The 57,671-nt window shown below is 34.7% G+C and carries 40 protein-coding genes (2 of these 40 running past the window's edge); 16 read left to right on the forward strand and 24 right to left on the reverse strand.

Annotation, left to right across the window (positions count from 1 at the left end; genetic code table 11):
* The 9 genes from nusG to L0669_RS10255 all read left to right on the forward strand — a co-directional run.
* Positions 1-385, forward strand: partial view of a transcription termination/antitermination protein NusG gene (gene nusG / locus L0669_RS10215; protein ID WP_029273444.1) — the 3' portion only. Its footprint begins 167 nt before the window's first position; only the last 385 of its 552 coding nucleotides appear in the window; the start codon falls outside the window, past its left edge; its stop codon occupies positions 383-385.
* A 67-nt stretch (positions 386-452) separates the two neighbouring features.
* Positions 453-890: a 50S ribosomal protein L11 gene (gene rplK / locus L0669_RS10220; protein WP_007807442.1), complete on the forward strand. Its 438-nt coding sequence runs from the start codon at positions 453-455 to the stop codon at positions 888-890.
* A 13-nt stretch (positions 891-903) separates the two neighbouring features.
* On the forward strand, positions 904-1,593 hold the full coding sequence (gene rplA, locus L0669_RS10225; protein ID WP_055094620.1) for a 50S ribosomal protein L1: 690 nt from the start codon (positions 904-906) through the stop codon (positions 1,591-1,593).
* Between the two features lie 22 nt (positions 1,594-1,615).
* Positions 1,616-2,119, forward strand: coding sequence for a 50S ribosomal protein L10 (gene rplJ, locus L0669_RS10230; protein ID WP_041517376.1), 504 nt, complete (start codon positions 1,616-1,618; stop codon positions 2,117-2,119).
* Positions 2,120-2,210: 91 nt separating this feature from the next.
* Positions 2,211-2,582: a 50S ribosomal protein L7/L12 gene (rplL, locus tag L0669_RS10235; protein ID WP_007807437.1), complete on the forward strand. Its 372-nt coding sequence runs from the start codon at positions 2,211-2,213 to the stop codon at positions 2,580-2,582.
* 264 nt (positions 2,583-2,846) lie between these two features.
* Entirely contained in the window at positions 2,847-6,659 is a 3,813-nt protein-coding gene (rpoB, locus tag L0669_RS10240) for a DNA-directed RNA polymerase subunit beta (protein WP_173969916.1), read from the forward strand.
* A 259-nt stretch (positions 6,660-6,918) separates the two neighbouring features.
* Positions 6,919-11,229, forward strand: a complete 4,311-nt coding sequence (gene rpoC, locus L0669_RS10245) for a DNA-directed RNA polymerase subunit beta' (protein ID WP_173969915.1) — start codon at positions 6,919-6,921, stop codon at positions 11,227-11,229.
* Between the two features lie 11 nt (positions 11,230-11,240).
* Positions 11,241-11,549 carry a DUF3467 domain-containing protein gene (locus L0669_RS10250; RefSeq protein ID WP_173969914.1) on the forward strand — a complete coding sequence of 103 codons (309 nt, stop codon included), beginning with the start codon at positions 11,241-11,243 and terminating at the stop codon, positions 11,547-11,549.
* Between the two features lie 372 nt (positions 11,550-11,921).
* A complete protein-coding gene (locus tag L0669_RS10255; protein ID WP_263763217.1) occupies positions 11,922-12,653 on the forward strand; it encodes a hypothetical protein in 732 nt (243 codons plus the stop codon).
* Positions 12,654-12,736: 83 nt separating this feature from the next.
* Here L0669_RS10255 and L0669_RS10260 read toward each other — a convergent pair whose 3' ends face one another.
* The gene (locus tag L0669_RS10260) at positions 12,737-14,326 is read right to left on the reverse strand and encodes a peptide chain release factor 3 (protein ID WP_263763218.1); all 1,590 of its coding nucleotides are present in this window, start codon (positions 14,324-14,326) and stop codon (positions 12,737-12,739) included.
* Positions 14,327-14,475: 149 nt separating this feature from the next.
* The gene (locus tag L0669_RS10265) at positions 14,476-15,918 is read right to left on the reverse strand and encodes an alpha-amylase (RefSeq protein ID WP_263763219.1); all 1,443 of its coding nucleotides are present in this window, start codon (positions 15,916-15,918) and stop codon (positions 14,476-14,478) included.
* Positions 15,919-16,458: 540 nt separating this feature from the next.
* On the opposite strand from L0669_RS10265, the gene L0669_RS10270 reads away from it, so the two are divergent.
* Positions 16,459-17,886: a peptidylprolyl isomerase gene (locus L0669_RS10270; protein ID WP_263763220.1), complete on the forward strand. Its 1,428-nt coding sequence runs from the start codon at positions 16,459-16,461 to the stop codon at positions 17,884-17,886.
* Positions 17,887-17,964: 78 nt separating this feature from the next.
* Positions 17,965-18,918 carry an AAA family ATPase gene (locus tag L0669_RS10275; RefSeq protein ID WP_263763221.1) on the forward strand — a complete coding sequence of 318 codons (954 nt, stop codon included), beginning with the start codon at positions 17,965-17,967 and terminating at the stop codon, positions 18,916-18,918.
* Positions 18,919-18,968: 50 nt separating this feature from the next.
* Here the strand turns inward: L0669_RS10275 and xrtN are convergent, their stop codons facing one another.
* Entirely contained in the window at positions 18,969-20,213 is a 1,245-nt protein-coding gene (gene xrtN, locus L0669_RS10280) for an exosortase N (RefSeq protein ID WP_263763223.1), read from the reverse strand.
* Positions 20,213-22,705 carry an XrtN system VIT domain-containing protein gene (locus L0669_RS10285; protein WP_263763225.1) on the reverse strand — a complete coding sequence of 831 codons (2,493 nt, stop codon included), beginning with the start codon at positions 22,703-22,705 and terminating at the stop codon, positions 20,213-20,215. Before L0669_RS10285 ends, xrtN begins: the two co-directional genes overlap by 1 nt.
* A 445-nt stretch (positions 22,706-23,150) precedes the next feature.
* On the opposite strand from L0669_RS10285, the gene L0669_RS10290 reads away from it, so the two are divergent.
* Both L0669_RS10290 and L0669_RS10295 read left to right on the forward strand, forming a co-directional pair.
* A complete protein-coding gene (locus L0669_RS10290; RefSeq protein WP_263763227.1) occupies positions 23,151-25,922 on the forward strand; it encodes a bifunctional aconitate hydratase 2/2-methylisocitrate dehydratase in 2,772 nt (923 codons plus the stop codon).
* Positions 25,923-26,051: 129 nt separating this feature from the next.
* Positions 26,052-28,316, forward strand: coding sequence for an aconitate hydratase (locus tag L0669_RS10295; RefSeq protein WP_173969905.1), 2,265 nt, complete (start codon positions 26,052-26,054; stop codon positions 28,314-28,316).
* Between the two features lie 185 nt (positions 28,317-28,501).
* On the opposite strand, the gene L0669_RS10300 is transcribed toward L0669_RS10295, so the two are convergent.
* On the reverse strand, positions 28,502-29,884 hold the full coding sequence (locus L0669_RS10300; protein WP_263763229.1) for a Kelch repeat-containing protein: 1,383 nt from the start codon (positions 29,882-29,884) through the stop codon (positions 28,502-28,504).
* Between the two features lie 422 nt (positions 29,885-30,306).
* Between L0669_RS10300 and L0669_RS10305 the strand changes: the two genes are divergently transcribed.
* Positions 30,307-31,755, forward strand: coding sequence for a peptidoglycan endopeptidase (locus tag L0669_RS10305; protein WP_263763231.1), 1,449 nt, complete (start codon positions 30,307-30,309; stop codon positions 31,753-31,755).
* Positions 31,756-31,763: 8 nt separating this feature from the next.
* Here L0669_RS10305 and L0669_RS10310 read toward each other — a convergent pair whose 3' ends face one another.
* The 3 genes from L0669_RS10310 to L0669_RS10320 all read right to left on the reverse strand — a co-directional run bounded on the left by L0669_RS10310 (position 31,764) and on the right by L0669_RS10320 (position 34,790).
* Complete coding sequence (locus L0669_RS10310; protein ID WP_263763233.1) at positions 31,764-32,147, reverse strand: response regulator; 384 nt, start codon at positions 32,145-32,147, stop codon at positions 31,764-31,766.
* A gap of 1 nt (position 32,148) precedes the next feature.
* Positions 32,149-33,561, reverse strand: a complete 1,413-nt coding sequence (locus L0669_RS10315) for a sensor histidine kinase (protein WP_263763235.1) — start codon at positions 33,559-33,561, stop codon at positions 32,149-32,151.
* Positions 33,562-34,052: 491 nt separating this feature from the next.
* Positions 34,053-34,790: a PH domain-containing protein gene (locus L0669_RS10320; RefSeq protein WP_263763237.1), complete on the reverse strand. Its 738-nt coding sequence runs from the start codon at positions 34,788-34,790 to the stop codon at positions 34,053-34,055.
* A gap of 397 nt (positions 34,791-35,187) precedes the next feature.
* Between L0669_RS10320 and L0669_RS10325 the strand changes: the two genes are divergently transcribed.
* The gene (locus L0669_RS10325; protein ID WP_263763239.1) at positions 35,188-36,600 is read left to right on the forward strand and encodes an APC family permease; all 1,413 of its coding nucleotides are present in this window, start codon (positions 35,188-35,190) and stop codon (positions 36,598-36,600) included.
* Positions 36,601-36,905: 305 nt separating this feature from the next.
* On the opposite strand, the gene L0669_RS10330 is transcribed toward L0669_RS10325, so the two are convergent.
* From L0669_RS10330 to dinB, 6 genes are all read right to left on the reverse strand, one after another.
* Positions 36,906-37,367, reverse strand: coding sequence for a DUF1810 domain-containing protein (locus L0669_RS10330; RefSeq protein WP_263763241.1), 462 nt, complete (start codon positions 37,365-37,367; stop codon positions 36,906-36,908).
* A gap of 155 nt (positions 37,368-37,522) precedes the next feature.
* Complete coding sequence (locus L0669_RS10335) at positions 37,523-38,149, reverse strand: alpha-ketoglutarate-dependent dioxygenase AlkB family protein (protein WP_173969277.1); 627 nt, start codon at positions 38,147-38,149, stop codon at positions 37,523-37,525.
* Between the two features lie 7 nt (positions 38,150-38,156).
* The gene (gene xth / locus L0669_RS10340) at positions 38,157-38,933 is read right to left on the reverse strand and encodes an exodeoxyribonuclease III (RefSeq protein ID WP_263763243.1); all 777 of its coding nucleotides are present in this window, start codon (positions 38,931-38,933) and stop codon (positions 38,157-38,159) included.
* Positions 38,934-39,004: 71 nt separating this feature from the next.
* On the reverse strand, positions 39,005-40,384 hold the full coding sequence (locus L0669_RS10345; RefSeq protein WP_263763245.1) for an exonuclease domain-containing protein: 1,380 nt from the start codon (positions 40,382-40,384) through the stop codon (positions 39,005-39,007).
* A gap of 201 nt (positions 40,385-40,585) precedes the next feature.
* On the reverse strand, positions 40,586-43,648 hold the full coding sequence (locus tag L0669_RS10350) for a DNA polymerase III subunit alpha (RefSeq protein WP_263763247.1): 3,063 nt from the start codon (positions 43,646-43,648) through the stop codon (positions 40,586-40,588).
* Positions 43,649-44,830 carry a DNA polymerase IV gene (gene dinB, locus L0669_RS10355; protein ID WP_263763250.1) on the reverse strand — a complete coding sequence of 394 codons (1,182 nt, stop codon included), beginning with the start codon at positions 44,828-44,830 and terminating at the stop codon, positions 43,649-43,651.
* A gap of 85 nt (positions 44,831-44,915) precedes the next feature.
* On the opposite strand from dinB, the gene L0669_RS10360 reads away from it, so the two are divergent.
* Positions 44,916-45,689: an XRE family transcriptional regulator gene (locus L0669_RS10360; protein ID WP_041517349.1), complete on the forward strand. Its 774-nt coding sequence runs from the start codon at positions 44,916-44,918 to the stop codon at positions 45,687-45,689.
* Between the two features lie 215 nt (positions 45,690-45,904).
* Here the strand turns inward: L0669_RS10360 and L0669_RS10365 are convergent, their stop codons facing one another.
* The 10 genes from L0669_RS10365 to L0669_RS10410 form a co-directional block, all read right to left on the reverse strand.
* A complete protein-coding gene (locus L0669_RS10365; RefSeq protein WP_263763252.1) occupies positions 45,905-46,669 on the reverse strand; it encodes a phosphatase PAP2 family protein in 765 nt (254 codons plus the stop codon).
* A gap of 606 nt (positions 46,670-47,275) precedes the next feature.
* Positions 47,276-48,997: a sensor histidine kinase gene (locus tag L0669_RS10370; protein ID WP_263763254.1), complete on the reverse strand. Its 1,722-nt coding sequence runs from the start codon at positions 48,995-48,997 to the stop codon at positions 47,276-47,278.
* A gap of 190 nt (positions 48,998-49,187) precedes the next feature.
* A complete protein-coding gene (locus tag L0669_RS10375; protein WP_263763256.1) occupies positions 49,188-50,315 on the reverse strand; it encodes a sensor protein KdpD in 1,128 nt (375 codons plus the stop codon).
* Between the two features lie 223 nt (positions 50,316-50,538).
* Positions 50,539-51,615: a porin gene (locus tag L0669_RS10380; RefSeq protein ID WP_263763258.1), complete on the reverse strand. Its 1,077-nt coding sequence runs from the start codon at positions 51,613-51,615 to the stop codon at positions 50,539-50,541.
* 392 nt (positions 51,616-52,007) lie between these two features.
* Complete coding sequence (locus L0669_RS10385; protein ID WP_263763259.1) at positions 52,008-52,559, reverse strand: K(+)-transporting ATPase subunit C; 552 nt, start codon at positions 52,557-52,559, stop codon at positions 52,008-52,010.
* 123 nt (positions 52,560-52,682) lie between these two features.
* Positions 52,683-54,716, reverse strand: a complete 2,034-nt coding sequence (kdpB, locus tag L0669_RS10390) for a potassium-transporting ATPase subunit KdpB (protein ID WP_263763261.1) — start codon at positions 54,714-54,716, stop codon at positions 52,683-52,685.
* Positions 54,717-54,912: 196 nt separating this feature from the next.
* Positions 54,913-56,634 carry a potassium-transporting ATPase subunit KdpA gene (gene kdpA / locus L0669_RS10395; RefSeq protein ID WP_263763263.1) on the reverse strand — a complete coding sequence of 574 codons (1,722 nt, stop codon included), beginning with the start codon at positions 56,632-56,634 and terminating at the stop codon, positions 54,913-54,915.
* A gap of 91 nt (positions 56,635-56,725) precedes the next feature.
* Complete coding sequence (kdpF, locus tag L0669_RS10400) at positions 56,726-56,803, reverse strand: K(+)-transporting ATPase subunit F (RefSeq protein WP_263763932.1); 78 nt, start codon at positions 56,801-56,803, stop codon at positions 56,726-56,728.
* Positions 56,804-56,981: 178 nt separating this feature from the next.
* Entirely contained in the window at positions 56,982-57,263 is a 282-nt protein-coding gene (locus tag L0669_RS10405) for a DUF7674 family protein (protein WP_055094560.1), read from the reverse strand.
* Positions 57,264-57,614: 351 nt separating this feature from the next.
* Positions 57,615-57,671 carry the 3' end of a sigma-54-dependent transcriptional regulator gene (locus tag L0669_RS10410; RefSeq protein ID WP_263763265.1) on the reverse strand. Its footprint extends 1,287 nt past the window's final position, so only the last 57 of its 1,344 coding nucleotides appear in the window; the start codon falls outside the window, past its right edge; it ends in the stop codon at positions 57,615-57,617.

A 57,671-nucleotide genomic window follows, 5' to 3' on the forward strand; every position in this document is an offset into this window, starting at 1 on the left:
GAAAATGTCTAAGGATAAAGTTTATTTCCCTGGATATGTTATGATCGAAGCCAATTTAGTTGGTGAGATACCTCATATTATTAAGTCTATTACTAGTGTAATTGGATTTTTAGGTGAGATCAAAGGCGGAGAACCTGTTCCTTTGAGACTTTCTGAAGTAAATAGAATGTTAGGTAAAGTAGATGAGTTAGCTGTAAATACAGATACTCGTGCTATTCCTTTCAACTTAGGAGAAACTGTTAAAGTGATCGATGGTCCTTTCAATGGCTTCAACGGAACGGTTGAAAAAATCAATGAAGAAAAGCGTAAACTTGAAGTTATGGTGAAGATTTTCGGAAGAAAAACTCCATTAGAATTGAGTTTTATGCAAGTTGAAAAAGTATAATTTTTGTTACATCTATAATAACCACCGTAATCGCTTCCAATGATTAGGGTGTTAAATTTTTTAAAAAATGGCTAAAGAAATTAGTAAGGTAGTTAAACTACAAGTTAAGGGAGGTGCTGCGAATCCGTCGCCACCGGTTGGACCTGCTTTAGGAGCTGCTGGGGTTAATATCATGGAGTTCTGTAAGCAGTTCAATGCTAGAACACAAGATAAACCTGGCAAAATATGCCCAGTACAAATTACTGTGTATAAAGACAAATCATTTGATTTTGTTGTAAAAACTCCTCCAGCTGCTGTCCAATTATTGGAAGCTGCAAAGCTAAAGTCTGGATCAGGTGAACCAAATCGTAAAAAAGTAGCTAGCGTTACTTGGGACGTTATCAAAGCAATCGCTGAAGATAAAATGGTAGATTTAAATGCATTCACAATCGAATCTGCAATGAGCATGATCGCTGGAACTGCTAGATCTATGGGTATAACTGTATCAGGAGATGCTCCTTTTTAATTAAGAGAAAGAAATGGCAAAATTAACAAAAAAGCAAAAAGAGGCTGCTTCAAAAATTGAAAAGAACAAACTATACTCTTTAAAAGATGCAGCTGCATTAATTAAAGTTATAGCTTCTGCAAAATTTGATGAGTCTGTTGATATCGCAGTTCGTTTGGGTGTAGATCCAAGAAAAGCGAATCAAATGGTTAGAGGTGTAGTTACATTACCTCACGGAACAGGTAAAGACGTTAAAGTATTAGCATTAGTTACTCCGGATAAAGAAGCAGAAGCTAAAGAAGCTGGAGCTGATTATGTAGGTCTTGACGATTATTTACAAAAAATTAAAGATGGTTGGACAGATGTTGATGTTATCATCACTATGCCAGCTGTTATGGGTAAATTAGGTCCATTAGGTCGTATTTTAGGACCTAGAGGTTTAATGCCAAACCCTAAAACAGGTACTGTAACTATGGATGTTGCAAAAGCTGTTCAAGAGGTTAAAGCTGGTAAAATTGACTTTAAAGTTGATAAAACTGGTATCGTACATGCAGGAATTGGTAAAGTTTCTTTTGGAGCTGAGCAAATTTATGACAATGCACACGAAATTATTCAAACATTAATCAAACTTAAACCAACTGCTGCTAAAGGTACCTACATTAAAGGTATTCACCTTACAAGCACTATGAGTCCTGCAATTGCATTGGACCCTAAAGCAGTATAATTGGTAGTTAATAATTTTTAGTATGACTAGAGAAGAAAAATCAATCGCGATTGAAGATTTAACTGCACAGTTAGCTGGTACAAATATTATTTATGTATCTGATATTTCTGGATTAAACGCAGAAACAACTTCAAACTTGAGAAGAGCTTGCTTTAAAGCAGGTATTAAATTAGAGGTTGTAAAAAACACTTTGCTTGCAAAAGCAATGGAAGCTTCTGCTAATGACTATGGTGATTTACCTTCAGTATTGACAGGTAACAGTGCTATATTTATTTCAGATGTTGCAAATGCACCTGGAAAAATTATTAAAGATTTCAGAAAAAAATCAGCTAAACCTGTATTAAAAGGAGCTTATATTAATTCTGAAGTTTACATTGGAGATGATCAATTAGATGCATTAGCAACTATTAAATCTAAAGAAGAACTTCTTGGAGAACTTATTGGATTATTGCAATCACCAGCACAAAGAATTATTTCAGCTTTACAAAACAAATTCGCTGGTAGCGAAGAAGAAGCTGAAGCATAATAATTCGTACGAGGAATTGATTTTCCTGGTAGCTTAATTAGCGCACAATAAATAAATTATATTTTACAAATCATTTTAAACGATAGAAAAAATGGCAGATTTGAAACAATTCGCAGAACAATTAGTTAACTTAACAGTTAAAGAAGTTAACGAATTAGCAACAATATTAAAAGACGAGTATGGTATCGAGCCTGCTGCTGCAGCTGTAGTAGTTGCTGCTGGTGGTGGAGAAGGTGCTGCTGAAGAAGCACAAACTGAATTTACAGTTGTATTAAAAGAAGCTGGTGCTTCTAAATTAGCAGTTGTGAAATTAGTAAAAGAACTTACAGGTTTAGGTTTGAAAGAAGCTAAAGATGTAGTTGACGGTGCTCCAAGCAACGTTAAAGAAGGTGTTTCTAAAGAAGAGGCTGAAGGTCTTAAAAAATCATTAGAAGAAGCTGGAGCTGTAGTTGAGCTTAAATAATTCAACTCAGTTTTAAGAACTAGGTTTAGGTCTTGAGTGAACGCTCAATGGCCTAAACCATTTTTCGTATAATAAAATATATCAAGTTTTATTATCAAATAGTTTAAAATACGAAAAAGTTTTTGATCAATACGAAGAAAAAAAATTGAACTGTTTTACTGGTTTATTTTTAAAGATGTATTGATTATAATAAGAAAGTATAGATTAAACAGTGTGTTTCACACAAAAAAAATTACTTTTTTTTAATCAAAATTTTGTCCATTGATGATAACAAATCAGACTGAAAGATTGAATTTTGCCTCTACTAAAAATATCCCTGACTATCCAGATTTTCTAGATGTTCAGGTTAAATCTTTTAAAGATTTCTTTCAATTAGAAACGAAATCTGACGAAAGAGGCAACGAAGGGTTATACAACACCTTCATGGAAAATTTCCCAATTACAGATACAAGAAATAACTTTGTATTGGAATTCCTAGATTATTTTGTTGATCCGCCACGTTATACAATTCAAGAATGTATAGAGAGAGGTCTTACTTATAGTGTGCCTTTAAAAGCCAGGTTAAAACTATACTGTACAGATCCAGAACACGAAGATTTTGAAACTATTGTACAAGACGTTTACCTTGGAACAATACCTTATATGACTCCAAGTGGTACTTTTGTTATCAATGGTGCTGAGCGTGTAGTAGTATCTCAACTACACCGTTCTCCAGGAGTTTTCTTTGGTCAATCATTCCACGCAAATGGAACAAAACTTTATTCTGCCAGAGTAATTCCTTTCAAAGGTTCTTGGATAGAATTTTCTACAGATATCAACAGCGTAATGTATGCTTATATCGATAGAAAGAAAAAATTACCGGTTACAACTTTATTCCGTGCTATTGGATTCGAAAGAGATAAGGATATCCTTGAAATTTTCGACCTTGCTGAAGAAATTAAAGTTTCTAAAACAGGTATTAAAAAATATATTGGAAGAAGACTTGCTGCACGTGTATTGAACACTTGGCACGAGGATTTCGTTGATGAAGATACCGGTGAGGTAGTTTCTATCGAACGTAACGAAATCATCCTTGATCGTGATACAATTATCGACAAAGATAATGTTGAAGAAATCATTGATTCTAACGTTAAATCTATTTTGTTACACAAAGAGGATAATAACCAGGCAGATTATGCTATTATCCACAATACATTACAAAAAGATCCAACAAACTCTGAAAAAGAAGCTGTAGAGCACATTTACCGTCAGTTGCGTAACGCTGAACCGCCTGATGAGGAAACTGCTCGTGGTATTATAGATAAATTGTTCTTCTCTGATCAACGTTATAACTTAGGTGAAGTTGGTCGTTACAGAATGAACAAAAAACTTGGTTTAGATATCCCAATGGAAAAGCAAGTGCTTACCAAAGAAGATATCATTACCATTGTAAAATATTTGATCGAGTTGATCAACTCTAAAGCAGAGATTGATGATATTGATCACTTATCAAACCGTCGTGTTAGAACAGTTGGAGAACAATTGTCTCAACAATTCGGTGTTGGTTTAGCACGTATGGCTAGAACTATTCGTGAGAGAATGAACGTTAGAGATAACGAGGTGTTTACACCAATCGATTTGATTAATGCTAAAACATTGTCATCGGTTATCAACTCTTTCTTTGGTACTAACCAGTTATCTCAATTTATGGATCAAACGAATCCATTAGCTGAGATTACGCACAAAAGAAGACTTTCTGCCCTTGGACCTGGTGGACTTTCGAGAGAGAGAGCTGGATTTGAGGTTCGTGACGTTCACTATACACACTATGGTCGTTTATGTCCGATTGAAACTCCAGAGGGACCAAACATTGGTTTGATTTCATCTCTTGGTGTTTATGCAAAAGTTAACGGAATGGGATTCATCGAAACTCCATACCGTAAAGTAACTAATGGTGTAGTTGATTTAGAAAGTACTCCAATTTACTTAAGTGCAGAAGAAGAAGAAGGAAAAATGATTGCTCAGGCAAACATTGAAATGGATGAGACTGGAAAAATCACAGCAACAAATGTTATTGCTCGTGAGGAAGGTGACTTCCCGGTTGTTGAACCATCTGTTGTACATTATACAGACGTTGCTCCTAACCAGATTGCTTCGATTTCGGCTTCATTGATTCCTTTCTTGGAACATGATGATGCGAATAGAGCCTTGATGGGATCGAACATGATGCGTCAGGCGGTTCCTTTGATCCGTCCGGAAGCACCAATTGTTGGTACAGGTTTAGAGCGTCAGGTAGCTTCAGATTCTAGAGTATTGATTAATGCTGAAGGAGATGGAACTGTAGAATATGTTGATGCTAACATCATTACTATCAAATACGACCGTACCGAAGAAGAAAGAATGGTAAGTTTTGATGCTGATGAAAAAACATACAACTTAATTAAATTTAGAAAAACCAATCAGGGAACAAGTATCAACTTGAAACCAATCGTAAGAAAAGGTGACAGAGTGGTTCTTGGACAAGTATTATCAGAAGGATATGCTACTCAAAATGGTGAATTAGCTTTAGGTAGAAACTTAAAAGTTGCGTTCATGCCATGGAAAGGGTATAACTTTGAGGATGCGATTGTAATTTCTGAAAAAGTAGTTCGTGATGATATTTTTACTTCTATCCACGTTGATGATTATTCATTAGAGGTTAGAGATACTAAGTTAGGAAATGAAGAGTTAACAAACGATATTCCTAACGTTTCTGAAGAAGCTACTAAAGATTTAGATGAAAACGGTATGATCAGAATTGGAGCAGAGGTTAAACCTGGCGACATTTTGATCGGAAAAATTACACCAAAAGGAGAATCAGATCCTACTCCTGAAGAGAAATTGCTTCGTGCAATCTTTGGGGATAAAGCAGGTGATGTAAAAGATGCTTCATTAAAAGCTTCTCCATCTTTACATGGTGTAGTTCTTGACAAAAAATTATTTGCAAGAGCCGTAAAAGATAAACGTAAACGTACTCAGGATAAAGATGCTTTAGGCGCTTTAGAAATGGAATTCGAAACTAAATTTGTTGAATTAAAAGACAGATTGGTTGAGAAATTATTCTTGATCGTTAACGGAAAAACATCTCAGGGTGTAATGAATGATTTGGGTGAAGAAGTTTTACCTAAAGGTAAAAAATATACTCAAAAAATGCTTTACGCAGTAGAGGATTTTGCTCACTTAAGCAAAGGTCAATGGGTTGCTGATGACGCTACTAATAAAATGGTTAATGATTTAATTCATAACTATAAAATTAAGCTGAACGACTTACAAGGATCTTTAAGAAGAGAAAAATTCACTATTACAGTTGGAGATGAATTACCATCTGGAATCTTGAAATTAGCGAAAATTTATATCGCTAAAAAACGTAAACTGAAAGTAGGGGATAAAATGGCAGGACGTCACGGTAACAAAGGTATTGTTGCAAGAATCGTTCGTCATGAAGATATGCCTTTCCTTGAAGACGGAACACCAGTAGATATCGTATTGAATCCACTTGGGGTACCTTCACGTATGAACATTGGTCAGATTTATGAGACTGTTCTTGGATGGGCTGGTATGAACTTGGGTAGAAAATTTGCTACTCCAATTTTTGACGGTGCATCTTTAGATCAAATCAATGCTTTGACTGATGAAGCTGGAGTACCACGTTTCGGACATACACACCTTTATGATGGTGGTACTGGAGAGCGTTTCCATCAAGCTGCAACTGTGGGTGTAATTTACATGCTTAAATTAGGACACATGGTTGATGATAAGATGCACGCACGTTCTATCGGACCATACTCGTTGATCACTCAACAGCCACTTGGAGGTAAAGCTCAATTTGGAGGTCAGCGTTTTGGAGAGATGGAGGTTTGGGCACTTGAGGCTTATGGAGCATCAAGTACTCTTCGTGAGATCTTAACAGTTAAATCGGATGACGTTATTGGTAGAGCTAAAACTTACGAAGCTATCGTTAAGGGTGAGTCTATGCCAGAACCAGGATTGCCAGAATCATTCAATGTATTAATGCATGAATTGAAAGGTCTTGGACTTGACATTCGTTTAGAAGAATAATAAGTATTAGGTAGTTTTCAGTTTTCGGATAGTAATATCCGAAAGCTGATTACTCATTTATAAAAGTTTTTAGGATTTATACCCGTAACCCGTTCCGATTTTTTATTTAAACCTGAAAAGTTTTATAATTAGCACTTCAAAATTTAGTTTGAAGTTTAGAGAAGTAATCCGAGGTAGCGACTTAGTAAATTAACCTTTAGTAAGGTAAATTACAAGTTAAAATCAATTTTTAATTGCAGATAAATCAATAGTAAAAACTATGATGAATAATAGAAATAATAATAAAGATAAAAATCCAGTTAAAAGATTTAATAAAATTTCAATTGGATTGGCTTCACCTGAATCTATCTTGAAAGAATCAAGAGGAGAGGTTTTGAAACCAGAAACTATCAACTACAGAACTCACAAACCAGAGCGTGACGGACTTTTCTGTGAAAGAATCTTCGGACCTGTTAAGGATTTTGAATGTGCCTGTGGTAAATATAAAAGAATTCGTTACAAAGGTATCATCTGTGACCGTTGTGGTGTTGAAGTTACGGAGAAAAAAGTACGTCGTGACAGAGTAGGACACATCAACCTTGTTGTGCCAATTGCTCATATCTGGTACTTCCGTTCTCTTCCGAACAAAATTGGTTATATCCTTGGTCTTCCATCTAAGAAATTAGATATGATCATTTACTACGAAAGATATGTAGTAATTCAGGCTGGTATTGCTAAAAATGCAGATGGAGAATCTTTACAAAGATTAGATTTCTTAACTGAAGAAGAATATTTGAATATTTTAGATACTCTTCCGCAAGAAAATCAATATTTAGATGATTTAGATCCTAATAAATTTGTTGCCAAAATGGGAGCAGAGTGTATTATGGATTTATTAGCTCGTATCGACTTAGATGAGTTGTCTTACCAATTGAGACACAGTGCTAATAACGAAACATCTAAACAACGTAAAACTGAAGCTTTAAAAAGATTACAAGTTGTTGAGTCTTTCCGTGAGTCTAACTTAAACCGCGAAAACCGTCCTGAGTGGATGATTATGAAAGTGGTTCCTGTTATTCCACCAGAATTACGTCCGCTTGTGCCACTTGATGGAGGTCGTTTTGCAACTTCAGATTTAAATGACTTATACCGTCGTGTAATCATCCGTAACAACCGTTTGAAAAGATTAATGGAGATTAAAGCTCCCGAAGTTATCTTAAGAAACGAAAAACGTATGTTACAGGAATCTGTAGATTCATTATTTGACAACACGCGTAAAGCTTCTGCTGTTAAAACAGAATCAAACAGACCATTAAAATCATTATCTGATTCCTTAAAAGGTAAGCAAGGACGTTTCCGTCAAAACTTACTTGGAAAACGTGTGGATTATTCTGCTCGTTCGGTAATTGTTGTTGGTCCTGAATTAAAATTATTCGAATGTGGATTGCCAAAAGATATGGCATCTGAGTTATACAAACCTTTCGTTATCCGTAAATTGATCGAAAGAGGTATTGTTAAAACAGTAAAATCTGCTAAGAAAATCATAGACAAAAAAGAGCCTGTAGTTTGGGATATCCTTGAAAATGTAATTAAAGGTCACCCAGTATTACTTAACCGTGCTCCTACGTTACACAGACTTGGTATTCAAGCTTTCCAGCCAAAATTAATTGAAGGAAAAGCGATCCAATTGCACCCATTAGTATGTACGGCTTTCAACGCCGATTTTGATGGGGATCAGATGGCAGTTCACTTGCCATTAGGACCAGAGGCTATTTTAGAGGCACAATTGTTAATGTTGGCTTCTCACAATATCTTGAACCCTGCAAACGGTGCTCCAATTACTGTACCTTCTCAGGATATGGTCTTGGGTCTATATTATATGACCAAAGAACGTATCTCTACACCAGAACACATTATTTTAGGTCAAGACTTAACATTCTATTCTGCTGAAGAAGTAAATATTGCATTAAACGAAGGAAGATTAGAATTGAATGCTCGTGTGAAAATTAGAGCAAAAGATTTTAATGACGCTGGAGAATTAGTGTTCAAAATTATTCAAACAACTGCAGGACGTGTATTATTTAACGAAGTAGTACCTGAAGCAGCTGGATATATCAATGATGTATTGACTAAGAAAAACCTTAGAGATATTATCGGACACATTTTAAGTGTGACTGATGTACCTACAACGGCAGCTTTCTTGGACAATATGAAAGATATGGGTTATAAATTCGCATTTAGAGGAGGTTTATCATTCTCTCTTGGTGATATTAGAATTCCAGAACAAAAAACTAAATTAATTGCAGATGCCAGAGAGCAAGTTGAAGGTATTTCTGTGAATTATAACATGGGTCTTATTACCAATAACGAGCGTTACAACCAGGTTATTGACGTATGGACTTCTGCAAATGCTCAGTTAACAGAATTAGCAATGAAAAATATTAGAGAAGACCAACAAGGTTTCAACTCTGTATATATGATGCTTGACTCTGGGGCGAGGGGTTCTAAGGAACAGATTCGTCAGTTAACAGGTATGCGTGGTTTGATGGCTAAGCCTAAAAAATCTACTGCCGGTGGTGGTGAGATTATTGAAAACCCGATTCTTTCTAACTTTAAGGAAGGTCTTTCGATCCTTGAGTACTTCATTTCTACTCACGGTGCTCGTAAAGGACTTGCGGATACGGCTCTTAAAACTGCCGATGCCGGATACTTAACAAGAAGACTTCATGACGTTTCTCAAGATGTTATTGTTAACATCGAAGATTGTGGAACATTAAGAGGTGTTGAAGTTTCTGCTTTGAAGAAAAATGAGGAAATTGTTGAATCTTTAGGAGAAAGAATTTTAGGACGTGTTGCATTGCAAGATGTTATTAATCCTCTTACTAATGAAGTTCTGGTTGAATCTGGACAACAAATTACTGAAGCAATCATGAGAGTTATCGAAGCTTCTCCGATTGAAAGAGTAGAAGTAAGATCTCCGTTAACTTGTGAGGCTTTAAAAGGTATTTGTGCTAAATGTTACGGTAGAAACTTAGCTACTGGTAAGATGACACAAAGAGGAGAAGCTGTTGGAGTTATTGCAGCTCAGTCTATTGGTGAGCCAGGTACACAGTTAACACTTCGTACGTTCCACGTTGGAGGGGTTGCCGGAGGTATTTCTGAAGAGTCTAGTATTGTTACAAGATTCAACGGTAGACTTGAGATTGAAGATTTAAAAACTGTAAAAGGTGAAGATAGTGAAGGTAATGCGGTAGATATCGTAGTATCACGTTCAACTGAATTAAAATTAGTTGATGAGAAAACTGGAATCGTCTTAAATACACACAATATTCCTTACGGATCTAGTATTTTTGTTAAGGATGGTGAAGTAGTTACTAAAGGATCTGTGATCTGTAAGTGGGATCCATATAATGGTGTAATTGTTTCTGAATTTACTGGTAAGATTGCTTACGAGGATTTAGAGCAAGGACAATCGTTCATGGTTGAAATCGATGAGCAAACAGGATTCCAGGAGAAAGTAATTTCTGAAGCAAGAAATAAAAAATTAATTCCAACTTTATTGGTTTACGGTAAAGAAGGTGAATTAATTCGTTCGTATAACTTACCAGTAGGAGCTCACCTTATGGTTGAGAACGGAGAGAAAATTAAAGCAGGTAAAGTATTAGTAAAAATCCCACGTCGTTCTTCTAAAGCAGGCGATATCACGGGAGGTTTACCAAGAATTACTGAGTTGCTTGAGGCTCGTAACCCTTCTAACCCAGCGGTTGTTTCTGAAATTGACGGTGTTGTTTCTTTTGGAAAAATCAAAAGAGGTAACCGTGAAATTGTTATCGAATCTAAATTTGGTGAGATTAAAAAGTATTTAGTTAAACTTTCTAGCCAAATCTTAGTACAGGAAAATGACTTCGTAAGAGCAGGAGTACCATTGTCTGACGGTGCAATTACACCAGATGACATCTTAAGAATTCAAGGACCAGCTGCTGTTCAACAGTACTTGGTAAATGAAATTCAAGAGGTATACCGTTTACAAGGGGTAAAAATTAATGACAAGCACTTTGAGGTAGTTATCCGTCAAATGATGCGTAAAGTAAGAGTTCAGGATCCGGGAGATACATTATTCTTAGAAGATCAATTAATTCACACTAAAGACTTTATCGTTCAAAATGATAAATTATACGGTATGAAAGTAGTTGAAGATTCAGGAGATTCTGCTGTACTGAAACCAGGTCAGATTATTTCTCCTCGTGAACTACGTGATGAAAACTCATTGTTGAAACGAAATGATAAAAATCTTGTTGTAGCAAGAGACGTAATTACTGCAACTGCAACGCCAGTTTTACAAGGTATTACAAGAGCTTCGCTACAAACTAAATCATTCATCTCTGCGGCTTCATTCCAGGAGACAACGAAAGTACTTAACGAAGCTGCTGTAGCTGGTAAAGTAGATGATTTAGAAGGATTGAAAGAAAATGTAATTGTTGGACACAGAATTCCTGCAGGAACTGGTATGAGAGAATACGATAACACTATCGTAGGATCTAAAGACGATTACAATGAAATGATGGCTAATAAAGAAGAGTATATCTATTAAATTAGGAAACTATGAGTAATTCGAACCAACAAGAACAAATTAATATTGAGTTAGATGAAACTGTCGCAGAAGGAATTTATTCTAATCTTGCGATTATCAACCACTCATCATCAGAATTTGTTTTAGATTTTGTGAGTATTATGCCTGGTATTCCTAAAGCCAAAGTAAAGTCAAGAATTGTCTTGACGCCACAACATGCTAAAAGATTATTAAAAGCAATTGGAGAAAATATTCATCGTTTTGAAAGCGCTCACGGCGAAATCAAAGAGACGGAACAAGCACCAATACCGCTTAATTTTGGTCCGGCAGGACAAGCATAAATTATTAAAGCCCCATTTTAATGGGGCTTTTTTATTTTAGGAAATAAATCAAACAATGTCGTTTAACCGATTTAATATCACTTTCGTCGGCTAAATTTCTTTTTCGCGATTTATTATTCTAAATTGGTTTCTCCTTATAAAAGGGATTAATTTGTTGGATATAATAAACTATTAAGGTTGCATTAATTCAAATTAAAAAAAAGCGCTAATGATACATTAGCGCTTTTTTTATGTCCTGATTTTTCTGATTTTGAAATGATTAAAATTCAAAATAGAAAATAATTTTATGCTCTTCCCAACCTTTTTATCAAAAATGTACTCTATATAAGTAATAAGCATCTGCAAAAAGATCTTAACTTAAAAAAGTGCAATATGAAAAAGAAATTCACCTTAGAAATAGCAAGTCCTTGTTCTGAAAATTTTAATAAAATGATTCCCAATGCAACAGGTTCATTTTGCAATTCATGTGCTAAAAATGTAATCGATTTAAGCAAAAAAACGAACTCTGAAGTAGCTAAATTTATTGCAGAAACAAAAGATACCAATATTTGTGCACGTTTGAGGGTAACACAATTAGACCAGGAGTTTGAACATAATGAAAGGTCTAAAATTAATAACCTGAAATACGCAGCAGTAGCCGCATCAATTTTATTAGCTTCAAATGTTTCCGGACAAGAAAAAACACCTATTAAAACTGAAGTAAGTTGTCCAAAACCAAGTCATTATTTAGTGGGGAAAGTTGCGCAGAACAATGTTGTTAGACAGGAATTATTGATAACAGTAAAGGGAAAATTGCTAGAAGACATAACACATAAACCATTTGATCGTAAAATGTATCCAAACCTGACTCTTTCAATTAATGGTTCAGAAAAAACATTTAGAATAAATGCTAAAACCGGAGAATTTTCTATTCCTGTAAAAGTTTTCAAAAGCGATAAAACTCTTATCATTACTATTACCGGAGACGATTATTATCTTTCAAAAGAAATACCTTTTGCTATCGAAGCCGTTACTAATAAAGTATTACAAAGAGATATAATTATTGCGGAAGGAGAACTTACCAGAATTATGATTGCCGGAGGATTAGGAATTAACTATAAATAGTATTTTTAAATTGATGAAAATAAAAAAGGCTGTCGAAATTACTTTAGACAGCCTTTTTATATGTTTTTCCTTTAAAGGAAATATTAATCAAATTCTGAAGTAAAAAATAACTTCACACTTGGATATTTATTTTGAGTCATTTGAATCGTAAAGTCAGAATCAGCTAAGAATACCAATTGACCGTATTTATCATGAGCCAGGAATTTCTGTTTGATACGCTTGAATTCTTTAAATTCATCATTTTTAGCATCATCAGGTTTTACCCAACACGCTTTATGAACCGGGAAGTTTTCATACGTACATTTTGCGCCATATTCATGTTCTAAACGATACTGAATAACCTCATATTGAAGCGCTCCAACAGTTCCGATTACTTTACGGTTGTTCATTTCTAAAGTAAACAACTGAGCAACACCTTCATCCATCAACTGATCGATACCTTTGTCCAATTGTTTGGCTTTCATAGGATCAGCATTATTGATGTATCTAAAGTGCTCCGGAGAGAAACTAGGAATCCCTTTGAAACTCATGATTTCACCTTCGGTTAAAGTATCACCAATTTTAAAGTTTCCTGTATCGTGCAAACCTACAATATCACCAGGATACGAAATATCAACGATTTCTTTTTTCTCAGCGAAAAAGGCATTCGGGCTAGAAAATTTTAAATTTTTCTTTTGACGAACGTGGTAGTAAGGTTTGTTTCTTTCGAAAGTTCCTGAAACAATTTTAATAAAAGCCAAACGGTCTCTGTGTTTAGGATCCATATTGGCGTGGATTTTAAACACAAATCCAGTCATTTTTTCTTCGGTAGGATCTACCAAACGAGTTTCAGAATCTTTTGGTCTAGGAGACGGAGCGATCGTAACGAAACAATCTAACAATTCGCGAACTCCAAAATTATTTAAAGCTGAACCAAAAAACACAGGTTGTAATTTTCCGTCTAAATAATCCTGACGGTCAAATTTTGGATATACTTCATCAATTAATTCTAATTCTTCACGTAATTTATCCGCTGGTTTTGGCCCAATTATTTTTTCTAATTCAGGACTTTGAACGTCTGAAAAAGCAATTGTCTCTTCAATATTTTTACGGCTGTCTCCACTAAAAATATTAATGTTTTGCTCCCATAAATTGTAAATTCCCTGAAAGTCATAACCCATACCAATCGGGAAACTCAAAGGAGTAACCGTTAGACCCAATTTTTGTTCTACTTCATCCATTAAGTCAAAAGCATCTTTTCCTTCACGGTCTAATTTGTTGATGAAAACAATCATCGGTATGTTACGCATTCTACAAACAGCTACTAATTTTTCTGTTTGTTCCTCAACCCCTTTTGCAACGTCGATTACTACAATAACGCTATCAACAGCCGTTAAAGTTCTAAAAGTATCTTCGGCAAAATCCTTGTGTCCCGGAGTATCAAGAATGTTGATTTTTTTCTCTTTATAATTAAAAGCAAGTACAGATGTCGAAACCGAAATACCTCTTTGGCGTTCGATTTCCATGAAATCACTCGTTGCTCCTTTTTTAATTTTATTGTTTTTTACAGCTCCAGCTTCCTGAATTGCACCTCCAAATAACAGTAACTTCTCTGTTAAAGTTGTTTTACCGGCATCAGGATGCGATATAATTCCAAATGTTCTTCTGCGTTGTATTTCTTTTAAAAAGCTCATATTTCGTATAAATAGGTTGCAAAAGTACTATTAATTACGGCTTAATAAAAATATTCACTTCTTAATTTGGGAAGTCTTTTTTAGGTGAAGATTCTTTTTTGAAAAAAAATAAGGCTGTTTTGCAACAGCCTTAAATAGTCATTTTAAAATTACTGATTAATTGACCAAATTGAATATCCTCTTGGAGGACATTGTATTTTTACCCATTTGTCTGCCTGAGTCGTTGGATACCAGGTTGAGTTTCCTGTAAAATCTTTAATTTGAGTATTGGCCCAATTGGTCTGAATCCATCTTTCCTGCCAAGTATCAGAGTTATTAATGTAAACAACTAATCCAGGATTTCCGTTATATCCGTTTCTTCTCGCTACATATTCATCATTATCAGAATATAAAATGGAAGTTGTACCAGTCGCTTTGTTGTTGTGAATCCAGATCAAATTGTTCAGTTTGTTTTTATCCAGCCATTCTTCGTAATCTCTGTAAAATATTGTTGGATATCCTTCGTGAGTTAATATATACGAGTAAGCAAGCATTTTGCTGTAAATTTCATCAGTATCATGATTCGTAACAAAAGTTACCGCTTTGTACGGATTTCTTTTCCACATCATGTCGTCGTTTAGTAAGGCAAGATTATTTCCGTCGAAAGCGTCGTTCATTTTATAATAACAAGCAAAATCAAAAACCGAACTGTTGGCATTATTAGCCCAGTCATTTAAGACGTTTACATTCGAATCCCATAATTCACCAACCGAAAAACCACCTACATTAGCATTCCATGCATTTACAACCCATGCGCCAAATCCTTTTACGTAATCAAATCTCCAGCCATCAAATTTCATGGTGTTTTTATAATATTTACCTACTCCGTCAGCTCGTAACCATAACCAATCCTGTACGTGAGGATTTGCATGGCATAAATCAGGGAAGCCACCAAAAGCGCCTTCGTCATTGTTACCGTAGCTATTTTTATAAAAGTCATTATAATTACGGGTAAATTTTCCTGAGGCAACTCCGCTAAAATTTGTCCAGGTATTGGTTCCTGTAAACGGATTCGTTTCAGATTGTCCACCGCTATTATGATTAATCACAATATCGGCATAGACTTTCATGTTTTCGGCATGAGCATTAGTAATCAAACTTACCAATTCGGTTTTTGAACCAAAGCGGGTTTCAACAGAACCATTTTGGTTATAATCTCCAAAATCAAAATAATCCGTTGGATCATATCCCATAGAAAAAGCACCATTTTGCGCTTTAGAAGCTGGCGGAAGCCAAATCGATCCAATTCCTGCATTCGACCATGCGGTAACTTTACTGCTTACAGTATTCCACCAATTTCCTCCCGCAGGAACATCCCAATAAAAAGCCTGCATCATTACGCCGCCGCCAGGATTGTCTACATATTTTCCTGTAGATGACGAATTCGAAGTTCCTGTACTAAAAGGTTTTCCGTCGTGATGCGTTACATTAATAATTTCAAATTGCTGACTATCAGCTTTTGGGTCTAATTCATTTGTTTCATTTTGCGAGCAAGAATACAAGAAAGTAGTAATTGCGGCAAGTAAATAAATTTTTACAATTGGTATTTTCATAATGTAGATTTGGTTTAGGTTAGATAATAAAGTTTATAATTTGATATTTATTAAGCGTTTTGTAATGTCTATTCGTAATTTTAATACTTAATAATTATCAATTATTCATCTAAAGTATATGTTTTTTGATTTGGTTCGTTTTTATAGGAAAATATTTATATCACGAAAACGTTGTAGTATTGATAACTTTTTTTATTCGCGCAAAAGTTCCTTCTTTTAAATTCTGTAAAGTTTTAAAGTAAATCTGTCTTTGTGAGCGTCGTGGCAAGGATTACGGACATTTTTTAAAGAGATTAATCTCATAGAAACTGCTTCTCTGCGGGAAATTCAGCTATCATCCCTATAATTTTTTGTTAATAGTATAGCTGATAGTTGTATTATGTAATTGAATTGTTATTTTTGTTCGTTATAAGTTAAAAAGAACTAGGTCTTAATTATTTAGTATTTTCAATACAATATCCGGGAAATACATTTAAAGTGATTGTGGTTTAAAACGAAATTCTAAAGCAAGATCTTTACATTCAAATTAAATTTAAAATAATGTTATTAAAAAAATTACAGTTAAAAACAATTGATTACAAATTAGTGTTGACAATGTGTTTTTTATTTTTTTTCAACTCCATCATTTCGGCTCAGGAAATTATTAAAGATACTGTGATCCAGAAGCCACTACAATTATCTGGACAGAAGCAAAAAATTGACGGTATTATTGCCAATGTAGGAGATTATATTGTTTTAGATTCAGATATTGATAAAGCATATTTAGAAATTACTGCATCAGGAGGTTCTACAAAAGATATTACAAGATGCCAGATGCTTGGTAAACTTTTAGAAGATAAATTATACGCACACCAGGCGATTCAAGATAGTATCGTGGTAAGTGATGCAGAGATAAGAGGTATGATGGATGACCGATTGAATTATATGATTCAACAGGTAGGAGACATCAATAAAGTAGTTGCTTATTACAAAAAAAACTCGGTAGAAGAGTTTAAAACTTATTTTTCAGACATCTTAAAAGAGCAAAAATTAGCTTCTGAAATGACTAAGAAAATTGTTGATGCCGTAGAAATTACTCCGGAAGAAGTACGTAATTTCTTTAAGAAAATACCAAAGGATGAATTGCCAACTTTTGGAGCAGAAATGGAAGTAGCGCAAATTGTGGTAGAACCTAAAGTTTCGGCAGAAGACGAGCAAAAGGTAAAGGACAGATTAAACGCTATTAGAAAAGATGTTCTCGAAGGATCCAGTTTTGCTACAAAAGCAGTTTTGTATTCGCAGGATCCGGGATCTTCGCCAAATGGAGGTTTTTATAAAATGACCAGAAAAACTCCGTTTGTAAAAGAATTTAAAGACGTTGCTTTTAGTTTGGGAGAAGGGGAGATTTCAGAGCCTTTTAAGACTAATTTTGGATATCATATTATTATGGTAGACAAAATAAAAGGACAAGAAGTTGAATTACGTCATATTTTAATTGCGCCTACAGTTTCTGAAACAGCATTGAAAGATGCTAAAGAAAGAATCACGAACATCAGAAATAAAATAGAAAACAAAGAAATTACTTTTGCGGAAGCTGCAAGAACAGAATCTGATGAAAAGGAAACAAGAGCAAACGGTGGAACATTGATAAACCCTAATACTCAGGATACACGTTTTGAGTTGACTAAAATGGATCCAACCTTATACAGCCAGGTTTCTAATCTAAAAGATAACGAAGTTTCTCAGCCAATTTTAAATACAGATGATAAAGGTAAGAAGACGTATAAGTTAATTACGATCACGAATAGAATTGACGCACATACTGCTGATTACGCTAAAGATTATACTAAGATTAAAGAATTAGCATTAAAAGAAAAACAAATCACAACGATTTCAAAGTGGTTTGATACTAAAATAAAAGATACTTACATTAAAATTATTGGAGAGTACAGAGATTGTAACTTTGTGTACAATTGGTTGAAAAAATAATTTTTATTAAATAAATAAAAAGAGTTAGTTTTATGAATTCATAAAGCTAACTCTTTTCAATTTAAAAAACATATCTAAATGTCTGACGTAGCAGCAATTCATAATTTAGTTCAAAAGCGAAATGAATTAAAAACCGAAATAGCAAAAATCATTGTAGGCCAGGATGCAGTTGTAGATCAAATATTACTGTGTATATTCTCAGGGGGACACGCTCTTTTAATTGGTGTTCCGGGATTGGCAAAAACCTTAATGATAAATACTTTGTCTCAGGCTTTAGGTTTAGATTTTAAGAGAATTCAGTTTACGCCGGATTTAATGCCGTCTGATATTTTAGGAAGTGAAATTCTGGATGAAAACAGACATTTTAAATTTATAAAAGGGCCAATTTTTTCGAATATCATTTTGGCAGATGAGATAAACAGAACACCTCCAAAAACGCAGGCAGCTTTACTTGAGGCCATGCAGGAACGTTCCGTTACTATTGCCGGACAAAATTATAAATTAGATTTACCTTATTTTGTTTTAGCAACTCAAAACCCAATTGAGCAGGAAGGAACTTATCCTTTGCCGGAAGCGCAATTAGACCGTTTTATGTTTGCTATTAAATTAGAATATCCAACTTTTGAAGAAGAAGTTCAGGTAGTAAAACGTACAACATCTGATGCTAAAACAACGATTAATCCGTTGTTTACGGCACAGGAAATTATCGATTTTCAGCATTTGATTCGTAGAATTCCTGTAGCCGATAATGTGATTGAATATGCGGTAACTTTGGTAAGTAAAACGCGTCCTGATAATGCATTGTCAAATGATTTTGTAAAGAATTATCTGGATTGGGGAGCAGGGCCAAGAGCATCTCAAAATTTAATTTTGGCAGCAAAAGCACATGCGGCTTTTAATGGTAAGTTCTCACCCGATATTGAAGATGTAAAAGCAGTAGCAACCGGAATACTACGCCACAGAATTATTAAAAACTACAAAGCAGACGCTGAAGGAATAACAGAAGAAATTATTATCGAAAAGCTGATGTAATAAGTCATCGAATAAAAAAAAGCCTGATCATCAAATATGATCAGGCTTTTTTATAGCAATTTTGTAATGCTGGTCTCATTTACGAGTCGGACAGATTTATTGTGAAAAAGTTTGATTAAAAGTACTTCTACAAGAGACGTGTATTTTTTACCCTCACATTCGTACCACCAATACGAAAAATACTGAATGTTGTTTTTCTCCATTTTTACCTGCCATATTCTTTCATTGTCTGAAGAAATAAGTTTCGATTCTATAATTTTATAGCCAGTTCCTGTCCAGCAAATTAAAGGATTGTGCGATGGAGTTTTAATATAAATAAGCTTTTCAGGAGTAGCGATTTTAAAAACTTCATTATTAATCCATTTTCCCTTCTTAATATTATAAGCAGGATTTAGCTTTTCGAGTAAATCATGTTTCAATTCTTTTTTGATTTCTAAACTAGTTATCAGTAGCATTAAGCTTCCTAGTATTATAGGAAAGAAAATAAAAGAAGAAGAAGTTTTTTCGATTGTCGTCTCTTCGTTTTTAGGTTTAAAGAAACGAATGAAGAACAGTATTGGGATAATTTGATAGAATATAAAACAAAGTAATCCGATAGTATGATGAGGCGTATTCTCCTGAGTGCAGTTTAATAAAATTAGAGTGATGATCCTGAAATAATTCGAGATAACATTCAATGCAATTATAAGACAGCAAAACAGGAATATTTGTTTAATACTAAAAAGTTTTTGTTGTTTTCGTTCTTCTAAAGTCAACAAAAAAGCCCCAACAAGTAATCCGGTTTTAAACATAGACAATCCCATGCAAGCCGTGTCGATGGTAATTTTTGCATTATTGATATAAAAATTAACGCCTTCTATTTTAGTAATCGGAAGAAAGTTTTTTAAAGTCAGATAAACTCCGTAACAAAGTGTTTGCTTGATTTCGACCGTTAAGTAATCAAAAAACGTATTGAAAATCGAGGAGAATAAAAAGATACAGATAAAAGCAATAAACGAGAATTTTCGGGTAAGATTGTAATATAAAAAGCATGCAAATAAGGACAGTGCTAAAAAATGCAAAGATTTGGTATGCAAACGATAGCTTATAAATTCTAATAGAATTATTAATCCTAAAAGAGGGTAGTTCATATTAAATGAAGTTTTTCTACCCCCAATAAGAAATAATACGATCGAAAATACAATCCCGAAAAGATTGCTATCAAGACCTGACAGCACTATATTGGAGTTTAATACCAATAAGCAAATCAAAATCAGGATAGCAATTGCATTTTTGTATTGAAATAGGAGCTTCATTAAATAGTTTGCTTTTTGTGTTTTTTGTAATAAAAGAAAAGTATTGTAGATCCCAGGATAATCAATAGCCATTCGTGTGGTTCAGGAACAGCGCCGTCATTGTTGATAGAGGCATTTCCTAAAGTATCTACATTTTTTTCAATCCCGTTATTTTTATAATCTTCATCAGTTTCAAGAACAATTAAAGAAGAGATTGGTGTTACAATATTGGCGTCCTTGGCCAGATCGACATATTGGTTTTGTACCAAAGAATCATTCTGAATTTTAACCTGCTCTTCTAATACTTTTCCAAAAGCATACATTCTGTAAATATGATTCGGACCATTGGTTTTAATGGCACTCGTTTGCGGACTTTCTGTAATCGAAATATTCGCCGGTGCTATATTTACTGTATTGGTGTCTGTCTTAAATAAAACAAATTGCTTTTTATGAATGAGATCTAAACTGTTTTTTAAACTCGTCTGAAAAAAATCTACGTATTTCTGTTCTTTTACAGTCTGCCAAAACGGATTGATATCAGGTGAAATATTAATTACTTTTAAATTTCTGTCCTTTGTTTCTGTTCTTATTTTCTTTAAATAATTAGAATCTTCAAGTTCTTCAAAATTGGCACAAAACGTACCGCATTTGGTAATGATTAAACTGTTTCTTGAAATTTCATAAAGAGGTAATAGCGAATAATGAAGATCTTCAAACTCTAATTCGATAGCTTTAAAGTTGTCTTTATTGATCTCTTTCTTTTTTCCGTTTACAATAACAAACAGATTCGTTTTGTTTAATTCTACAAAAGATTCTATTTGTTTCGTTGTCCAGCTGCTGTTTAAGTCTAATATAATTTCTGAAGGTTTAAACGGAATAGTTGTTTTCTGAATATCCTTAACTTCATAAATTTTATTTTTCCATGCAAATGAATTAGAAACTTTCGTTAATGGTATATGAGCTTCCCAATCATCTAATCCTTTCGATTGATTGATGTAATATCCTTTATTCAATTCAAAATCTTTGCTGGTTTCAATTTTTGTATTTCCAACAGTTTGAATTCTCGATGTAGTTTCGGCATTAGAAATGTTTGGACCTTTTATAGAAAGACTTTGGTATTTCATTTGATTGTCTTCTACTTTTAGCGGAGTTGTAAAACCGCATTTAAAAGTACGTGGCGTTTTGTAGTTAATCGGGAAAACCCTCACAACAACTTTGTTTCCTTCTTTCCATTGCATTAAAGACGGATCGCGGTATTCTACACCGACAATTTGTTTGTATGCCGCTTTAGCTTTTTCTTTCGTAGTCAAAACTCCTTTTCGTTCAGTTCCGTTTACCCACAAGGATAAAGATGTTGCAACAGAACCTTCCGGCAATTGGAAAGAATAAATAGCCTCCTTTTGTCCACGTGTATCTTTTTCGGAGGCAATATTCATTGTAATTTCGGTATAAGCCAACCGTGTTTCCGGATAAATTTTTACATCTTCTTTAATGCTTTTGGTAAATAAATCTTTACCACTCCATAATTGCTCTTCTGTTTCTAATCGTTTGTCAAAATTTGATTTCAGAATGTTTATTTTATCATCATTATCCAGATTAAGGTCTTTGCAAAATAAATAAGCAATAGATATAAACGGATTATGAATTTTTCGCTCATTAAATTGTTTACTGCCAAAGGAATCAAAAGTTCTAAAATCAAATATATCGGGAAGGGGAGTATATACGAGATCTTTTTTTAGCAGAATTTCATTGAAGAAATTAGGTTTTAAATTCTGAGAAATCGAGATATAATAAGGTAGCTCATTATTTTGATCGAATGAATTTATTCGGCCAAATTGGTTTATTTTTCTGCTTTCGATATTTAATCCTGCAGTAAAGACCGCCAGGCTAATTAGTACGACTAAAATACCTCCGCTAAAAGAAACAACATAATTTTTATCTCTATTAATGTATCGAAGAATTGTAATGGTATGTATAATAATGACAATTGCAGGAACTAAGCCATAAAAACCTAATCCTAGAGCTATAATTCCTAAAAAAGAGAATGGCATAATAGGTATGAGGTATATAGCGAAATATAAGATAAGCAAAAATGATAAGCCATTGATGAAAAAAGCAATCGAAGTGCTTCTGCTTTCGTCTGAATTGCTATAGATGAAAAAATTAGAGACACAAAAAGCCACAGTTGTAAAGTAGACCCATGTAGGAAGATCCTGAAAAACAGGTATAAAAACATTTAAAGAAAAACAACCAATAAGCCAGTTCAGGATTAAGAAAGGAGTTAGGTGAATGTAAGTTTCTTTGTTTCTAAGAAGTATAAAAAAAACACCAACTCCGTATATAAATTCGCATATAAGACTTAAGAAGGCAATTCCTTGATAGCTATTATATTCCGATTCTTTACAAAAAAGAGCTCCAATTAAAAAAAGACTGCTAAACAGTGTTACGATTAAACTAATTCCTACTCCCGGTTTTTGAGTATAATATTCTAAATTATTTGATTTGTGTTTCATAGTTGTATTTATTTAAAAGCACTTTGAATTACAAAGTTATAAAAGAATTTGAATTACAAGTTTTTTATTTCATTTTTTTTAAACTGGAAAAAAATGGAATATTGAAGAATTGGGTTTTCTAAAAATCGGGAAGAAAAAGACGTCTTGCAGCGTAACTATATCGTTATAATTGCTTATTTAGAAACGTTCTTTGTTAAAATAGAGGTAAAATCTGACTTCATTTATAACAGCAAATTCCGACTTTGTTAAAGAAAAGATTTTAAAATATCAATTATTTATTTTTTTTATTCAAAATTGATATTTTGACAAAAACAAGCAGTGAAAATCGTTTTTTAGCAATAATAATTTTTGAAAAGGCGACTTCTATTATATTTTTTTTAATTGTCGGCTTTAATACCTAAATTTGCGTACAAAAAAAATAAAATACCTAGAAAAGACTTTTATTATGAATATTTATCAGGATTACATCCAAGAGATTGAAGAACGAAAAGGTCAAGGGCTTAACCCGAAACCAATTGATGGAGCTGAATTATTAAGCGAAATCATTGAACAAATTAAAGATGTGAATAACGAGTACAGAGAAGACTCTCTTAACTTTTTTATTTATAATGTTGTACCGGGAACCACTAGTGCCGCTGGTGTGAAATCTCAATTTTTAAAGGAAATTATTCTCGGTGAATTCGAAGTAAAAGAAATAACTCCTGCATTTGCTTTTGAGTTATTATCGCATATGAAAGGTGGATCTTCAATCAGAGTGCTTTTAGATTTAGCACTTGGTGATCATACCTCTATTGCAAAAGAAGCTGCAAATGTACTTAAATCACAAGTTTACCTTTATGAGGCAGACACAGATCGCTTAAAAGAAGCATTTAAAGAAGGCAATCCGATTGCTATAGATATTATTAAAAGTTACGCTCAGGCAGAGTTTTTTACAAAACTGCCAGAAGTAGTAGAAGAAATTAAAGTAGTTACTTATATCGCTGGTGAAGGAGACATTTCTACAGATTTACTTTCTCCGGGTAACCAGGCGCACTCACGTTCTGACCGTGAACTTCATGGTAAATGTATGATTACTCCTCAGGCGCAAGAGGAAATCAAAGCATTACAGGCAAAACATCCTGACGCTAGCGTTATGTTGATTGCTGAAAAAGGGACTATGGGTGTAGGTTCATCCAGAATGTCAGGAGTAAATAACGTAGCACTTTGGACAGGTAAACAAGCAAGTCCATATGTTCCGTTTATTAATATTGCTCCAATCGTTGCAGGAACAAACGGAATTTCTCCAATTTTCCTAACAACTGTTGACGTTACAGGTGGTATTGGTTTAGACCTTAAAAACTGGGTAAAAAAGCTTGACTCAGAAGGAAACATTATTCGTAATGAAAACAATGAGCCAATCTTAGAAGAAGCATATTCTGTTGCTACTGGTACTGTATTAACGATCAATACAAAAACTAAGAAGCTTTATAATGGTGATAAAGAATTAATTGACATTTCTAAGGCATTCACGCCACAGAAAATGGAATTTATAAAAGCTGGAGGATCATATGCAATTGTATTTGGTAAAAAGCTTCAGACATTAGCGGCTAAAATTTTAGATATCGAAGCTCCTCTTGTATTTGCTCCGTCAAAAGAAATTTCTGTTGAAGGACAAGGACTTACAGCTGTAGAGAAAATCTTTAATAGAAACGCTGTTGGTATATCTCCGGGTAAAGTTTTACACGCAGGTTCAGATGTTCGTGTAGAAGTAAACATTGTAGGTTCTCAGGATACGACTGGTCTTATGACTGCTCAGGAATTAGAATCTATGGCAGCTACAGTAATTTCGCCAATTGTTGATGGTGCTTACCAATCAGGATGTCACACAGCTTCAGTATGGGATAAAAAAGCGCAGGCTAATATTCCAAAGTTGATGAAATTCATGAACGATTTCGGTTTAATTACTGCACGTGACCCTAAAGGAGTTTACCACGCAATGACCGATGTAATCCATAAAGTACTTAACGATATTACAATTGATGAGTGGGCGATCATTATTGGTGGTGACTCTCATACAAGAATGTCAAAAGGTGTTGCTTTTGGGGCTGACTCAGGAACAGTTGCGCTTGCATTGGCTACAGGAGAGGCTTCAATGCCAATTCCTGAATCTGTAAAAGTAACTTTCAAAGGAGAAATGAAAGACTACATGGACTTCCGTGATGTGGTTCATGCTACACAAGCTCAAATGCTTAAAAAGTTTGGTGGAGAAAATGTATTCCAAGGTAGAATTATCGAGGTTCACATTGGTACTCTTACAGCAGATCAGGCATTTACATTTACAGACTGGACTGCAGAGATGAAAGCAAAAGCTTCTATCTGTATTTCTGAAGATGATACTTTAATTGAATCTCTAGAGATTGCAAAAGGTAGAATCCAGATCATGATCGATAAAGGAATGGACAATGAAAAACAAGTTCTTCAAGGATTGATCAATAAAGCAGATAAGAGAATCACAGAGATTAAATCAGCTGAAAAACCAGCCCTTACTCCAGATGCAAATGCGAAATATTATGCTGAAGTTGTAGTTGATCTTGATCAGATTATCGAGCCTATGATCGCTGACCCGGATGTAAACAATGTGGATGTTTCTAAAAGATATACTCACGATACTATCAGACCTCTTTCTTTCTACGGAGGAGAGAAAAAAGTAGATCTAGGATTTATTGGTTCTTGTATGGTTCACAAAGGAGATATGAAGATTTTAGCTCAAATGCTTAAAAATATAGAGGATCTTCACGGTAAAGTTGAGTTCAAAGCGCCACTTGTAGTTGCGCCACCTACATATAACATTGTAGACGAACTTAAAGCCGAAGGTGATTGGGAAGTTTTACAAAAATATTCAGGTTTCGAATTCAACGATGCTGCACCAAAAGGAGCTGCACGTACTGAATATGAGAACATGTTGTACTTAGAGCGTCCAGGATGTAATCTTTGTATGGGGAACCAGGAAAAAGCAGCAAAAGGAGATACTGTAATGGCAACTTCAACACGTCTTTTCCAGGGAAGAGTTGTAGAAGATACTGAAGGTAAAAAAGGAGAATCATTACTTTCTTCTACGCCGGTAGTAGTTTTATCTACAATTTTAGGAAGAACTCCTACACTTGCTGAATATACTGCTGCAGTAGATGGTATTAGCTTAACTAGGTTTGCACCTTCTCATAAACTGTTAGTAATGTAATTTACGATTAGTTATAATCATTATATATAAAAAGCCTGAGTCGATAAACTCAGGCTTTTTCTTTTCTGGCTCCTCTATTTTTTGTAACTTGGTATGTTCAAAATATAAAAAACAAAAACAATTATACTTATGGCTTTTGATATTGAAATGATTAAAAAAGTGTATGAGAACATGCCGGATCGTGTTGATAAAGCACGCGAGATTGTTGGTCGTCCACTTACATTGACAGAGAAAATTTTATACAATCACCTTTGGGACGGAAAACCAACTCAGGCGTTTGGTAGAGGAGTAGATTATGTTGATTTTGCGCCCGATCGTGTCGCATGTCAGGATGCAACTGCTCAAATGGCATTATTGCAATTTATGCACGCCGGAAAAGCTAAGGTAGCAGTACCAACAACGGTTCACTGCGATCACTTGATTCAGGCAAAAGTTGATGCTGCAACAGATTTAGCGCGAGCAAAAACACAAAGTAACGAAGTTTTCGACTTCTTGTCGTCAGTTTCTAATAAATACGGAATAGGTTTCTGGAAACCAGGAGCAGGGATTATTCACCAGGTAGTACTTGAAAATTATGCTTTCCCAGGCGGAATGATGATTGGTACCGATTCTCACACTGTAAATGCAGGTGGTTTAGGAATGGTAGCTATTGGTGTTGGTGGAGCTGATGCTGTAGACGTAATGTCTGGTATGGCTTGGGAATTGAAATTCCCTAAATTAATTGGAGTTAAACTAACTGGTAAATTATCAGGATGGACAGCTCCTAAAGATGTTATCCTTAAAGTGGCCGGTATTCTTACTGTAAAGGGAGGAACTGGTGCAATCGTTGAATATTTTGGAGAAGGTGCAACCTCTATGTCTTGTACTGGTAAAGGAACAATTTGTAATATGGGTGCAGAGATTGGAGCTACAACTTCAACTTTTGGTTATGATGATTCTATGAGTCGTTACCTACGTTCTACAAACAGAGCCGATGTTGCCGATGCTGCAGATAAAGTAGCTTCTTACTTAACCGGAGATCCGGAAGTTTACGCTAACCCGGAACAATATTTTGATCAGGTTATCGAAATCAACTTAACAGAATTAGAGCCACACTTAAACGGACCTTTTACTCCGGATTTAGCGACTCCAATTTCTAAAATGAAAGAAACAGCCATCAAAAACAACTGGCCGTTACAAATTCAGGTAGGTTTAATTGGTTCATGTACCAACTCTTCTTACGAAGATATTTCTCGTGCAGCTTCTTTGGCAAGACAAGTAAGTGCTAAAAATTTAAAAACTAAATCTCAATTCACTATTACTCCGGGTTCAGAGGTTGTTCGTTATACAATCGAAAGAGACGGATTTATCGATACTTTCGAAAAAATTGGAGCAACTGTTTTTGCTAATGCCTGCGGACCATGTATTGGTATGTGGGACAGAGATGGGGCAGAGAAAGAAGAAAGAAATACAATCGTTCACTCTTTCAACCGTAACTTCTCAAAACGTGCAGATGGTAACCCAAATACTTTAGCTTTCGTAGGTTCGCCAGAATTGGTAACCGCTATGGCTATTGCGGGAGATCTTGGTTTTAACCCTTTAACAGATACGTTGATCAACGAAGATGGAGAAGAAGTAAGACTAGAAGCGCCAACAGGAGACGAATTGCCTCCAAGAGGATTTGATGTAAAAGATCCGGGATTCCAGGTTCCTGCAGAGGACGGTTCAGGAGTTCAGGTAGTGGTGAGTCCAACATCAGAGCGTTTACAATTATTAGCTCCGTTTGATGCGTGGGATGGTAAAAACATTACTGGTGCTAAACTTTTAATCAAAGCATTCGGAAAATGTACAACAGATCATATTTCTATGGCCGGACCATGGTTACGTTTCCGCGGACACTTAGATAATATTTCTAACAATATGTTGATTGGTGCTGTAAATGCATTCAACCAAAAAACAAACTCCGTTAAAAATCAATTAACAGGTACTTACGATGCTGTTCCTGCTGTAGCTCGTGCTTATAAAGCGGCTGGAGTTCCGTCTATCGTTGTGGGAGATCACAATTATGGCGAAGGTTCATCTCGTGAGCATGCTGCAATGGAGCCACGTTTCTTGGGTGTTAAAGCGGTATTGGTAAAATCTTTTGCCCGTATTCACGAAACAAACCTTAAAAAACAAGGACTTTTAGGATTAACATTCGCTAACGAAGCTGATTACGATAAAATTCAGGAAGACGATACCATCAACTTTACTGATTTAACCGAGTTTGCTCCCGGAAAACCATTAACGTTAGAATTCGTTCATGCAAATGGTACAAAAGATATCATCCTGGCAAACCATACCTACAACGCAGGTCAGATTGGCTGGTTCGTTGCAGGTTCAGCATTAAACTTAATTGCTGCCGGAAAAGCTTAATCTTTAAGATTTAATTATACTAAAAACGCTCTGTGTAAACAGGGCGTTTTTTTTTATTGTTGTTTAGGAGCTAATCCAGCTATCCGCTATATCTTTTATTTTTTTAAAGAAAAAAAATAAAAGGATGCCGCTTCTATCTGGGCTAGGGCACTCGTTTTCAAAAAGAAATTTTGTTTTCAGGTTTCCTAATCCTGTCTTTTTGCTACAGTTGTTTCTTGTGATAAATTCCTCGATCTAGTAGGTTTTGTAATCTCAAATTCATTGATGTCAATACTAAATACTTTCGAAGAAGGTAATTTAGAAAAGCTGTTATCAATACGACCACCTAAAATATATAACTTATTGTTGTAATAATGCATAGCCGAATATTTCATTGGTAATTCAATTTCATATTCTTTTAATTGTTTTGTTTTTAAGTTATAAACGTACATTTTTTGATCCTCAAAAAAGTAAATAATATTATCATGATACGTTATGGCAGGTCTTTCTAACGGAGAGAATAATTCTCCTTCCGTTTGCCATTTTTCTGTTACTAAATCAAAACTTTCCATTTGAGAAATTGGTTTTCCGTTGTTGCCGCCAAGAAGATAAATTTTATCATCAACCAAAACTCCTGTATTTTCTTTTGCTGTTGGCATATGTGCAAGTTCGTACCAATAACCAGAAGAGATATTATATAAGTGGACTTTATCGGTAAACTCTTTTACGCCAGCTTCAGTAGCTTTTACAGAACCTCCCATTACAATAATATTATCTTTATAAGTAAAAGAAGCAAAATCAGCAGCCTGATGCGGATTTGTATTGTCTATTTTAATAGTTTGTTTTTCGAGATCTAAAACTTCAATTTTATCTTGCAAATATTCCCAACTACTGATTTTATTGACAAACATTTTTTTCCCGCCTAGGATATAAATCGAATTTTTATAAAAATGAATGTTATGATAGGCCCTGTTTTGAAGTTTTAATTTCGAAATTTCCCATGTGTCAGTTTTAATGTCATATATACAAAGGTCTTGTTTATAATGTCGTTTAGCCGAAGTGTATTGCGCTTCACTTAAAAATTTCACCATATCCATATCAGCTTTTTCTGCTCGCGCTTTTTCAAGGTGGTTGATTTCAGGATAAGCATCTCCGCCACTAATATAAATTTTGTCATCTTGCAAAATAGACCCAAATGAAAAGATAAGATGTTTTGAAGAAGTCAGTTTAGTATACGAAAGCTTGGATTGTAATTTGTGGTCACCAGCAATAATTACTTCTGATAAATTTTCAATATTTTCTTCAAGCGAAACTATAAAGTTTTGCTTTATGAAATAGCTCAAAGAAATTCTTTTGGTAGTATAACCAATATGCGAAAATTCTAATATTTCATCGCTATTGTATTTTGCAAGAAGTTGTAAAGAGAATTTACCATTTGCATCCGATATTGTTCCGACTTTGCTGGATAAAGCAAACACATTCGTATTTTCAAGAGGAAGATTAGTGTTTGTCGAAACTATAGTTCCGTTGATGTTTTGAGCAATAGATAATAAAGGAAAAAAAATAAGAAAGAGTAATAGTTTTTTCAAGTTGTTTTCAGATTAAGTTTGGTTTTTGGTCAAGAAATAAAAATGGTATTCTGAAAAATATTCGCACAATTTTTATGCCGAGAGTCTTGCTTGAAAGAAAAATAATTCAATTTCTGATAAATCAGGGAGAAAAATGAATCAGTTATAGACAAGAACTTATTTTGAAATTAGAGATTTTACATTCTATTTTTCTTCCGAAACACACTTTTCCTGAAATAAAATCATTTATTTCTAAAAAGCCTGATTTCAAAGAGTTGGCGTAATTTTCATTCTAAGATGTTTAATTCAGGGTAAATTAGTTGTTAAAAAACGTGTATCTTTTACATTAAAAAGTTAAATTCGCCTTTTAGGTAATATATTTGCTTTTTTTGAGTTTAAATATTGTCTTAACTTAACAAAGTATTCATTAAACTTTAATAGGTATGGTTTTTAGATTAATTATAGTATTGTTTTTTTTCAGTGTCGGTGTTTTTTCTCAGGAAAAGTTTATCAAGCACAAAATATCAAAAGGAGAAAACCTATCTGTAATTGCTAAAAAATATGGTGTCAAAACGAAAGACATTGAAGACGCCAACCCTAATGCTCCTAAAGTTTTAAAATTAAATTCGGTGCTCTTAATACCGAATACGAACAAAAAGAATACTGTAAAGAAAACTGAAATCGCTGCCAATACAACTCCTGCAGCAACATCAAATTCAGGCCAGCACGAAGTACAGGAAAAAGAAAATCTTTGGGCAATCTCCAAAAAATACAATATCTCTGTTGATGATCTAAAAAAAGCAAATCCAACACTCGAAAGTGAAGATTTAAAAATAGGACAGAAACTTAATATTCCGTCTAATGCGATTGCATCGACAGATAATACCAAGAAAAATCAGAAAACAGAAAAACCCGAAATAATTTCTTCGACAGATGTAGAAGTGGTGGTTGAGGTCAAGCCAAAAGAAACAAAATATCTTATTGCCAAAAAATACGGAATAACGGTAGCAGAATTAGAGAGGCAGAACCCATTTATAAAAGGAAAGTTACCAGTAGGTTATCTTCTAAAAATTAGAACTTCAAAAGAAAAAGCCGATCAGCAAATCAAAGATGCTGCCATTGCATCTCAAACTCAGGTTACAGAAAATGCTGTCGCAACTTCAGAAAAGACAACTCAAAATACAGAAGCTGCAAAACCAGAAATTATTCCTGCAACGTCAGATGTTGAAGTAGTAGTTGAGGTACAGCCAAAAGAAACAAAATTTGCGATTGCTAAAAAATACGGAATAACGGTTAAGGAGCTAGAAAAGCAAAACCCGTTTATCAAAGGTAAATTGCCTGTGGGTTACGTATTAAAAATTCATACTACAAAAGAAAAGGCTGATGCAGCCGCAGGTATACAAACCACTCCGGAAATCAATACTAACTTGTCAACGCCAACTCAGGTAGCTGATAATTCAGAAGTTAAAAGAGATACTGCTACGGTATTTAGAGTAAGCAATCATTCTGATTTAGTAAATCAATTAATTGTAAATGCAACCGAAAATATAGGAACGCGTTACAGATCAGGAGGAACCACAAAAGCTGGTTTTGATTGTTCAGGATTAATGATTTGCACATTCAACAATTTTGACATAAAATTACCAAGAAGTTCTATAGAGCAATCTCGTGTTGGCGTAAAAGTTGGGACAGAAGAAGCTCAAAAAGGAGATTTAATTTTCTTTAAAACAAACGGAAGACGCCATATCAACCACGTAGGAATGGTAGTTGAAGTTGCTGATGGAGAAATTAAATTTGTACATTCTTCAACTCATGGCGGTGTGATAATTTCTTCTACAAAAGAACCTTATTATCAAAGATCCTTCTCGCAGGTAAACCGCATTTTACAATAAATAAAATTTCAGCTAAATTTTCTTTTAAATTCCTCAATCGGAAAAGGTTTGTTTAAAAATCCTGAGACATAATCATTTTTATTAATGTGCTCAAGCTCTTCAGGATCTAAGGTTGATGAAAGAACATAAATTTGAGTTTCTCTCTTGATCTCTTTATTTAGTTTATGAAAAGCATCCAGAAATTCAAAACCATTCATTATTGGCATTTGTATGTCTAATAGAATAATTAGCGATTGATTCTTTTTTTGAGTGGTAAGCCACTCAATTCCCTCTTTGCCATTATTAGCAATTACAATTTGCTCAATCTGCATTCCCTTCGTTAATAATTGAGTAATCACAAGCTGATCAATTAAATTGTCCTCAATTACCAGAAATACAGGTTTAAGTTGCATACTAATTAGGTATTGTTACAACGAATTTGCTTCCAATAGTACTTTCAGAAAATACCGAAATGTTTCCCTGTATGTTTTCTACCGCTTCTTTTACAATATAAAGCCCTAATCCGGAACCTTTGTTTTTATTTGTGCCAAAGTACATTTCGAAAATATTATCCTTATATTCCTCTTTAATTCCAATTCCGTTATCGCTTACCTCTATTTTATTATAACCTTCATCAAAATATGTTTTAACGCTAATGAACATTTCTTTTTTGTTGATGTCGGCATATTTTATGGCGTTCGAAAGTAAATTTGAAATAATAATTTTTAAACGTAATCCGTCACTCTGAATTTGATCTACTAGCAATTCCTGAGTAAAAGTGATTCTGTTCGCGTTTTCGATATGCATCAATTGCGAGATAGCTTCATTAAATAATTCCTGTAAACTTACAGGTTCCATAACAACTTGTTTTCGCTTGTTTTTAGAATAATCTATAATATCGATTATAAACTGATCTTGTTTCGTCAGGCTTTTGTGCATAAGACCTAAATAAGTTCTTATCTGGTCAATATCATCTTCTAATTGCGTAATTTCTATTAAACCCTTTAATGATGTTATAGGAGACCTCAAATCATGCGAAGCACTATAAACAAATCGGTCTAATTCGCGATTTACTATAATCAGATTTTCATTTTTAACCTCAATTTCTTTTTTAGAAACAAGCAATCGTTTTACCATTATAGAATAATAGGAGCACACGCTTAATACAATAATTAGAATAAAAACAATATTAGTAATAATCAGTAAGTTTTTGATTTTGCGTGTTCCTTCACCTAAAGTATTTGAAAAGTTACGTTCGTTAATGGTAAGTTTATCGCTGATTACGCTAATTCGGTCTAAAAATTTTTTCTGACTCTCCGGAGTTAACAAATTATATTTTATATGTGCATTTATTTCCTGACCTACGATAAATAATTTAAAGATAAGTTCGTCGCCCTGACCCCATTCGTCAATAGCTTTTGCTAAAAAAGATACTTGCTGAAAATTGACAAAAAGCCAAACAAGATCGTCTAAATCATCCTTATGGTTTCGGCCAATTAAAAATCCTTCCCTGGCGACTTTGTTATCGCCCACTTTTAAAAGTGTTTTTCGGGCAATACCATCGGCCTGCGGAACTTCTAATTCTTCTAAATATAATTTCCACTGATTCTGATCTTTAGTATAAAGATAAGTGATGAGGTGTCTGGAAGCGTCTTTTTGTCCTTTTGAGTAATGCGATTCTCCGTTCGCATACGCGCGATTAGCAGATAATATTTTTATCGTAAAAAAATTGATACAGATAAGTAAGGCGCAGGAAACAAATACAATTACAAGAAGAACAAAAACATTAGGGAAACGTATGTTCTTAAAAAAAGGACTCTTAGACATAAATTTTCGGATTAGTAGGTTGGTGTTTTTTAGTGCCTTATAAAAAGTCTCTTTCTGTTTTATTTTGTACTATTAATAATCGTTTGGGGACGATTATTGTTCTTTTTTTAAAAGTGAACAAGTGTTAATAAAATGTTTGCATTTCGGAATCAATTTTCAGTTTTATAAATTTAATAAAAAAATAATATAGTTTTACAAATCAGTAATTTTTTCTTGTTAAATTTATATTTTAAATTATTTTTTAATGTAAATTACTGATTTTGTGCTGTTTGTTGTTTGTTTGTGAATTTTGATAAATGGATGAAATAACGACCGTTTAGCAATGAAGAAACAAAAGAAGTAAATAAAATCTCAGAATATATTGTTGTTTTGTTTAATGATTTTTTATGCGATTTTAAAAAAAGTTCTTCTTAGGGGATATAAAAAAAGCTACAACTTTTGGTGTAGCTTTTGGGGATTTTAAAAGATAGATGGGGAACATTTTTTTAACTCTATAATTTCTCTAATAGTTTTTTCTTTTGTTCATTGAATTCATCTTCTGATAGTATTGCATTTTCTCTTAGTTTTGCTAGCTTTTCTAATTGATCTAGAATATTAGGTTCTGAAATAATATTTTTACCGACTTCTTTATCTTGAGAAAGTTTATCTCTAACAAATTCAGCAAAACTTCTAGCAATTGATTTTTCGACATTTTCAATTTTAGCAATATTTCCAGAGGTATAAATTTTAATTCCTCCCAAAAGTAGCCCCGTTTCATATTGTATTGATGTTATTTTATCCAGTGGAAAATCTTCCACTTTTAATCCATATAAGATACCTTTATCTATAAATATTAATCTTCTATTTGTAGAAATTAAAATACCTTGACCATTGTTATAAGTACCTTGTGCAATATTGTCAATAACTTCAGTTCTCGCTAATATTTCGGGTAGTTCATTTATTTCTCGCTTGCCAAGATAGATTGAACCATTTGTTAATTTTAATATTTGTTCTTTAATTTCATCAAGACGTGAGTTACCATACTCATTCTTACTTATTTTCTCATTTAGTAAGTTTTGGATATCATTTAAAGAGTAATTTTTAAGTTTAAATGCTACTTTAGGATTTACATTGTTTATTTTTTTAAAACAGCTTGTACAAACAATGCTACTGTCATTTAATTTTCCAGAGCCAAATGTTGGGGTATTCATGAATTTAAGTTCTGTTGAACAAAGTATACAATTTGCCATATTTAATTTTTTTAATTTATAATGTATCAAATGTAATCAGCTCAATAAGTTATATTTTATGGAAATCCGTAAACGTATTTTTTATTCAAAAAAGATCTTATGAAAACAAAACTCGCGTGAGGGATAGAGGCGGTATCCTTTTGTGAAGAGAAACGGAACAAAAGATATAGCCGAATCCCGATAGCTATCGGGAGCCCCGGAGGGACACGCCAAAATTATTTTAGATTTTAGATTTTAAATTGTTGGATTTTTAGAATTTTTAGATTTAAAATTTGGCAATTTTGGGGTTAGATGATGGTTCAGAATGAGTGTTTTTATAAGAATCTAAAATCGATGATCTAAAATCCAGAATTTCAGAAAAAAGTATATCTTTAACCAACCCAAAAAACCAAAAACAATGCAAGAAAACGACCAGGAACATTTTAAAAGAGAACTCGGATTATTAGACGGAACCATGCTTGTGGTAGGGTCTATGATAGGATCTGGTATATTTATCGTAAGTGCCGATATTGCCAGACAAGTGGGTTCGGCGGGATGGCTAACACTGATTTGGCTGATCTCAGGATTGATTACAATTATTGCCGCTGTGAGTTATGGCGAGCTGAGTGCGATGTTCCCAAAAGCGGGTGGACAGTACGTTTACCTGAAAGAAGCGTATAACAAATTAATTGCCTTTTTGTACGGCTGGAGCTTTTTTGCGGTAATTCAGACCGGAACTATCGCTGCCGTTGGGGTGGCTTTTTCGAAGTTTGCGGCTTATCTTTATGAGCCTTTGAGCGACGAAAATATTATATATGAGCTGGGGGCTTTTAAGCTGAATGCGGCTCAGATTGTTTCGATATTTACGATTGTTTTGCTGACTTTTATTAATAGCCGTGGTGTTAAAAACGGAAAAATTTTACAAACGGTTTTAACGATTATCAAGATTTTGTCGTTGTTGGGTTTGATCGTTTTCGGACTTACATTGGCTGCAAAAGCTTCGGTTTGGGATGCAAACTGGGCGGATGCCTGGACAACACGTTCGTTTAATAAAGATACCGGATCATGGCTGCCTATTAGCGGAACGGCTTTGATTAGCGGAATTTCGGCTGCAATGGTTGGCTCTTTATTTTCTAGTGATGCCTGGAATGGTGTGACGTTTATTGCAGGAGAGATTAAAAACCCGAAGCGTAACGTAGGTTTCAGTTTGTTTTTAGGAACTTTTATTGTTACAATTATTTATGTTTTGACGAATTTGATGTATTTGGCGGTTATTCCGTTAGACGAAATTGCAACAGCAAAATCGGATAGGGTGGCAGTTGTAGCTTCGCAATATATCTTTGGTAATATAGGAACGTTGATTATTGCGATCATGATTATGATTTCGACTTTTGCTTGTAATAACGGATTAATCATGGCGGGTGCGAGAGTATATTATACGATGGCAACGGATGGTTTATTCTTTAAAAAAGCGGCTGTTTTAAATAAGTCGAGTGTTCCGGCCTGGGCTTTATGGGCGCAATGTATATGGGCTTCGGCTTTGTGTCTGACAGGGAAGTATGGAGATTTATTAGATTTTGTAATTATCATTGTATTGATTTTCTATATTTTAACGATCTACGGAATTTTTATTTTACGTAAAAAAATGCCGGATGTAGAGAGACCTTATAAAGCTTTTGGATATCCGTTTTTACCATTATTGTACATCGTGATTGCGAGTGCGATTTGTATTTCGTTATTAATTACAAAGTTCTCGACTTGTGGTTGGGGAGTTTTGATTATGCTAACAGGAATTCCGGTGTATTACTTAACAAAACCGAAAGAAGTTTAAAAAAAGAGGGACTAAGGTGCTGAGATACTAAGGTTCTAAGTTTAAAAACGGCGTGAATTTGCCCGTGGGTTGTACGGATGAAACGGATTAACGCAGGTTTTCTTTTTTTTACTTTGATTTTATTTCAAAATATAAATGCCTTGTTTTAGCAAGGCATTTTTTTATGGTTTATTTTGAGTAATAAAAAATCGGTGCAAACCCGTTTCATCCGTAAAATCTGTGGGCCAAAAAAAAACACTACCATTTGCAAAAAGCAAAAAATGTAGTGTCTTTAAATGTAATAATCTAATGAATGTTAGTGGCAATTATGCCATTTCAGTTTCAAGAGAAGATTTTATAGATGAATTAATAATAGACAAGGTAAGAGGATCCGATTCTCCTGAGAAAAAAGCATCTAATACTTCCTGAAATACTGGATTTGTTTTTTCTACAAGAGAAAACAACGTCATAGAAGAGCGTAATTTACGCGCATCTAGATCGCCTAAAATTCCGTCGGCTGATTTGCGTCTGAAAGTTAAAAACAGCTCAGAAATTTCGATAAGATGTTTTCCCAGAATTGGATGTTCAAGGAATTCGGTTGCTTCTTTTAGATCGTTAATGGCATAATAATTTGCAGTATCGCTCTTGCCTAATCCTTTAATCTGAGGAAAAATGAACCACATCCAGTGTGTTTCTTTTTTGCCTTTTTTGATTTCAGAAAGAGCAGTAAGATAAAGTTTGTTTTGCGCATCTAAAAAACGCAATAAATCATTGTTCGAATAAGCCATTGTGGTAATGTATATATAAAAAAAGGTTGCAAAAGTAGTAAAAAAGATAGGTTCTGCCTAATAAAAGGTTCATGTACTGAGTATTTTAACTTTTAGAGGAGGAATTTTCCTCGTCGTTTTGTAATGAAAAAAAACTCATTTTGAGAGATTTATAATCATTCACTTCGTTTAGTTCTTCTAAAGGTTAAATTAATTCTGGGTAATACATTTTTGGCGGTTTTAGGAACTTGATGTTGCCAAAAACTATTGGTTGTTCCTGCCATTAATAAAAAAGATCCGTGGTGTAAAGGAATCTCTACTTGCGGAATTTCCTTGCGAAATTTATGTCGAAGCCTGAACATTCTTGTTTCTCCAAAAGTTACCGAAGCAATAACAGGGTTGGGGCCAGAATTGTGTTCTTTGTCGCTGTGCCACGATACGCCATCATTGCCGTCTCGATATAAATTGAGCAGCAAACTATTAAATTCAAGCTGAGTTTCTCTTTCGACTCTGCCTCTAATCGTCAGCAATTCATAAGTCCAGTTAGGACCGTTTTGATCTGCGCCAACATTGTCTTTATCTTCATACCAGGAAATCATACGGGGAGCCGTAACAATTTTGTCATACATTTCCATTTCATATTCTCTCCATTTGGTTTGATGAAGTATTCTTTCATAAAAACGATCAGATTCTTCTTTGGTGAAGAAATTATCGATCAAAATAAGCTCTGCATCAGGCAGGTCAAATACCTTTTTTCCTGCTAAACCAGTGGCAAATAATTCAGTATCGCTAAATAGTGTCATTGTTCGATTATTTTGTGTCAATTTCAATCCATACCGGAGCATGGTCGCTTGTTTTTTCCCATCCCCGCACATGGCGGTCAACTCCTCCGGAAAGTAGTTTTTTGGCTATTTGGGGGCTCAGTAAAAAATGATCAATTCGTAGGCCTGCGTTTCGCTCGTAAGCATTTCTAAAATAATCCCAAAAGGTGTAAATTTTCTCATCAGGATATAAAGTACGAATCGCATCTGTCCAGCCTTGTGCTACAATATCCTTAAAAGCTTTTCGTACTTCGGGTCTGAAAAGGGCATCGTTGACCCATTTTTCAGGTTTATAAACATCCAGTTCTGTTGGCATTACATTATAATCTCCAACCAATACTACCGGAACTTTTAAACTTAATAATGTTGCTGCACGATCAGTAAAACGTTCAAACCATTTTAGTTTATATTCTAATTTTGGTCCCGGTGCAGGATTTCCGTTTGGGAGATAAAGACATCCAATCACGATTCCGTTAATTAAAGCTTCGAGATAACGACTTTGAACATCTTCATCATCGCCCGGAAGAACGCGCGTTACTTCTTCGATATCCATATTACGGGCGAGAATCGCAACACCATTCCACTGCTTTTGTCCGTGCCAAATGGCATTATATCCCGCATCATTAATTTCTTTAATTGGAAATTTATCCTGAGGCGCTTTTAATTCCTGCAGACAAACGATATCCGGAGTAGCTTCTTCAAGCCATTTCAGTAATACGTTCAAGCGTCCGTTGACTCCGTTTACGTTATAAGTTGCTATTTTCATAGTAGATTTAATTTGTTGTACCATTAAATTTACAGCTTTTTGCGCCTTTATATTTACACAAAATCATGTTTTTATTTTAGAAACTGTTTGTTAAAGAATACTTTACGTGGGTTTTTTTCTGCGTAAGCAAAAATTAACTGCACGATGTATTGATTGCTTTTATACGGCGTAGCATAATTTTTTATTTCTAAGGGATCTTTAATTGAAACATCTAGCGGAATATATCCCATACCATAAAAATGACCATTTTCTATCCAGATACAGCTTCGTTCGTGTGCTGTTCTTCCTTTTTCTATAATGGCAAAAGTGGGTCTGTTGTTTAATAAAAAATCAATTGCATTGTCGACTTGCTCATTGTGAAGGGAAACATCCGGCAAATCTGTTATATCTTTATTTTGAAACATTTCTCCTTCCTGAGGTTTTGAATATTTGCAAAATCTATAATCAATTTCAAATCGTTCTGCCAGACCCCGCAGTATGTTTGTTGCCTCATGTAAACTACTAAAATGCTCAATGCATGACTGAAATTTATTGAGTTTGCCAATTGCCAGATATTTGTATCCGTTGCGGGCTTCATATTCGTACAAGCCAAATTTGGGCTCAAATCGTTTTAAAGCCCTGTTATAAGTGGGCCAAAGATGTTTGATTTCTGTACATTCTAATAGCAACGCCATTAATTCGTTGCCGCAAACTTCAAAAGAAATCGAATAAATATCCCGTAAGAAATGCTGTCTTTGCGGATTAATTTTATGTCCGCTAAAATGAGAAGCAACGCGTTTTTTTATATTAACCGCTTTCCCAACATAGATTACTTTTTTTACCTCATTATAAAAATAATAAACACCAGGTTTTTCAGGTAAATTATTAAAATCTTCCGGCGGAAGGTTAGGCGGTAAGCGCTGATCTTGTGACGTGTTTTTGATCATTTTTTCGATATGGCCTTCATCGTCCCATTCGAGTAATTTCGAAAATAAAATAGCAGTAGCATCTGCGTCTCCGCCAGCACGATGCCTGTTTTCTAAAGATATATCTAATGAATTGCAAAGATTTCCTAAACTATATGATCCTAAACCCGGTCTGATTTTTCGTGCCGCGCGAACGGTGCATAACTTTCTTGCTGTCCATTTAAAACCCGCTTGTTCCAGTTGATGGCGAACGAACGAATAATCAAAATTGACATTATGAGCGACAAAAATCCGATCGGTAAGCATTTCTAATACTTTCTCTGAAACATCATCAAAAATTGGCGCATTAGCTACCATTTCGTTATTAATTCCCGTTAAGGCAAAAATCGAAATTGGAATTTCCTTTTCCGGATTAACGAGCGTTTCATATCGTTCAATCACGTTTTCTCCGTCATGAATGATGATCGCAATTTCGGTAATGCGGCTGCCACTGGCGTTTCCACCGGTGGTTTCGATATCTACTATGGCGTATTCTTGCTTTTTCATCTTATTTATATAACGTAATTTCTTCTTCGATCGTTTAAATGTTTAACACATAGAAACATAGCTTTTGTTTACTTTAAAAAAAGGCGTTTCACTTATTTAAAATGCGCATAGTTAGCTATGTGAAAGAAATGTATTTCTTTTTGTTTTCTTTTTGCACATAAAATCTATGTTTCTATGTGTTTAAAAATTATATTCAATTGTTTATGTCTTTTGAAATCTCATTCGGTGTCGGGGCAAATTAATTTCATGTCCTTGCGGATATGGTTCTCTGTGCGTAGGGCTAACATCTTCCTTAATTAATTGTTGGGTTTTATATTGATCTTTGGCATCCATATAGCGCGGATCTGGAATAAAAGGCATCTTAGCCATTTTGATAATGGTTATAGTGGGAAAATGATAATCGACTTCTACATTTCCTAAAAGCAAATAACAACCTCCGCCCTGAAAAGGATATTCCGCCAGACTATCCGGAAAATGAGCCGTATCAAAATAAGAACCTTCATGATCAATCCAGGTGCCGAAATACATATTTCCTTTTTTCGTAGGAACTTGTTTGCGGGCAATCAGGTAAGCCAGCATACGAACCTGTTTTTTATGATACAAAACGAGATCTTTCGCCATAATATCTCCACGATATTTGGTTTGCAATAAGTCAAAAACGGTACACGATACAGGAAAACTTAAAAGTTCGATTTCATCAAAAGCATCTTCGTATAATGAACGTTCCAGAGTTGGCAGTTTGTATTCTTTTACAGGTTCCTGCATCAGCATCAAACTTCTGTTTTCGGGTTTGAAATTGTTTAAAAGCAAACTGGCAACAACTAAAAGCTGATTTTTGGTTTTTCCTGTAAAGCGAAATGCATCTATAAAAATCAGGATTTTCATGCTTTCAATTCCAATAGGTATACGATTGATGAAATCTTCTAAAGAAAGAAAATCACCATTTTTCTCCCGATCCGATTCGATTAAATGCGCCGTTTTAGATTCCAGACTTTGCAAATGCATAAAACCGAGATAAATATCAGTTCCGTAAACGGTAGTTTGATATTCACTTTTATTCACGCACGGATTTAGGATTGTTCCTCCAGACATACGCGCTTCGTGAACATACACTTCGGTTCTGTAAAATCCGCCCTGATTGTTAATTACCGCTGTCATAAATTCTACAGGATAATTAATCTTAAGATATAAACTTTGGTAACTCTCTACAGCATAAGAAGCTGAGTGCGCTTTGCAAAACGAAAACCCGGCAAAAGATTCAATCTGGCGGTAAATTTCCTGACTAAGCTCTTCGGGATGTCCTTTTTCGGCACAACAAGCAAAGAAATTATCTTTTACTTTTTGTAAAGCTTCCATAGAACGTCCTTTTCCGGACATGGCACGACGCAGGATATCTCCATCAGGTGCCGGAAGTCCGCCGTAATGTTGGGCAATTTTTATCACATCTTCCTGATACACCATGATCCCGTAGGTTTCGCCAAGATGTTCTTTAAAAACCTCATGAAAATATTGAAACTGATCCGGATTATTATGACGAAAAATATACTCTTTCATCATTCCGGATTGTGCCACGCCGGGACGAATAATAGACGAAGCTGCTACAAGGATTTTATAATTATCACAATTCAGTCGGCGTAATAATCCGCGCATCGCTGGACTTTCGATATAAAAACAGCCAATAGTTCGGCCTTGAGCCAAATGAATATTGCATACCGCTTCATCTTTAGAAATTGAAGTATTACGAATGTCAACCTTTATTCCGCGGTTTTTCTCAATGAGTTTTACGCTGTCATCAATATGGCCAATACCACGCTGGCTCAGAATATCGAATTTTTCGAAACCAATTTCTTCGGCAATATGCATATCAAAAAGCACGATAGGAAAACCTTTTGGAGGCATTTCCAATGGCGTATAATTGGTAATGGGTTCTTCAGAAATGATAATACCACAAGCGTGCATACTACGCTGATTAGGGTATTTATTCATCATGAGACTATATTCCTGAACCAGTTTTACGATGGAATTGGTTTCGTGTAATGCCATCGGATTTTTGGCCAGCATGTCTAGTTCTTCTTTAGGAAGACCAAAAACTTTTCCGACTTCCCTGAAAATAGAGCGGTGTTTGAATTCTACATTGGTTCCGCAAAAAGCAACATGATCTTTTCCATATTTTTTAAAGATATATTCTAAAATTGTGTTGCGTTCTTTCCAGCTCCAGTCGATATCAAAATCGGGAGGGCTTTTTCGATTTAAATTTAAAAAACGTTCAAAATATAAGTCCAGTTCTATCGGGCAGATATCGGTAATTCCTAAACAATAAGCAATGATACTATTCGCGCCACTGCCTCTCCCAATATGCATAAAACCGCGTCTGTTGCTTTCCTGAACAATATCCCAGGTAATTAAAAAATAACCGCTAAACTCTAATTCATCAATTACTTTAAGTTCTTTTTCTACGCGTTTTTTTGCTATTTCATGATTTTCTCCATAACGCCATATTAAACCTTCAAGAGCTAATTCAGTTAATTTTGCAATATCTGTCTGACGATTTTCAGTGTAGAATTTCTTGTTTTTTGGAGTTTTAAATTCATATTCAAAATTGCAGGAATCGATTATTTGCTGAGTGTTGGTTATAATTTCAGGATAACTTTCGTAATAAGGTAAAAGCGATTCTAAAGACAGCATTTTCTCCGAAGTTCGGCAATAATCAGCTTCGGTTAATTTCGATAAGATAATATTTGTGTCAATCGCACGGAGGATTTTATGCAGATTAAATTCTCTTTTATTGCTAAAAGTCACCGATTGAAGCACAACCATTTTGGATATTTTATTTTTATGTTCCGAAGTAAGAAGCCTTAAAACTTCATCCGGACGAATGCCGATAAATTCATTTTCACGCAATGCCGCCGGAGCATTTTCTAAAGTATAAATCACAAAAACCGACTCGAATTCGGGAGCAAGTAATGGCAAAGGTTCTCCGCTGAAATTATGTTCCGTTAAAAAACGATTCATTTCGCCCAATCCTTCGGCATTTTTGGCTAAGCCAATATATCGAAATTGATGCTGAGAACGAAATTCCATTCCCACAAGAGGTTTGATGCCTTTGTCATCACAAGCTCTTATAAAATCATAAATTCCCGTTACAGTATTAATATCGGTAAGCGCCATAGCTTTTACACCACAAGAAACGGCTTGGCTAATCAACTCCTTAAGAGGAATTGTGCCGTAGCGAAGTGAATGAAAAGAATGACAGTTGAGATACATTTATTTGATACGTTTTAAAATTTCATCTTTATTATTTGGTTTAAAAGAAGCTCCGGCGCAGCGCATTACCGCATCAAAACCATAACGGCTTTTCATTTTGTCCATAGCAGCATAAAGCGAAAGCATTTCCTCAGTATCTTCAAAAAGGTCAATTTGATAGGTACCGCGAACCAATCCGCTAAAGCGAATACCAATCAAACGCAATCGCATACGACGCTGGTACACTTTATCAAAAAGTTCCATTACATTTTTGGTCAGAATATGATCTGCCGAAGTGTAGGCAATTTTGCATTGCTTGGTTTCGGTGTCAAAATTGGCGTAACGTATTTTAACGGTGATGGTCGAAGTTAGCCATTGCTCAGATCGTAATTGAAAAGCCAGCTTTTCGACCATACCAATCAATATCGATTTTAGCATGATAATGTCTATCGTATCCTGAGAAAAAGTATGTTCGGTAGAAATAGATTTTCTTTCTGTATAAGGTTCTACTGGCGTATGATCGATTCCGTTTGCTTTTTTCCAGATATCCAGACCGTTTTTGCCAATCATTTGTTGTAAAACTTCGGCAGGCATTTCAGATAAAGTCTGAATCGTACGAACACCAATTCTCGATAAAAGCTGAAAAGTTACATTACCCACCATTGGTATTTTCTGAATCGATAACGGATTCAAAAAAGCTTGTACATTTCCTTCCGGAATTTCTAAATTTCCTTTTGGTTTTCCTTCTCCGGTTGCAATTTTAGAAACCGTTTTATTAATAGATAATGAAAAACTAATAGGTAATCCGGTTTCTTTAATAACAGATTGAGCCAATTCGTCCGTCCATTTATAACTTCCGTGAAATTTATCCATTCCGGTAATATCAAGATAGAATTCATCGATGCTGGCTTTCTCCATTATCGGTGCTTTTTCCTGAATAACCTGCGTAACATTATGCGACAATTGCGAATATAATTCCATATCACCTTTAATAATTTTCGCCTGCGGACAAAGTTTCATTGCCATATGAATAGGCATTGCTGAGCGTACTCCAAAACGTCTGGCTTCATATGAACAAGAGGCCACAACACCACGATCTCCGCCTCCAATAATTAGCGGAATTCCGTCTAATTCTGAGTTTGTTAACCTTTCGCAGGATACAAAAAAAGTATCCAAATCCATGTGTACAATTGCCCTTGCCATCTCCTTGTTTTTGTATAAAACAAAATTAGTACAGATGATAACATTTTTTTGTATATTTGTTGTTCCAAATTATAACAAATTAATTATGTCCTTATTTTCAGATAACATCAGAGCATTGAGGGTTAAGCATAAAATATCTCAGGAGAAATTAGCTGAAAACCTTAGAATTACCCGAGGAAGATACGTTAAATACGAAGATGGAACCTCCGAGGCACCGTATGACATTTTAAAGCAGATTGCTTTATATTTTCATATGAGTATCGATTTACTATTGTCTGTCGATATACGAAAGATACACATTGAGAACCTTATAAAACTAGAAGGTAACCGACTCATTTTACCTATTCAGGTAGATAGTTTTGGGGAGAATTATATTGAAATTGTATCTCAAAAAGCCAAAGCTGGATATCTAAACGGATATGCCGATCCGGAATATATCGAGAGTTTACAACAAGTTTCCCTTCCGTTTTTAGGACCAGGAAAACACCGCGGATTTCCTGTAGAAGGTGATTCGATGCCACCACACGAAGACGGTTCGATTATTATTGGTCGTTATGTAGAAAGGCTGGGAGAGGTGATGGATGGTAGAACGTATATTTTGATTACCAAAAATGAAGGAATGGTGTACAAACGTCTCAACAAAAACAAAAAAAATGCTTTGGTTTTGGAATCAGACAATCGTTTTTATCCAAATTATGAAGTGAAAGCTTCTGATATTCTTGAAATCTGGGAATACGAATGCAGCATTGGCCGAAGCGACAAACGACATGAAGTGACAGAATCTCAAAGTATGAAAGATTTGCTTCTTGAAGTAAAACGAGAAGTTATGGAGATTAAGAATAATACTTCGAATACATAAAAGTTTTTTGCTACTCCCGATAGCTATCGGGATTCACAGATTAAAAGGATTTTTGTTTGCCACGAATTACACAAATTTGCACGAATTATTTTGATTATATTTTGATTATATTTTGAATGGAATTTGTGTAAATTTGTGTAATTCGTGGCAGAAAAACTAGGCAAAGCCATTCAAAAAAAATCTTTTAATCTGTGAATCTGTGGCAGATAAAAAATCTAAAAAACCTTCACAAAACCCAACCCATACTGTTGCCCGTTATAAAAAGGCATCACCATAGAAGTTGATTTACTTTCAGAAGATGATTTAAAAAGTTTTTTAGTAATATACGGATTCATCCAATACGCCAGTTTCGTACTCAAAATCCCGATTCCGGCTCCGGCAGCAACATCGGTTAACCAATGACGGTTGTTGTAAATTCTAAATAATCCTGTTCCGGTTGCTACGGCATAACCCGCAATTCCGTACCAAATCGATTTGTCTTTGTATTCCTGCCATAAAAACTCCGCTCCGGCAAAAGCAGTTGCGGTGTGTCCGGAAGGGAAAGAATTATTCGAACTTCCGTCCGGGCGTTCTTCATGAACAAGCGACTTTAATCCCAAAACGGTTGAAGCCATAATAACATACGAAGTCACAAATATTACCGAACGATCCCGCATATTATTCTTGCCTTTCACTCCAAAAGCATTCAAAGCATAAACAGATGCTGCAGGAGCATATTGAGAGAAATCATCAATGGTGATTTTGTTGTCAATATCCTCTGTAACTTCAGCTTTGATTTGATGATTAAAACTTAAAAGCTGATCACTTTCAATACCAATTACACCATAACCAATCAATACTCCCGGAATAATCAATTGCTTGTAATTGAATTTTAAAGGTTTTCTTGACGTACTGTCAATTTTGGTAATCGAATCATTTTGTTGCGCATTTGCACTCAAAAAACCGAATAAAAACACCAGAGAAATCGTTTTGTAAAACATCTTTCGTTATTGTTATAAGTTGCAATAATAACGAATGTTCAAACCAAGTATTTTTGGCTTAATCTAACCTTAAGTCAATATTAATCTGTTGGTTTTAAATAGGATAGTTGTATTAAGATTGGCTAAATATTATATCATTTAAATGTCACCCTGAGCGAAGTTGAAGGAACTTATATCATTAAAGGTCTTCGACTTCGCTCAGACTTACAATAGAAATGAAAATCGCAATTTTTAAATAGATAATTAGGTGTAGTCCCTACGGGACAAAAGTATTGTTCATGTATAAAATTTCTACCAACATATAATCTCTCCGAGATATTTATAGAAATTAAATATTAGTACCCCGTAGGGGTTAAATGTCGGTAGAAAAAGAACCAACGTCAGTAAAAATGTCCTGTAGGGACTACACATTTTTGCTTTATTCTAAGGGATAATCGAATTTCAATATTGAATGATGTATATCGTAGGGCCGGATTTTAATCCGGTTAAAAAATGTATTCAGAATGCAAAAGTCCCGTAGGGACGATTCATATTGTTGATTTTGCATTATAACGGAACTGGATTAAAATCCAGCCCTACAATATGGTTCGAACCTACGGCTCTTTTTTAAACTTTTAATGAAAACCAAAAAGTACTTCCCAAACCCAAATTACTTTCAACGCCAATAACTCCGTTTTGGGCTTCGATAAATTCTTTGCTAATGGCTAATCCCAATCCCGTTCCTGATTTTTGACTTCCCGGAATCTGAAAATATTTGTCAAAAACTTTGTCTTTATATCTCGCATCAATTCCTTTTCCGGTATCAATTACCTGAAAAACAATCTGATCATTTTCTTCTTTTAATTTAATGACAATAGTACTTTTTTCAGATGAATACGTAATCGCATTCGATAGATAATTAATCAAAACCCAGCCTGTTTTTTCACTGTCAGCTTTTACATTTTGAAGATTTTCATCAGCATCAATAACCAATTTAATTTGCTTTTGATCTGCCTGAACTTTTACCGCTTCAGTCGCATAATTTACAATAGTATACGGATTACTTTTTTCGATATTCAACTGAATATTTCCGGTTTCTAATTGAGATAAATTAAGCAATTCGCCCGTGATTTTCAATAACCTTTGACTATCATCTTTAATACTTTCAACCAATTGTTTCTGATCATCATTCATATCACCCGTTTTGGTATTCTGTAGCAATTGAAGACTCAGTTTTATAGACGCAATTGGTGTTTTTAATTCGTGCGAAACGGTGGCAATAAAATTAGTTTTTGCAAAATCAAGTTCTTTAAATAAGGTAATATTTCGCAGAATAATCACATCACCAATATTAATTTCCCTTTCTTCTCCCGTTGGGGTTATAGTAATATTGATGGTTTCTTTATCAAAATAACTTTCTTTTCCGTGGGCGAAAATCTTCATCGGTTGTTTTTTCTGAGCATCAGTTGTTTCTTCTTTCAAAATCAAAGACCGAATCAAATCATTCGATAAAGCCAATGTCGAAGCCGATTTCCCGATAACATCCTCAGATTTCATTCCGATAATTTTCAGCGCTTCATCATTCACAAATAAAATAACACCTTCATTGTCCAGTCCAATAATAGGATCGTGCATATTATTGATAAGCGTTTCCAGTCGTTTCTTCTCAAAAAATAATTTGTACAAATTACTATTGTTGTATTCTTGAAGTTTTTGCGCCATTGTATTAAACGATTTGGCAAGATCTCCATATTCATTATGATTGGTAAAATGCACCCGTTCGGAGTAATTTTTATTCGCAATTTCCTTAATACTTTGCGTTAATTCCTTAATTGGGTTGGCAATATTGTTGGGTAAATTCACCAGTAAATTAAAAGCAATCAAAAAGCATAAAGTACCTACAATGGCAATCCATAAATTAGCCGTTTCGGCGGTATGTTTGGCAATATCGCTTTTCTGTTTTATGGCATCGAGATTGAGTTTCATGATGGCAAAAATGTCCTGTCTGATTTGCGTTTTTAGCGCTTCATTAGAACCATTTTTTTCTAAAAGAGAAAAGCTTTTTTCCAGACTGGCCGTAGCCTCTTTTTCCCCGGGTTCAGTAACATTTTGTGTTTGTTTTCCCAGATATTCTTTAAAAGTATGAATCTTTTCATCGGTACTCATTTTAATTTCATCCAAAGACAAAATCATATTTCTGGAATATTCAAGCGTATTATAATTCGCTTTCAGAATATTCTCAGTATCTGCTTTTATCAAAAAAACAGAATATCCGCTCACTAACGAAAGTATGATTATCATTAAAAATAATAATCCAACTCCCAGATTCAATTTAGTTTTAATTCTCATGATGTTTATTTTAAAAACATTTTATTTTTTTTGAACCATGTAAGTAATATAAGAAAATATAAGAAGACGTGTAAAGAAAAAGCTTTGCGTCCTTAAGCCTTTTCAAGCAAAAAAAACTCAGCGAACTTTGCTGTTAAATTTCACGCCTCTAATTTAAATGAACTGATATAACTTATATGGTTTAGAAAATTTACGATAAAATAACAAGGTCTACATTCGATAAAGACAAGCTGTTTAACAAGCGTCTGAAAATCGTTGTAGACAAAATTACTTTAAATAAATTCAAATGTGGTTTCCCAATGCAAACAGTTGTAATATGTTTTTCTTCAACAGCCATTAAAATCGCATTGGCAATATTTTTATTTTCTATTTTAATGACTTCTGCACCCAATTGCACCGCCAGCTTAAAATTATTAATCAAATGGCGTTGTTTGTCTAATGCAATTCTAGTGCTGCTTTCTTTAGGTGTTTCTACATACAAAACATACCAACTTCCGTTATAATAGCTCGCCAAACGAGCTGCTTTTCGAATCACAATTTTGGCTGTTTTATCATTACTGCTAATACAAGCCAACAATTTTTCATGTCTTAAAGCATGCAAATTAGGTACTTCGCTTTCTACTTTTCGAACCACCTGACTTGCTACTTCTTTCAGAGCCAATTCACGCAATTGTAAAATCTGATCCGATTTAAAAAAGTTCGTCAAAGCCATCTGAATTTTATCCGAAGTATAAATTTTTCCTTCTTTCAAACGTGCAATCAAATCTTCAGAAGTCAAATCGATATTCACGACTTCATCTGCCAACCGCAAAACATTATCCGGAATCCGTTCCTGAACATCAATTCCTGTAATGCGTTTTACATCTTCATTTAAACTCTCGATATGCTGAATATTCACTGCCGAAATCACGTTGATTCCCGCCTCAAGAATTTCCAGAACATCCTGCCAGCGTTTTTCGTTTTTGCTTCCTTCAACATTTGTGTGTGCTAATTCATCAACAATTACTACCTCAGGTCTAAGGTTAATAATCGCCTGAACATCTAGTTCTTCCAGCTCTTTCCCTTTATAGAAAATGGTTCGCCGCGGAATAACGGGCAAACCAGATAAAAGTTCATGCGTTTCCTTTCGCATATGCGTTTCGATATAACCAATTTTTACATCGATTCCGTTCTTCAACAGCGAATGTGCTTCCTGCAGCATCCGGTACGTTTTCCCCACACCGGCGCTCATCCCAATATAGACCTTAAACTTTCCTTTTCGTGATTTCTGAATTAAATCGAGAAAGTGCTGTGCATTATTTTCTTTTTCTTCTTTCATATGTTTGTGTGAAGGTGCTAAGTCACAAAGTTTTTTTAATTTTTTTAGCCACTCCCGATAGCTATCGGGATTCACAGATTAAAAAGATTATTGAATGGCTTTGGGTGGATTGATTTACCACGAATTCACAAATTATAATTTATCCTATTTTGTAAATAAAAATTAGTGAATTCGTGGCGAAAAAAAATCCCTTTAATCTGTACAATCTGTGGCTTATATTCTTCTAAAAGCTAATCGCCAACGAAGTCGTTACAAAAGTATTGGTATCCGTTGGAACGTTATCTTTTGTGAAAATCTGATCTTTACTGGAAAGATTTCTTGCTTCTAATCTAAACATTACATTATCAGTAACTAAGTAATCAAAGTTAGCCGAAAATCCGTAAGTTTTAAAACCATTTGGTGTTTCAGTTGCGATGATAACACCTTTTTCATCACTATAATATTCGCCACGAGCGGCAAGCTGAATTTTATCAGTAGGTTTATATTGCAGAATCAAAACTGGCGAAAACCAAGTGTCGTATTTATTACTGTTTTTAGCCGCTTGTTGCGATCCAACATCAAAACCAGCTGTAACATTTGTTTTATCCGTTACTTTAAATTGTCCGTAGAAATTATTAAAATAACGCCATTTTTTGTCAATATCCGGTTGTTCATTTCCAACATAAGTACTCCAGTTCAAAACCACTTTGTCCGATGGTTTGTAAGTAATCTGCGTTCCAAAAGCTGGTGTTTGATTACCTTTTACCTTCTCAATACGTTGCCATCCATTTAAGTACATTCCCGCCAAATACCATTTTCCAGATTCAGATGTGTAACCAATTTTAACTCCCGTTTCATAATAAGGCGAGTTTTCAGCCAAAATGCTTCTCGTCAAAGTCTGGCAGTCTTTTCCAATCGCACTTTCAAAACCTATATGTGCCGGCATAATTCCCGCATCGATCCATAAATTATGGCTTTGCGAAATCTTCACACCCACATTTGCTTCATAGATATTTTTCAATAAACCTTGTTCTGCCGCCATGTTATATTCGGCGTAAGTTCCAGCCATCAAAGCAAAATTTCCACGAATATTATCTTTCGAATAATTCACTTTTGCCATACCTAAATTAATATTCACTTCATTACTTTTATTAAAATTGTAAAAAAAGCCCGGGCGCGTATGATCTTCCGGTTTTCCAAAATCATAACTATAATAAGTCTCTACATATCCTGAAAATGTAAACGGACTTTTTGTTTCTTCCTGCGCGTGTAAATTGGTAAAACCAAAGGCAATTAAAGCGGTAAGTATTATTTTTTTCATTTTGTTAGTCGTTGCGAGGAGAGACCTGTTCGCTGTGGCGAAAGCAATCTTATCCTCATTAGGTTATTTATTTTTGTAGATTTTTTAGGAGCTAATCCCGCTATCCGTTTCAATCTTTTGTGCCGAACACCGGCACAAAAGGATTTCCACTACTATCGGGGCTAGGATATTTGGGGTAAAAAAGGGCATTCATTATCCTAACAGGTTTGCAAAACCTGTTAGGTATTTAATTTTAATTTTAAGTTCATGCTCTGTTTGTCATTGCGAGGAACGAAGCAACCACATTTGCAAAATCAACTTTATGTATAATTGTTAGTGAGGTTGCTTCGTTCCTCGCAATGACATGCAATAAGAGAAAAACTTAGTAACTTAGAATCTCAGTAACTTAAAAATTACTTCAATTGATCAAGCGCAACATTCAATTCCAATACATTAACTGTTTCAGGACCCATAGCAGCCGTATTAATTTTAGATTCAACCAAAGCTTTTACTTTAGCTTCATCCAATTTTCTTTCTTTGGCAACACGTTTCACCTGAATCAAAGCACCTTGTGGAGAAATGTTAGGATCTAATCCACTTCCGGAAGCCGTTACCATATCGGCAGGAATTTCAGATTTTTTCAAATATGGGTGAACAACTAAAAACGTATCAATTCTTTTTTGAACCAAAGCCAAGTATTCAGCATTGCTTGGTCCTTTGTTACTTCCGGCACTTCCGGCCGCGTTATAATCAACAGCCGAAGGTCTTCCCCAGAAATAATTTGACTTATCGAATTTCTGACCTATTTTTTGGTAACCAACCACTTTTCCGTTAACCGAAATAGTTTCTCCTTTTCCGTGATTAGGAGCAAATTGTGCAATTCCGTAAATCGCAAGAGGATAAATAACTGCAAATAAGATTACGGTAAGCAGTGTAAGTTTTAATAGTGAAAATATTGTTTTCATTTTTTTTAAGTTTCTAAGAGACTAAGTCTCTAAGTTTCTAAGATTTTTTTATTTTTAAGGTTCTGATTTTCTAAAAGATGCTAAGGAAAAACTCAGAACCTTAGTGACTTAGCGCCTTAGCAGCTACATAAACAGAGCTACGAGTAAATCAATTAATTTAATTCCGATAAAAGGGACAATCAATCCGCCTAAACCATAAATCAACAGATTTCTTTTTAGGATCGCACTTGCACCAATTGGTTTATAATCTACACCTCTCAACGCTAACGGAATCAATATCGGAATGATGATCGCATTAAAAATTACAGCTGATAAAATCGCACTTTCAGGACTATGCAAACGCATGATATTCAATCCTTCAAGCGCAGGAATCGCAGTAATAAAAAGAGCAGGAACAATAGCAAAATATTTCGCAACGTCATTTGCAATAGAAAAAGTAGTTAAAGTACCTCGAGTCATTAAAAGCTGTTTCCCAATTTCGATAATCTCGATTAGTTTCGTTGGATCATTGTCAAGATCGACCATGTTTCCGGCTTCTTTCGCAGCCTGAGTTCCGCTGTTCATCGCAACACCCACATTGGCTTGCGCAAGGGCAGGAGCATCGTTTGTTCCGTCACCCATCATGGCAACAAGTTTACCCAGGTTTTGTTCGTTTTTGATGTAATTCATTTTATCCTCAGGTTTCGCTTCGGCAATAAAATCATCAACACCGGCAGCTTCCGCAATAAATTTTGCCGTAAGCGGATTATCTCCAGTAACCATAACCGTTTTTACACCCATTTTTCTCAATCGGTCAAAACGTTCTTTCATTCCTGTTTTAATGATATCCTGCAATTCGATAACACCTTGAACCTGATCGTTTTTAATTACAACCAATGGCGTTCCACCTTTAGACGAAATATCAATTACTTTTTGAGCAGTATCTTCAGGGAAATTATTTCCGGCTTGAAGTGCAATATTTTTTGCAGCATCCTGAGCTCCTTTTCTAATATTAGTTCCGTCTTTTAAAATAACTCCGGAAGTTCTGGTTTCAGCGGTAAATTTGATTAAAGTAGCACCTTCAATTGATAATTTATTGGCAGTTTCGGCTCCTGCCAGTTCCACGATACTTTTCCCTTCCGGAGTGTCATCTGCTAGTGAACTTAACACAGCAGACTTTATAAAATCTTCTTCGGTAACACCTTTTGCAGGATAAAAATTTGTTGCTTTTCGGTTTCCAATTGTGATTGTTCCGGTTTTGTCTAGAAGCAATACATCAATATCTCCGGCAGTTTCAACTGCTTTTCCTGATTTTGTAATTACGTTAGCACGCAACGCTCTGTCCATACCTGCAATACCAATTGCTGATAATAAACCACCAATTGTCGTTGGAATCAAACAAACGAAAAGTGCAATAAAAGCCGCAATCGTGATGGGTGCATTTGCATAGTCGGCAAACGGTTTTAGCGTAACGCACACAATCACGAATATTAAAGTAAATGCGGCTAATAAAATGGTTAGGGCAATTTCGTTTGGTGTTTTCTGACGGCTTGCACCTTCAACCAAAGCAATCATTTTGTCTAAAAAGCTTTCGCCAGGTTCAGAGGTTACGATTACTTTAATCTTATCAGATAATACTTTTGTACCTCCGGTTACAGATGATTTATCACCACCAGCTTCCCTGATTACCGGAGCACTTTCTCCCGTAATAGCACTTTCGTCAATTGTAGCTAAACCTTCGATAATTTCACCATCAGTTGCAATTAAATCTCCTGATTCGCAAACGAAAATATCTCCTTTTTTCAATTCAGATGAACTGATATTTTTAATTTCTCCGTTAGGCAAAATTTGTCTTGCCGGAGTTTCTTCACGTGTTTTTCTTAAACTATCCGCTTGTGCTTTTCCTCTTGCTTCGGCAATTGCTTCGGCGAAATTGGCAAACAAAAGTGTTGCAAGTAAAATTAAGAACACAATTAAATTATAAGTAAAACTACCTTGGTCAGTTGCTCCCATTAATATAGAAACACAAACAGCAAACATAATGGCAGTTCCTATTTCTACGGTAAACATTACCGGATTTTTGATCATCATTTTTGGATTCAGCTTCACAAAAGATTGCACTAAAGCTTCTTTTACTTGCTTACTTTCAAACAACGATGTGGATTTATTAGTTGTCATTTTTTGAATTTTATTTATTAAGCTGATAATTTTAAACACATAGAGACATAGGGTTCTACTTGAGATAAAGGCATTTTATTTGACATATAAACACATAGCTATGTGTAAAAACTAGTTTTTTAGAATACCTTTTTTTTGATTTTTATGTCTATGTTTCGATGTGTTTAAAAATGTTCAGCATTAGAAAAATGAATTGTTATTTTAGTGTAAAGTACTCCGCTAAAGGTCCAAGTGCCAACGCTGGGAAGAATGATAAAGCGGCAATAATTGCGATTACGGCAAAAACCATTATCCCAAAAATAGAAGTGTCGGTTTTTAAAGTTCCTGCACTTTCCGGAATGTATTTTTTATTCGCCAATAATCCTGCAATTGCCAATGGCCCAACGATAGGAATGAAACGACTCAACAATAAGACAATTCCTGTAGTGATATTCCAAAACGGATTGTTATCTCCCAAGCCTTCAAAACCAGAACCATTATTAGCAGCGCTCGAAGTATATTCATATAACATTTCAGAAAATCCGTGATGTCCGGGATTGTTCAGCCAGCCTGTTGCGTTTCCGCTAAACCAGTAACCCATTGCAGTGTCGTTTGCAGCAAAATAAGAAGCCAAAGCTGTTCCTGATAATATTAATAAAGGGTGAAGGATTGCGATAAAAGCAGCAATTTTAACTTCCCGCGCTTCGATTTTCTTTCCTAAAAATTCAGGAGTTCGCCCCACCATCAATCCGGAAATAAATACAGCCAGAATAATGAAAATGTAGAAGTTCAAAATACCAACACCACAACCGCCATAAAACGCATTGACCATCATGGCAAGCAATTCCATAGCTCCGGAAACCGGCATCGAACTATCGTGCATACTATTTACAGAACCTGTAGAAATTACGGTTGTAGCAATACTCCAGAAACCAGAAACCGCAGGTCCAAACCGAACCTCTTTTCCCTCCATAGCTCCGGTTGTTTGAGCAATTCCCATTTTCTCAATAGCGGGATTTCCGTTCATTTCCGTTATCATTGTTGGAATAACAAGTAATAAGAAACCAATCGTCATTACTCCAAAAATTACGTATGATAATTTCTTTTTCTTTAGATAAAAACCTAAAGCAAAAATCATAGCAAAAGGAACAATTAATTGTGACCAAAGCTCCACAGCATTGGTAAAATAAGTTGGATTCTCTAATGGATGCGCTGAGTTGGCTCCAAAAAATCCACCACCATTTGTACCTAAATGTTTAATGGCAATAAAAGCAGCAGCAGGTCCGCGGGAAACTTCTACGTGATCACCTTGCAAAGTGGTGATAGCATCTTTACTATCAAAATCCATCGGAGTACCGCTGAATGCTAAAATAGTAGCAACAATTACTGAAAGTGGTAATAATATACGTGTACAACTTTTGATGAAATAGTTGTAGAAATTCCCCAATTTATCTGTAGTTCTCTCCTTCATTGCAGTAAAAATCATCGCCGCAGCAGCCATACCGACACCAGCAGAAACAAATTGCAAGAACATTAAAAACATTTGTGATAAGTAAGAAACTCCGCTTTCACCTGAATAATGCTGTAAGTTACAATTAACAACAAACGAAATGGCGGTATTAAAAGCCAAATCCGGTGACATTGACGGGTTGTTATCAGGATTTAAAAACAACGATCCCTGAAATAATAAAACAAAAAAGCAAAGAAAGAACCAAATCATATTGATACTTAAAAGAGCTTTTAAGTGTTGTTTCCAGTTCATTTCCTCAGTCGAATTAATACCGCTGATTTTAAAAATAAATTTTTCAATTGGATTGAAAATCGGATCAAACAATGTTTTATCTCCCAAATAAACTTTAGCAATATATTTTCCTATTGGAATGGCTAAAATTATCGAAACGATAAAAATACTGATGACGCCTAGTAATTCTGTGTTCATAATATGTGAGTTTTTGTAAAATGCAAAATGTGATTTGTAAATAATTAGGATGTAAGACATCTAACATTTCACATCTGATTTTTTACATGATTTAAAATTTTTCAGGTTTAATTAATACATAAACCAAATAGCCAAAAACGACGATGGAAATAATAAATAGTGCAGTCATGATTTAGATTTTTTCAAAAAATTCAACTGATTTAAAACAAATCGCAAACAACACAACGGCCAATGCGAGTAAAAGAAAAGTGATTAACATATTAGATGATTTTAGGTTTTAGAGTTCAGATTTTAGATTTAAAAATTTTAGTGATTAACCGAATAAACAATTAACCGAGTAAACTTTTTTATACTCCCGAAGTATTAACTTGCTTGATATATTCCGCTTTTAGCGTTTGAGGAAAAAGGTGGGAGATATTACAGTGACGAACCTCCATAAATGAAGAAACCGAGAAAACGTACACATTAGAAATGGCGTTTTTAGTTTCGATACTTCCGTTAATAAAAAGGCGTTCAGCAAGTGCCAGACATTTTTTTGCACGGACGATGTTACCTGAAATAATAGATTTTTTGGTAATATCAGCAAAACGTTCCGCTTGTTTGTAGATTGAAGTGACTTGATTTTTCATGAGATGAATTTTTATGTTCTTCCCACTAATGCCAAAAGTCAGACCGAAAAAGAGAGATAATAGGCAAAGTGCTGCCAATAAAAGGATTGCACGTTCGTGCCAAAAATCAAGTATAAAAAAAGCCTATCATTTTGATAAGCTTTTCTCGTTTTGATATGTTATTGTCAAGCTCCAGAGGAGCGAAATATTTATAGAAATGATGAATCCACATTTATCAGAGCCCCAGCGGGGCGACATGTTTTTGAATTGTAGGTGTCGCTCCGCTGGAGCTTTTTTTATCATTGGCAATAAATAATCTATAAATATTACGCTTCTCCGAAGCTTTAAAAATTGTAATTGATATTGTAATTATTATTGGATACTATATTCTTCTAACTTTCGATACAAAGTAGCAATACCAATCTCAAG

This window comes from Flavobacterium bizetiae (assembly GCF_024271895.1).
GTDB classification, from domain to species: domain Bacteria; phylum Bacteroidota; class Bacteroidia; order Flavobacteriales; family Flavobacteriaceae; genus Flavobacterium; species Flavobacterium bizetiae.

Coding starts and splice junctions, on each gene's coding strand:
- L0669_RS10275 (WP_263763221.1), top strand. CDS start 17,965: ATGTCTGACGTAGCAGCAATTCATAATTTAGTTCAAAAGCGAAATGAA.
- L0669_RS10285 (WP_263763225.1), bottom strand. CDS start 22,705: ATGAAACACAAATCAAATAATTTAGAATATTATACTCAAAAACCGGGA.
- L0669_RS10370 (WP_263763254.1), bottom strand. CDS start 48,997: ATGAGAATTAAAACTAAATTGAATCTGGGAGTTGGATTATTATTTTTA.
- xrtN (WP_263763223.1), bottom strand. CDS start 20,213: ATGAAGCTCCTATTTCAATACAAAAATGCAATTGCTATCCTGATTTTG.
- L0669_RS10330 (WP_263763241.1), bottom strand. CDS start 37,367: ATGGCTTATTCGAACAATGATTTATTGCGTTTTTTAGATGCGCAAAAC.
- L0669_RS10320 (WP_263763237.1), bottom strand. CDS start 34,790: ATGGCAAATTGTATACTTTGTTCAACAGAACTTAAATTCATGAATACC.
- L0669_RS10290 (WP_263763227.1), top strand. CDS start 23,151: ATGAATATTTATCAGGATTACATCCAAGAGATTGAAGAACGAAAAGGT.
- L0669_RS10270 (WP_263763220.1), top strand. CDS start 16,459: ATGTTATTAAAAAAATTACAGTTAAAAACAATTGATTACAAATTAGTG.
- rplL (WP_007807437.1), top strand. CDS start 2,211: ATGGCAGATTTGAAACAATTCGCAGAACAATTAGTTAACTTAACAGTT.
- L0669_RS10375 (WP_263763256.1), bottom strand. CDS start 50,315: ATGAAAGAAGAAAAAGAAAATAATGCACAGCACTTTCTCGATTTAATT.
- L0669_RS10310 (WP_263763233.1), bottom strand. CDS start 32,147: ATGCAACTTAAACCTGTATTTCTGGTAATTGAGGACAATTTAATTGAT.
- L0669_RS10250 (WP_173969914.1), top strand. CDS start 11,241: ATGAGTAATTCGAACCAACAAGAACAAATTAATATTGAGTTAGATGAA.
- L0669_RS10295 (WP_173969905.1), top strand. CDS start 26,052: ATGGCTTTTGATATTGAAATGATTAAAAAAGTGTATGAGAACATGCCG.
- L0669_RS10350 (WP_263763247.1), bottom strand. CDS start 43,648: ATGTATCTCAACTGTCATTCTTTTCATTCACTTCGCTACGGCACAATT.
- L0669_RS10360 (WP_041517349.1), top strand. CDS start 44,916: ATGTCCTTATTTTCAGATAACATCAGAGCATTGAGGGTTAAGCATAAA.
- L0669_RS10255 (WP_263763217.1), top strand. CDS start 11,922: ATGAAAAAGAAATTCACCTTAGAAATAGCAAGTCCTTGTTCTGAAAAT.
- rpoB (WP_173969916.1), top strand. CDS start 2,847: ATGATAACAAATCAGACTGAAAGATTGAATTTTGCCTCTACTAAAAAT.
- L0669_RS10405 (WP_055094560.1), bottom strand. CDS start 57,263: ATGAAAAATCAAGTCACTTCAATCTACAAACAAGCGGAACGTTTTGCT.
- kdpA (WP_263763263.1), bottom strand. CDS start 56,634: ATGAACACAGAATTACTAGGCGTCATCAGTATTTTTATCGTTTCGATA.
- L0669_RS10380 (WP_263763258.1), bottom strand. CDS start 51,615: ATGAAAAAAATAATACTTACCGCTTTAATTGCCTTTGGTTTTACCAAT.
- kdpB (WP_263763261.1), bottom strand. CDS start 54,716: ATGACAACTAATAAATCCACATCGTTGTTTGAAAGTAAGCAAGTAAAA.
- rpoC (WP_173969915.1), top strand. CDS start 6,919: ATGATGAATAATAGAAATAATAATAAAGATAAAAATCCAGTTAAAAGA.
- L0669_RS10305 (WP_263763231.1), top strand. CDS start 30,307: ATGGTTTTTAGATTAATTATAGTATTGTTTTTTTTCAGTGTCGGTGTT.
- L0669_RS10345 (WP_263763245.1), bottom strand. CDS start 40,384: ATGAAAAAGCAAGAATACGCCATAGTAGATATCGAAACCACCGGTGGA.
- L0669_RS10315 (WP_263763235.1), bottom strand. CDS start 33,561: ATGTCTAAGAGTCCTTTTTTTAAGAACATACGTTTCCCTAATGTTTTT.
- rplJ (WP_041517376.1), top strand. CDS start 1,616: ATGACTAGAGAAGAAAAATCAATCGCGATTGAAGATTTAACTGCACAG.
- rplK (WP_007807442.1), top strand. CDS start 453: ATGGCTAAAGAAATTAGTAAGGTAGTTAAACTACAAGTTAAGGGAGGT.
- L0669_RS10260 (WP_263763218.1), bottom strand. CDS start 14,326: ATGAGCTTTTTAAAAGAAATACAACGCAGAAGAACATTTGGAATTATA.
- dinB (WP_263763250.1), bottom strand. CDS start 44,830: ATGGCAAGGGCAATTGTACACATGGATTTGGATACTTTTTTTGTATCC.
- L0669_RS10385 (WP_263763259.1), bottom strand. CDS start 52,559: ATGAAAACAATATTTTCACTATTAAAACTTACACTGCTTACCGTAATC.
- L0669_RS10365 (WP_263763252.1), bottom strand. CDS start 46,669: ATGTTTTACAAAACGATTTCTCTGGTGTTTTTATTCGGTTTTTTGAGT.
- L0669_RS10265 (WP_263763219.1), bottom strand. CDS start 15,918: ATGAAAATACCAATTGTAAAAATTTATTTACTTGCCGCAATTACTACT.
- rplA (WP_055094620.1), top strand. CDS start 904: ATGGCAAAATTAACAAAAAAGCAAAAAGAGGCTGCTTCAAAAATTGAA.
- kdpF (WP_263763932.1), bottom strand. CDS start 56,803: ATGACTGCACTATTTATTATTTCCATCGTCGTTTTTGGCTATTTGGTT.
- L0669_RS10335 (WP_173969277.1), bottom strand. CDS start 38,149: ATGACACTATTTAGCGATACTGAATTATTTGCCACTGGTTTAGCAGGA.
- L0669_RS10325 (WP_263763239.1), top strand. CDS start 35,188: ATGCAAGAAAACGACCAGGAACATTTTAAAAGAGAACTCGGATTATTA.
- xth (WP_263763243.1), bottom strand. CDS start 38,933: ATGAAAATAGCAACTTATAACGTAAACGGAGTCAACGGACGCTTGAAC.